This is a genomic window from Paracoccus sp. 08, from assembly GCF_024105395.1.
Classification (GTDB): domain Bacteria; phylum Pseudomonadota; class Alphaproteobacteria; order Rhodobacterales; family Rhodobacteraceae; genus Paracoccus; species Paracoccus marcusii.
In genome coordinates this window covers 1-41,742 of the sequence record NZ_WEKR01000018.1, presented here as the reverse complement: position 1 = coordinate 41,742, position 41,742 = coordinate 1, and the positions used below count along the sequence as shown (strand labels likewise).

The 41,742-nt window shown below is 68.2% G+C and carries 44 protein-coding genes and 1 other RNA gene; 27 read left to right on the top strand and 18 right to left on the bottom strand.

Annotated features, from left to right (window positions below):
- From GBO37_RS08270 to GBO37_RS08235, 8 genes are all read right to left on the bottom strand, one after another.
- Positions 1-1,510 (bottom strand): IucA/IucC family siderophore biosynthesis protein (locus GBO37_RS08270; RefSeq protein ID WP_305884480.1); only part of this gene is annotated, 1,510 nt, incomplete at its 3' end.
- 128 nt (positions 1,511-1,638) lie between these two features.
- Positions 1,639-1,977 carry a hypothetical protein gene (locus GBO37_RS08265; protein ID WP_252928346.1) on the bottom strand — a complete coding sequence of 113 codons (339 nt, stop codon included), beginning with the start codon at positions 1,975-1,977 and terminating at the stop codon, positions 1,639-1,641.
- The gene (locus GBO37_RS08260) at positions 1,974-2,363 is read right to left on the bottom strand and encodes a response regulator (RefSeq protein WP_045998843.1); all 390 of its coding nucleotides are present in this window, start codon (positions 2,361-2,363) and stop codon (positions 1,974-1,976) included. The genes GBO37_RS08265 and GBO37_RS08260 overlap by 4 nt, the downstream gene beginning before the upstream one ends.
- Positions 2,364-2,373: 10 nt before the next feature.
- Entirely contained in the window at positions 2,374-3,246 is an 873-nt protein-coding gene (locus tag GBO37_RS08255) for a protein-glutamate O-methyltransferase (RefSeq protein ID WP_252928344.1), read from the bottom strand.
- On the bottom strand, positions 3,243-3,713 hold the full coding sequence (locus tag GBO37_RS08250) for a chemotaxis protein CheW (RefSeq protein ID WP_042250654.1): 471 nt from the start codon (positions 3,711-3,713) through the stop codon (positions 3,243-3,245). The genes GBO37_RS08255 and GBO37_RS08250 overlap by 4 nt, the downstream gene beginning before the upstream one ends.
- 3 nt (positions 3,714-3,716) lie before the next feature.
- Positions 3,717-5,798 carry a chemotaxis protein CheA gene (locus tag GBO37_RS08245; RefSeq protein WP_252928343.1) on the bottom strand — a complete coding sequence of 694 codons (2,082 nt, stop codon included), beginning with the start codon at positions 5,796-5,798 and terminating at the stop codon, positions 3,717-3,719.
- A 2-nt stretch (positions 5,799-5,800) separates the two neighbouring features.
- Positions 5,801-6,169 carry a response regulator gene (locus GBO37_RS08240; RefSeq protein WP_127898852.1) on the bottom strand — a complete coding sequence of 123 codons (369 nt, stop codon included), beginning with the start codon at positions 6,167-6,169 and terminating at the stop codon, positions 5,801-5,803.
- Entirely contained in the window at positions 6,166-6,441 is a 276-nt protein-coding gene (locus GBO37_RS08235; protein WP_042250649.1) for an STAS domain-containing protein, read from the bottom strand. The genes GBO37_RS08240 and GBO37_RS08235 overlap by 4 nt, the downstream gene beginning before the upstream one ends.
- 162 nt (positions 6,442-6,603) lie before the next feature.
- Here GBO37_RS08235 and GBO37_RS08230 point away from each other — a divergent pair, with 162 nt between their 5' ends.
- From GBO37_RS08230 to GBO37_RS08215, 4 genes are all read left to right on the top strand, one after another.
- Complete coding sequence (locus GBO37_RS08230) at positions 6,604-7,575, top strand: CheB methylesterase domain-containing protein (protein WP_252928341.1); 972 nt, start codon at positions 6,604-6,606, stop codon at positions 7,573-7,575.
- Positions 7,572-8,093, top strand: a complete 522-nt coding sequence (locus GBO37_RS08225; RefSeq protein WP_252928339.1) for a chemotaxis protein CheD — start codon at positions 7,572-7,574, stop codon at positions 8,091-8,093. The genes GBO37_RS08230 and GBO37_RS08225 overlap by 4 nt, the downstream gene beginning before the upstream one ends.
- A 90-nt stretch (positions 8,094-8,183) precedes the next feature.
- Entirely contained in the window at positions 8,184-10,382 is a 2,199-nt protein-coding gene (locus GBO37_RS08220; protein WP_252928338.1) for a methyl-accepting chemotaxis protein, read from the top strand.
- Between the two features lie 138 nt (positions 10,383-10,520).
- Positions 10,521-11,201 carry a spermidine synthase gene (locus tag GBO37_RS08215; protein WP_252928336.1) on the top strand — a complete coding sequence of 227 codons (681 nt, stop codon included), beginning with the start codon at positions 10,521-10,523 and terminating at the stop codon, positions 11,199-11,201.
- A 33-nt stretch (positions 11,202-11,234) separates the two neighbouring features.
- Here GBO37_RS08215 and GBO37_RS08210 read toward each other — a convergent pair whose 3' ends face one another.
- Both GBO37_RS08210 and ssrA read right to left on the bottom strand, forming a co-directional pair.
- Positions 11,235-12,701 carry a methyl-accepting chemotaxis protein gene (locus GBO37_RS08210; RefSeq protein WP_252928334.1) on the bottom strand — a complete coding sequence of 489 codons (1,467 nt, stop codon included), beginning with the start codon at positions 12,699-12,701 and terminating at the stop codon, positions 11,235-11,237.
- Between the two features lie 108 nt (positions 12,702-12,809).
- Positions 12,810-13,166, bottom strand: a transfer-messenger RNA (tmRNA) gene (gene ssrA, locus GBO37_RS08205).
- Positions 13,167-13,223: 57 nt separating this feature from the next.
- Between ssrA and GBO37_RS08200 the strand changes: the two genes are divergently transcribed.
- Positions 13,224-13,496, top strand: coding sequence for a PepSY domain-containing protein (locus GBO37_RS08200; RefSeq protein ID WP_084693624.1), 273 nt, complete (start codon positions 13,224-13,226; stop codon positions 13,494-13,496).
- A 58-nt stretch (positions 13,497-13,554) separates the two neighbouring features.
- Here GBO37_RS08200 and GBO37_RS08195 read toward each other — a convergent pair whose 3' ends face one another.
- From GBO37_RS08195 to ectA, 4 genes are read right to left on the bottom strand one after another with little or no spacing between them, the layout of a single operon-like run.
- On the bottom strand, positions 13,555-14,973 hold the full coding sequence (locus tag GBO37_RS08195) for an aspartate kinase (protein WP_252928332.1): 1,419 nt from the start codon (positions 14,971-14,973) through the stop codon (positions 13,555-13,557).
- Entirely contained in the window at positions 14,973-15,362 is a 390-nt protein-coding gene (locus tag GBO37_RS08190; protein WP_127898845.1) for an ectoine synthase, read from the bottom strand. Before GBO37_RS08190 ends, GBO37_RS08195 begins: the two co-directional genes overlap by 1 nt.
- A gap of 5 nt (positions 15,363-15,367) precedes the next feature.
- Positions 15,368-16,663: a diaminobutyrate--2-oxoglutarate transaminase gene (gene ectB, locus GBO37_RS08185; protein WP_252928330.1), complete on the bottom strand. Its 1,296-nt coding sequence runs from the start codon at positions 16,661-16,663 to the stop codon at positions 15,368-15,370.
- Positions 16,664-16,718: 55 nt separating this feature from the next.
- Positions 16,719-17,255, bottom strand: coding sequence for a diaminobutyrate acetyltransferase (gene ectA / locus GBO37_RS08180; protein WP_252928328.1), 537 nt, complete (start codon positions 17,253-17,255; stop codon positions 16,719-16,721).
- Positions 17,256-17,472: 217 nt separating this feature from the next.
- Between ectA and GBO37_RS08175 the strand changes: the two genes are divergently transcribed.
- Entirely contained in the window at positions 17,473-17,976 is a 504-nt protein-coding gene (locus tag GBO37_RS08175; protein ID WP_252928326.1) for a MarR family winged helix-turn-helix transcriptional regulator, read from the top strand.
- Here the strand turns inward: GBO37_RS08175 and gndA are convergent, their stop codons facing one another.
- The 3 genes from gndA to GBO37_RS08160 form a co-directional block, all read right to left on the bottom strand.
- Positions 17,977-19,377: an NADP-dependent phosphogluconate dehydrogenase gene (gene gndA, locus GBO37_RS08170; protein ID WP_252928324.1), complete on the bottom strand. Its 1,401-nt coding sequence runs from the start codon at positions 19,375-19,377 to the stop codon at positions 17,977-17,979.
- A gap of 37 nt (positions 19,378-19,414) precedes the next feature.
- On the bottom strand, positions 19,415-19,876 hold the full coding sequence (locus GBO37_RS08165) for a PaaI family thioesterase (protein WP_371927521.1): 462 nt from the start codon (positions 19,874-19,876) through the stop codon (positions 19,415-19,417).
- 140 nt (positions 19,877-20,016) lie between these two features.
- The gene (locus GBO37_RS08160) at positions 20,017-20,559 is read right to left on the bottom strand and encodes a biotin transporter BioY (RefSeq protein WP_045998856.1); all 543 of its coding nucleotides are present in this window, start codon (positions 20,557-20,559) and stop codon (positions 20,017-20,019) included.
- 392 nt (positions 20,560-20,951) lie between these two features.
- Between GBO37_RS08160 and GBO37_RS08155 the strand changes: the two genes are divergently transcribed.
- The 9 genes from GBO37_RS08155 to GBO37_RS08115 all read left to right on the top strand — a co-directional run bounded on the left by GBO37_RS08155 (position 20,952) and on the right by GBO37_RS08115 (position 28,920).
- Complete coding sequence (locus GBO37_RS08155) at positions 20,952-23,237, top strand: putative monovalent cation/H+ antiporter subunit A (RefSeq protein WP_252928323.1); 2,286 nt, start codon at positions 20,952-20,954, stop codon at positions 23,235-23,237.
- Between the two features lies 1 nt (position 23,238).
- The gene (locus GBO37_RS08150; RefSeq protein ID WP_045998858.1) at positions 23,239-23,655 is read left to right on the top strand and encodes a Na+/H+ antiporter subunit B; all 417 of its coding nucleotides are present in this window, start codon (positions 23,239-23,241) and stop codon (positions 23,653-23,655) included.
- Positions 23,656-23,662: 7 nt separating this feature from the next.
- The gene (locus tag GBO37_RS08145; RefSeq protein ID WP_252928399.1) at positions 23,663-24,031 is read left to right on the top strand and encodes a Na+/H+ antiporter subunit C; all 369 of its coding nucleotides are present in this window, start codon (positions 23,663-23,665) and stop codon (positions 24,029-24,031) included.
- Positions 24,028-25,527: a Na+/H+ antiporter subunit D gene (locus GBO37_RS08140; RefSeq protein WP_194885729.1), complete on the top strand. Its 1,500-nt coding sequence runs from the start codon at positions 24,028-24,030 to the stop codon at positions 25,525-25,527. Before GBO37_RS08145 ends, GBO37_RS08140 begins: the two co-directional genes overlap by 4 nt.
- Positions 25,524-26,000: a Na+/H+ antiporter subunit E gene (locus GBO37_RS08135; protein WP_045998861.1), complete on the top strand. Its 477-nt coding sequence runs from the start codon at positions 25,524-25,526 to the stop codon at positions 25,998-26,000. The genes GBO37_RS08140 and GBO37_RS08135 overlap by 4 nt, the downstream gene beginning before the upstream one ends.
- A 5-nt stretch (positions 26,001-26,005) precedes the next feature.
- Complete coding sequence (locus GBO37_RS08130) at positions 26,006-26,296, top strand: monovalent cation/H+ antiporter complex subunit F (RefSeq protein WP_052715060.1); 291 nt, start codon at positions 26,006-26,008, stop codon at positions 26,294-26,296.
- On the top strand, positions 26,293-26,652 hold the full coding sequence (gene mnhG, locus GBO37_RS08125; RefSeq protein ID WP_052715061.1) for a monovalent cation/H(+) antiporter subunit G: 360 nt from the start codon (positions 26,293-26,295) through the stop codon (positions 26,650-26,652). The genes GBO37_RS08130 and mnhG overlap by 4 nt, the downstream gene beginning before the upstream one ends.
- 111 nt (positions 26,653-26,763) lie before the next feature.
- Positions 26,764-27,933 carry a ribonuclease D gene (gene rnd, locus GBO37_RS08120; RefSeq protein ID WP_194885754.1) on the top strand — a complete coding sequence of 390 codons (1,170 nt, stop codon included), beginning with the start codon at positions 26,764-26,766 and terminating at the stop codon, positions 27,931-27,933.
- A gap of 3 nt (positions 27,934-27,936) precedes the next feature.
- Positions 27,937-28,920 carry a GNAT family N-acetyltransferase gene (locus GBO37_RS08115; protein ID WP_252928321.1) on the top strand — a complete coding sequence of 328 codons (984 nt, stop codon included), beginning with the start codon at positions 27,937-27,939 and terminating at the stop codon, positions 28,918-28,920.
- Here the strand turns inward: GBO37_RS08115 and GBO37_RS08110 are convergent.
- Entirely contained in the window at positions 28,917-29,690 is a 774-nt protein-coding gene (locus tag GBO37_RS08110; protein WP_240542432.1) for a PAS domain-containing protein, read from the bottom strand. The genes GBO37_RS08115 and GBO37_RS08110 overlap by 4 nt on opposite strands.
- A 194-nt stretch (positions 29,691-29,884) precedes the next feature.
- On the opposite strand from GBO37_RS08110, the gene gmk reads away from it, so the two are divergent.
- The 12 genes from gmk to GBO37_RS08050 form a co-directional block, all read left to right on the top strand.
- Positions 29,885-30,517 (top strand): guanylate kinase, encoded by a 633-nt coding sequence (gene gmk / locus GBO37_RS08105; RefSeq protein WP_176695079.1) that lies wholly within the window; start codon positions 29,885-29,887, stop codon positions 30,515-30,517.
- Positions 30,514-30,987: a gamma carbonic anhydrase family protein gene (locus GBO37_RS08100; protein WP_252928319.1), complete on the top strand. Its 474-nt coding sequence runs from the start codon at positions 30,514-30,516 to the stop codon at positions 30,985-30,987. The genes gmk and GBO37_RS08100 overlap by 4 nt, the downstream gene beginning before the upstream one ends.
- Positions 30,957-32,009 carry a cell wall metabolism sensor histidine kinase WalK gene (locus GBO37_RS08095; protein ID WP_252928317.1) on the top strand — a complete coding sequence of 351 codons (1,053 nt, stop codon included), beginning with the start codon at positions 30,957-30,959 and terminating at the stop codon, positions 32,007-32,009. The genes GBO37_RS08100 and GBO37_RS08095 overlap by 31 nt, the downstream gene beginning before the upstream one ends.
- 74 nt (positions 32,010-32,083) lie before the next feature.
- Positions 32,084-32,836 carry a ribose-5-phosphate isomerase RpiA gene (gene rpiA, locus GBO37_RS08090; RefSeq protein WP_127898834.1) on the top strand — a complete coding sequence of 251 codons (753 nt, stop codon included), beginning with the start codon at positions 32,084-32,086 and terminating at the stop codon, positions 32,834-32,836.
- A gap of 1 nt (position 32,837) precedes the next feature.
- Positions 32,838-34,217 (top strand): glutathione-disulfide reductase, encoded by a 1,380-nt coding sequence (gorA, locus tag GBO37_RS08085; protein ID WP_252928315.1) that lies wholly within the window; start codon positions 32,838-32,840, stop codon positions 34,215-34,217.
- 115 nt (positions 34,218-34,332) lie between these two features.
- Positions 34,333-35,631 (top strand): FtsH protease activity modulator HflK, encoded by a 1,299-nt coding sequence (gene hflK, locus GBO37_RS08080; RefSeq protein WP_194885723.1) that lies wholly within the window; start codon positions 34,333-34,335, stop codon positions 35,629-35,631.
- A complete protein-coding gene (gene hflC / locus GBO37_RS08075) occupies positions 35,631-36,842 on the top strand; it encodes a protease modulator HflC (protein WP_252928312.1) in 1,212 nt (403 codons plus the stop codon). The genes hflK and hflC overlap by 1 nt, the downstream gene beginning before the upstream one ends.
- A gap of 374 nt (positions 36,843-37,216) precedes the next feature.
- Entirely contained in the window at positions 37,217-38,614 is a 1,398-nt protein-coding gene (locus GBO37_RS08070) for a DegQ family serine endoprotease (RefSeq protein ID WP_232303267.1), read from the top strand.
- A 100-nt stretch (positions 38,615-38,714) separates the two neighbouring features.
- Positions 38,715-39,038 carry a 2Fe-2S iron-sulfur cluster-binding protein gene (locus tag GBO37_RS08065; RefSeq protein ID WP_045998869.1) on the top strand — a complete coding sequence of 108 codons (324 nt, stop codon included), beginning with the start codon at positions 38,715-38,717 and terminating at the stop codon, positions 39,036-39,038.
- Positions 39,039-39,176: 138 nt separating this feature from the next.
- Positions 39,177-39,608: a DUF2141 domain-containing protein gene (locus GBO37_RS08060; RefSeq protein ID WP_252928310.1), complete on the top strand. Its 432-nt coding sequence runs from the start codon at positions 39,177-39,179 to the stop codon at positions 39,606-39,608.
- 33 nt (positions 39,609-39,641) lie between these two features.
- Entirely contained in the window at positions 39,642-40,754 is a 1,113-nt protein-coding gene (locus GBO37_RS08055) for a DNA repair exonuclease (protein ID WP_252928308.1), read from the top strand.
- Positions 40,751-41,742: AAA family ATPase (locus GBO37_RS08050; protein WP_252928306.1), on the top strand; the 992-nt coding region annotated here is incomplete at its 3' end. The genes GBO37_RS08055 and GBO37_RS08050, both read left to right, overlap by 4 nt.

Sequence of the window (41,742 nt, the reverse complement as noted above, 5' to 3'; positions counted from 1 at the left end):
GGCGGGTCAGGCCGCCAAGATGGGCCGCCAGCGCGGACGGGGCCCGCCGCTCTGGCCAGATCCCGTCCAGCGCCATGCGGTGGACCACACCAAACACCTGGTTCACGATCAGCGAATAGGTCAGGGCGTCCTCGGCCTCGGCGCGCGGATAGACCAGGTTGGGAATGGCGCGCAGCGTGGCGCAGGCCATGTCGTCGGCCACATAGAAGCCCTGGTTGTCGCGGATGTCGCAGCGGCGCGGCAGACCTTGGGACAGGTCCAGCAGGGCGTTCTGCTGATGTGCCTCGACCGCGATGCCGGTGGCGTCATACAGGCGCAGCAGGGGGGCGACGGCGCAGTCCAGATAGGCGTCGAACCAGGCGGCCGGGTCATGTCCCGCCATGACCTGCGCCAGCATCGACGGCCGTCCCGGCATGGGTTCGGCGACCAGGCCCGCGACCTGCATCACCTGCCCCCCGCGTCCCCCGCGCCACGGGTTGCGGCGCAGGATCACCTCCAGCCCGGATTCGGCGCGACCGGGCAGGGCCAGGGTCAGCCAATGCGGGTCGTCGATCAGCCGCAGCCGCCCGAACCGCCCCTGCAGCGCGCCGATGCGGGCCGACATCGCCGCGCCCGCCAGCAGTTCGTGACGCTTGTTCACGCGCTGCGAGTTGGTGATGGTGACCGGCAGCGACACCTTGACCTGCCACGGGCTGTCGCCGCGCCACAACGTCCGCACCGAGGATGTAGCCCACCATGCCGGTCCCACCGGGCCAAGTTCGCGGATGGCGCCCTGCGACAGCAGCGCGGCGATGGCCGGATCGCAGCGGGCGCGGTCCCAGGTCAGCGGATGCGCGGGCAGCAGGATGCGTCCGGGACCGGGGTCCAGATCCATGCCCGGCAGATCGCGCGCACGGTCAGGGTCGGTGCCTGCGATCAGGTCTTTGCGGACCGACAGGCCGACAAGGTGCAACGCGCCGCACCAGTCGGGGGTCATCGCGCGTTCCTCGGGCAGGGACATGCCGGACAACGCCTTGGGGCAGGGATGCATCCAGTGGCCGAAGATCACCGCCTGTTCGGCGGTCAACCAGTCGGGTGCGGGGTGCGGCCGCGCCAGGCGCTGTCCGCAGATCGTGGCGATCCGATGACGGCTGGCCTGCACGCGGCGGGCCAAGGCGGCGCCTGCAGGTCCGTGATCGCCTGTCAGTCGATCCAGGATCAACGACAGCGCCAGGTCCGGGTCGATGGGGCGCGATCCGTCCGGCCCGTGCCTGATCAGCCCGCGGATACGCGGCAGGCCCGATGCCATCGGCGCATCGGTCACGACCTCCAGCCAGCCGCCGGCAACCGGGACCAGATCGCACCCCCCGCCCAGCTCGCGCCTGTCGCAGATCAGCAGCGCGCGCAGGCTGGCCAGATCGGCGATGCCCTGCGCGTCGGACGCAGGGCAAGGATAGGGCAGGGTGCTGGCCCCCGGACCTGCTTGGTCAGGATGACGAACAGCCAAAGGGCAAGGGTCGGAAAAGGGCATCTGCGCCTCGGAGTGCGGCCATGGGCCGTGGGATCACGAGGCTGGCAGATGCTGGCAAGGCGTGGGTTATTATTGTTTATTATTTATGTCAAGTATATCCTATGAACGTGCAGGTACCGCCGCCTCCGCTACCACAGGTCGACTGTCGGGGTACTGTCGGCCGCCGGCGCCATTCCGCCAAGGCGAACGGCCTGTGCCCGCAGATCCAGACCAGCCGCGGCTTGGCCTGGGTCGCATGGCTGCCCCGGCGGGGTCTGCTGCGCCAGCACGCCCAGAAACCGCGACAGCCCCTCGACCTCCTGACGCAGCAGGTCGGCGGCCTGCAGCGACTGGGCCGCCGCATCGGTCACCTGCAGCATCGCGCCCAAGGCGGCATCGATCCGCCCCAAGCCTTGGGCGATGCGATGCGCCTCGGCGGCGGCGCGATGCAGGGCCGCGTTTAGGCAAGGATCGGGCGTCGCCGTCATTGCAGCTTGCCCGTCACCGATTCGATGCAGCGCAGCAACGCCTCCTTGGTGAAGGGCTTGGCGATGAAGTTGTTCATGCCGGCGCGCTGGCCCCGCTCGATCATCTCGCGCGTGGCGGTGCCGGTGATCAGGATGAAGCCGATGCGCTGGGTGCTGGGATTCTGACGCAGCGCCTCCAGCAGGCCAAGGCCGTCCATTCCGGGCATGTTGTAATCCGAGATGACCAAATGAACCGGAGCCGCGGCCAGTCTGCGGAACGCCGTCTCTCCGTTCGCCTCGTACTGGACGTTGACCAGGCCGGCCCAGTCCAGCGCCTGTTCGATCAGCGAGCGGCTGATGGTCATGTCGTCCACCACCATCACATGAAGGTTCGATTTCAGTGCCATGTTGTCCCTTTCACGTCCTGGCAGAGGCCGGCGTCGCATTGCGCCGGTATTGGGTTGTGCCTGTTGCGGCGAATAGGCCCGCGGCCGGGCCGTCCAGCCGTTCCGAATGACCGATGAACAGCGCGCCGCCCTCGTTCAGGGCGCCACCGAAGCGCAGCCACAGGCGCTGGCGCGCGGCACTGTCGAAATAGATCGCGGTGTTGCGGCAGAAGATCACGTCGAACCTGCCGGAAAATGGCCAGTCGTCATGCAGGTTCAGTTCGCCGAACCGCATGATGCGCCGGATCTCTGGTTTGGCCTCGAAGCCCGCGGCATGGGGCTGGAAATACCGCTTGACCTGGGCAGGGGGGACCGGTGCCAGCGCATCGGCTGCAAAGCGGCCCTGCTGGGCGCGGTCCACCATCTCGGGGTCGATGTCGGTGGCCAGGATCAGAACGTCATGCTGCGCCGCATCGGGAAATGCGTCCAGCAGCGTCACGGCCATCGAATAGGGCTCCTCGCCCGAGGAGGAGGCCGCGGACCACAGCCGCAGCCGCCGTCCGGCGCGGGCCTGGGCGATCAGCGGGGGCAGGACCTCCTGCGCCAAGGCCTGGAAATGGTGACCCTCGCGGAAGAAGGCCGTGACGTTCGTCGTGATGGCCGACAGCAGGTGGCGGCGTTCCTGCGGTCCTTCAGGCCCTTCCAGACGATCGCAATAGGCACCGTAATCGGGCAGCGTCAGGACCCGCAGGCGGCGGTTCAGGCGGGCCATCAGCAGGCTGCGCTTGGATTCCGACAGGATGATGCCGCTGTCCTGATGCACGATCGCGGCGATCTTGCGGAATTGTCCATCGGTCAGGACCGGCCCCGCGGGGGTGGGGGCCGAAAGGGGTGCCGTTCTCACGCGTCGACCCCGTGGGCCGCGGGCAGCAGCTGCGCCAGGTCGATCTTGCGCAGGATGCGTCCGTCCTCCAGCGTGATCATGCCGACGATGAACTCGCGCGCGGGGTTCGACGCAATGTCGGGCACCGCTTGAATGTGATCGTCGTTGATGGGTAGGATGTCGGACACCAGGTCCGCCAGCAGGCCCACGATCCGCCCGGCATGCATCGCGATGATGACGACATGGCGGTGGGACGGCGTCGCGGCGCCGAAGCCGAGCCGCGCCGACAGGTCGACGACCGTCACGACCGATCCGCGCAGGTTGATCACGCCTTTGACGTAGTCTGGCGCGTGGGGCAGCATGGTCGTGGGGGTCCAGCCGCGGATTTCGCGGACCAGGCCGATGTCGATGCAGAAGTCCTGGTCGGCCAGCTTGAAGGCCACGACGTCGCTTTTGCCGACGGAATTATGCGAGATGGATTGCAGCATGCGTCACCCGTTCGATGCCATGGCGGCCATGCGGCGGCCCTGGTCGTTGGACATGGAAAGAAGGATTTCTTCGGGATCGATGATCAGGGCGATCTTTCCGTCGCCCAAGATCGTGGCGGCCGATACGCCCGGCACGCGGCCGTAGTTCTGCTCCAGGCTTTTGATCACCACCTGTCGCTGATCGAAGATCGCGTCGACCCGGAAGGCTGCGCGCCTGCGACTGTCGGTCTCGACCACGATCAGCACGCCGGTGTCGGGACCCTCCGCGGGCCGGGTGACGCCGAAGCTGGTGCACAGGTCGATGATCGGGATCAGCTCTCCGCGATTGGACAGCAGCTGCGATCCGTGGCCTACGCCGTGCAGCATCGTGTTCTCGGGGCGCAGGGTTTCCTGGACCGCGGTGATCGGCAGGACCATCGTCTGGTCGCCCAGCTGGATCAGCATCCCCTCGACGACCGCCAGCGTCAGCGGCAGCGCGATCGAGAAGGTCGTGCCCTGACCCTCGGTCGACTGGATCATCACGCGGCCGCCCAGGTTCATGATCTCGCGGCGCACCACGTCCAGGCCGACGCCGCGACCGGACAGGGCCGACACCTCGTCCTTGGAGGAAAAGCCTGGCAGGAACAGCAGCTGATCGATCTCGGCGGGCGACAGGTTGGCGCCGGGCGCGATCAGGCCGCGATCCTCGGCGATCTGACGCACCTTGGCGCGGTTGATGCCGCCGCCATCGTCCGACACCTCGATCTGGACGCGACCGGACCGATGGGCGGCCGACAGGGTGATCGTGCCTTCCTGGGGCTTGCCGCGACGCTGGCGCGTCACGCTGTCCTCCAGCCCGTGATCGACCGAGTTGCGGATCATGTGCGTCAGCGGTTCGACCAGGCGTTCGATCATGGTCTTGTCGACCTCGGTCTGCTCACCGATGTTGATCATGCGGACGGGCTTGCCGGTGGCGTCGGCCGCCTCGCGCAGGATGCGGTGCATGCGCTGGAACACCAGCTTCAGCGGTTGCGCCCGGATCGCCATCACGCTTTCCTGGATGTCGCTTGCCAATTGCCGGATCGCATCCAGGCCGGCGACGACGTCGGGCTGCTCGTGCAGGCCCGCCGTCTGGATCACCTGGGAAAGCATCGCCTCCTTGATGACCAGTTCGCCGATCATGTTCATCAGGCGATCGACACGGTCCAGCGCCACGCGGATGGTCGGTGCGGCCTGGGCGCTGTCCTGTTGCTGGACCGCACGCGGCGGGGCGGTGGTGGGAGCATCGCGGACGATCTGGGCGACGGGTGCGGTGTCTGCAGGCGCGGCTGGGGGTTCGGGGGTGGGCGCGGGCAGGTCGTCGTCGGTCAGCGGGCGGACCGTCAGGGCGCAGCAATCCTCGACGAACTCGAACACGGACATGACATCGGGCTGGCTTGCCGCGCCGCTCAGTCGGACCCGCCACGACAGCGCGGGCTGTTCGGGCGACCAGTCTTCCAGTTGGGCGACCGCCTCGCAGTCCAGGTGGACGTCCGCATCGCCCAGCTTGCGCAGGGCGTTCAGCAGGGCCATCGGATCGTTGCCCGAACGGTACAGCTGAAAGGTGGGCGTCATCTGGACCAGCAGGCCCGACGCCGGTGGCGGGACCGGATCGAAGGACAGGGGCATGTCGAAGTCCAGCGAGATCGGCGTGAACTCGAACGCGGTCTCCTCGGGGGTTTCCGTGTCGATCAGGGCTGCCAGTTCGGTCATCAGCCCGTCGACCTGGGCCTGATCGGTATCGCGGCCCGACCGGGCGCTGGCGACCAGGTCCGTCAGGCAGTCCGAACAGCGGTGCAGCAGCGCCATGATCTGGGGCGTCACGTCCAGCCGGTCCGACCGGACCAGGTCCAGGACAGTCTCGAAGCGGTGGGCAAAGGTGACCAGCGTGGTCAGGCCGAAGGCGGCAGCGCCCCCCTTGACCGAATGCACGGCGCGGAACACGGCATGCACCGTTTCCACGTCGAAGCCGGGCTGCTCGATCTGGCGCAGGCCGGTGGCCAGCACCTCCAGCAGCTCGTCGCATTCGACGAAGAACATGTCGCGGAATTCGTCCATGTCAGCCATCGTCAGCGCCCCAGGACCTTGTCGATGACGGCGATCAGACGCTCATCCTCGAAGGGTTTCACGATCCAGCCGGTGGCCCCCGCGCTGCGGGCGCGCGCCTTCAGGTCAGCACCGCTTTCGGTGGTCAGGACCAGGATAGGCACGTCGGCATAGGCGCCGGTCGCGCGGACGTTCTCGATCAGGCCGAAGCCGTCCATGCGCGGCATGTTGATGTCGGTGATGATCAGATGCGGATCGGCCTCGCTCAGCGCGCCGACGCCGTCCACGCCGTCCACAGCCAGGAACACGTCAAAGCCCGCATTGCGAAGGGCCTTGGACACAAGCGCGCGGATTGTCGGCGAATCGTCGACCGCCAGGATACGGGTCGTCATGCGGGTCCCCCGGTTTGAAGAAGCTGGACCGAGGCGCCGACAGCCTGGATCGTGGTCAGAAACGGGTCCGAGGCGTCACGGATCGACAGCGTCTTGCCGTCGGCCTGCCACTGCTTGCGCGCTGCGATCAGCAGCTCGACCGCAAGGGTGCCCATGCGCGCGACCCCGGACGCATCCAGGACCGCATCCGCGCCCCGATGGTCCAGCAAGGTGCGGGCAAAGGCAGAGACGGCCTTGCGGTCGAACGTCTCGGGCAGGGGCAGGGCATGCATCTCAACTACCTCGTATTGTCGTCGGCGTCCCCATCGCTAACAGCCATGAGTTAAGGAACCATTGCCGCCATGGATTAATTTCGGGTCCGGCAAGTCTCTCACGGGAAACGATATTTTAATCTTTCCCGGCGATGGTCTCCTGACCCATCCAGGAGTGTCCCTGTGTCGAATCCGGTCCTGCTGATCGTTGACCCGAACCCCGCCCGCCTGACCGCCCTGCTGCGCCGATGCGAGGAACAGGGCGGTGTGACCGTGCTGGGCGCCACCACGCCCGGCGAGGCCTATGTGCTGATCGAACTGCACCTGCCGCGCCGCGTGGCCGTGGCAGCCGAATTCGCCGAAACGATCGAGTTCGACGCATTGGCGGACATCTTGACGATGATCGACGCGGGCGTGGTCATCTATGGTCAGATGCGCGTGCCGGCGGGCGGATATCCGGTGATGTCCAGCCCGGAACAGATGCTGTCGCGCCTGTTCGGTGGGCTTCAGCCCGCCCGCGCCGCACCGATCCGTGCCGCAGACCCCGTACCACCCACGGACGCGGCGGCCGGGCTGATCCTGCTGGGCGCCTCGACCGGCGGAATCACCGCGTTGGAGGCCGTGCTGGCCGGATTTCGCGCCGACTGTCCACCGACGATGATCGTGCAGCACATTCGCCCGGGCTTTGCCGAAGGGCTGATCCGCCGGCTGGATCAACTGCTGGCGCCGCAGGTCGTCGCGGCGCAGGACAACATGCCCCTGCGTCGGGGCGTCGTCCATCTGGCCGCCGCGCCTGACAGGCATCTGGGCGTGACCCTGCGGGGCGGACCCCGCGCGTGTCTGTCCGCGACCCCGCCCGTGTCCGGGCACCGTCCGTCCGTGGACGTGCTGTTCTCCGACGGTGCGGCGATTGCCGATCGTCTGGACATCCGTGCCGCGCTGCTGACGGGGATGGGGGCCGACGGCGCGCAGGGGCTGTGCGCGCTGCGTCGGGCAGGGGCGCACACGATCGCCCAGGACCGTGCCACATCTGTCGTCTGGGGCATGCCGCGTGTCGCGGTGGAGCTGGGCGGTGCGGTTGACGTGCTGCCCCTCACGCGCATCGGCCAGACGCTTTTGACGCGGGAACCCGCCCGCCTGCGGAGGCTGTCATGATCCGCGATGCCGCGACGCGCGTCATCCATGTCGTTCAGGGCGAACATGCCATCAGCGACGATCCTGACGCGATCCTGACCACCGTCCTGGGGTCCTGCGTCTCGGCCTGCATCATGGATGCGGACCGGGAAATCGGCGGGCTGAACCACTTTCTGCTGCCCGATGCGGGCCCGGGCGGCCCCGACATCCGCTATGCCGCCGCCGCAATGGAAGTTCTGGTGAACGGGCTGATGCGCCGCGGCGCCGTGCGCAGCCGCCTGCGCGCCAAGCTGTTCGGCGGCGCACGGATGATGGCCGGCCTGCCCGACATCGGCCAGCGCAATGCCGATGCCGCCCGCCGCTTCCTGCAGGACGAGGGCATTCCGCTGATCGCCAGCGACCTCTGCGGCACGCAGGCGCGGCGCATCCGGTTCTGGCCCGTCATCGGTCGGGTGCAGCTGCACCTGCTGGGCGAGGCCCGCGCACCCGTTCGCGAACAGCCGATGCCGCAGCGTGGCGGAGACGTCGAACTTTTCTGACCAACATACGCCGACAGCCGCGGCCCAACTGACACACCGACCCGCAATGCGCCCTCGTGGCGCTTCGCCATCCCCGTTCCGGAGAAAGACATGATGATGAAGAATACCCGCATCGCGACGCGCATCGCGGCAGGCTTTGGCCTGATCCTGCTGATGCTGGCGGTGCTTGCCGGCTTTACCTGGAACCGGATGGACCGGTTGCAGGCCATCGACGCCCAGGCCCATGATGCCGAGGTGCTTGCGCTGGCGGCGGCGGACATCAATTTCGGCGTGGCCCAGGCCGGTCTGGCGCTGGACGATTTCATGGTTTCGGCCTCGGATGCGGATCGTCAGCGGGTGCAGGACGGCATGACCTCGGTCATGGTGCTGGCGGAAAAGGCGCAGGCCCTGGGCAGCCCGCATGCCGGGGCCTTGGTCGCCCTGAAGGAGCGGCATGTGACCGAGGCCGACCAGTTGTTCGACAGCTTCCAGCCGCTGTCTGCGCTGACGGCACAGATGCGCGAGCTGGGCATCACCCACCGTCGCAACATGGAACAGCTGCAGACCCTGTACCAGCAGCGTGGTGATCGCGATGCGGCTTATGCCGCCCTGCAGGCCGCCAACGAATTCCTGGTCGCGCGCGTCCGCATCGACCGCTTTCTGGAAGGCAGCGCCGTGAAGGATTTCGACGACGCGGCCGCGCCCTTCCAAAGGTCACGGCAGGCCTTGTCCGATCTGCAGCCCCGCGTGATGGGCGATGACGCGCGCACGCTGCTGGCGACCACGCTGTCTGGTATCGACGAATACTGGTCGATGGCGCAGCAGAGCCGGACGCTGGAGCTGGTCGTGCGCGACCATCTGGCGACGCTGTCGCTGACCGAGATCGAGGTCCTGGCCGCCGTCGAACGGATCCGCGACGACGCCATGTCCAGCCTTGCCCGGCTGGAGAAGGAGGCAGCGGCGGTGATGGATGCCACGGTGATGTCACTGCTGGCAGGGGTCGCGGCCACGATCGTGATCGGCGCAGTCATTGCCGCATGGATCTCGCGTGATCTGGGGCGTCGCCTGGAGGTGACGGTCGACCAGACCAACCGGTTGGCGCGGGGCGATCTGGACGTCGAGATCCGCGGAACCGAGGGTCGCAACGAGCTGGCGCAGCTGGCCCAGGCCCTGGCGATCTTTCGCCAGAATGCGGTCGAGGCGCGCACCCTGGCCGACGAGGCCCGCCGCCTTGAGAACGAGGCTGCCGCCGCCCGCGACATCGAGGCCCGCCAGCAGGCCCGGGTCGTGCGCGACATCGGTGCCGGGCTGGACAGGCTGGCGCAGGGGGACCTGACACAGCAGATCCCGAACCCGCCGTCGGACCCGTTCCCGGCCGGCTACGACGGGCTGAGAGAGGCGTTCAACAGCGTCGTGTCGAACCTGACCGGCACCATCAACCGCATCACCGACGTCGCCGATCAGGTCCGGGGTGGCGCAAGCGAGATCACCTCTGCCGCGCAGGACCTGGCTTCCCGAGCCGAGACGCAGGCCGCCACGCTGGAGCAGTCCGCCGCGGCCCTGAACCAGATGAACGCCAGCGTCACCTCGACCGCCGAACGCGCGCGCAATGCCGAGCAGGCCAGCCGTCAGAACCGCGACATCGCCGAAACCAGCGCCGAGGTCGTGCGCGACGCCGTGACCGCCATGCGCGGAATCGAGGCATCGTCCGACCAGATCACCCGCATCATCGGTGTCATCGATGACATCGCGTTCCAGACCAATCTGTTGGCCCTGAACGCGGGCGTCGAAGCCGCCCGTGCCGGAGAGGCCGGCCGCGGCTTTGCGGTCGTGGCCTCCGAGGTGCGGGGCCTTGCACAGCGCGCCTCGGATTCCGCGCGGGAGATCAAGTCGCTGATTTCGCAGTCCGCATCGCAGGTCAAGGCGGGGTCCGCCCTTGTGGGGCGGACGGGCGACAGCCTTGGCCAGATCCTGTCCAAGGCGCATGAGGTGTCGGAACAGATCACCGCGATCTCGCTTGCCGCCAACGAACAGGCGATCGGCCTGGCCGAGGTGAACACGGGTGTGAACCAGCTGGATCAGGTGACCCAGCAGAACGCCGCCGTGGCCGAACAGGCCAACGCCGCCGCCGCATCGCTGCAGCAGCGGTCCGAGGATCTGATCCGCGAGATCGCCGGGTTCCGGATCGGCAGCCGCACCAGCCGGCCCGAGGTGGTCCGCACACGTTCATCGGCGCCGCTGCCCGTTGTCGAACCGGTCCCCCTGCGTGTCGTGGGTGGCCGCGGCGAAGGCCAGATGTTCGAGTTCTGACCGTAGCGACCTGCACCATGTCCGACCCGCGCCGATCCTGTCGGCGCGGGTTTCGCATCGCGGCCATGCCCAAGCGCCTTTCCGGCACGGCCCCGATCGGCTAGATCAGGACCGGGTTACGCAGAATGGGACATCGGCATGCTGCCTTGGGTGCAACTGGCCAGCGCGATCGCGCCGGATGGCGACACGCTGCGGCTGATGCGGCGGGGCGACGAATTCTCGATCAGGCTGCAGGGCGGAAACGAGCTGATGAACAGCCGCTTGGGTGGGTCCGAGGAGGCTTTGGCGACGCTTGCGCTGGACCGGCTGGCCGACCGACCCGCGCCGCGCGTGCTGATCGGCGGGCTGGGCATGGGGTTCACCCTGCGCGCGGCCCAGGCCGTGGCCAGCCCCCAGGCCGGGCTGATCGTGGCCGAGATCGTGCCCGAACTGGTCGGATGGGCGACGCAGCACATGGCGGCGGTCTTTGGCGGCTGCCTGTCCGACCCGCGGGTTCAGGTGCGGATCGGCGATGTCGGCGCACAGATCCGTCAGGCCACGACCGCGTTCGACGCGATCCTGCTGGATGTCGACAACGGTCCCGACGGGCTGACGCGGACCGGGAACGATACGCTGTACGGGACGGCCGGTCTGCAGGCGGCGCGGCGCGCGCTGTCGCCCGGCGGCGTGCTGGGCGTCTGGTCGGCAGAGCCGGACGCCGCGTTCGAACGACGCATGGCCGGGTGCGGCTTTGCCGTCAGCACGCACGGGGTGCGCGCCGGCGGGTCGGGGCGCGGATCGCGGCACGTGATCTGGATCGGCGTGCGGCGGGACGACTGAACCGCACGCCCGGTGAGGACGCGCGGCGCAAGGTTAGACGGCCTGGCGGTAGGTCTGCTGATGCAGCTGCGGGCGGGGGGCCGCCATCGTGAAGCTGCTGACGATGCGTGTCAGGTCCTTGACCTCTGCGTTCAACAGGGTGCTGGTGGCGTTGGCTTCCTCGACCATCGCGGCGTTCTGCTGGGTCACGTCGTCAAGGTACCGGACCGCGCTGTTGATTTCGGAGATGCTCAGCGACTGGCGTTGGGCGGTGGAGGACATCTCGGTCACGATCCCCTCGATCTCGTTGAAGACAAGGATGATGTCGGACAGCGCCTGGTGTGTCGCGCCGACCAGCGACACGCCATGTGTCGTCTGCTGGACGCTGCGGTCGATCAGGGTCTGGATGGTGCGCACCGCCTCGGCCGATCGTTGGGCCAGGGCGCGGACCTCGGCGGCGACGACGGCAAAGCCGCGGCCGGCCTCACCGGCGCGGGCGGCCTCGACGCCGGCGTTCAGGGCCAGCAGGTTGGTCTGGAAGGCGATCTCGCTGATCACGCCGATGATCTGGCCCATCTCTCCGGCGCTGGAGGAGACGTCGTCCATCGCGGTGCGTGTCTGATCCATGATCTGGCTGCCATGTGCGGCGACCTGGCGGGCGCGGGCCGCCATCTCCTCCGCCTGGCGGCTGCGCGTAGCGGAATCGCGCACGGCCTCGGTCATCTCGTTCAGCGCGGCGGCGGTTTCCTCCAGGCTGGCCGCCTGCTGTTCGGTGCGGCGCGCAAGATCGTCGGAGGCCGCCGCGATCTCTCCGGTGCCGTTGCCGATCTGGCCGGCGGAATGGCGCACCGATCCGATGATGCTAGCCAGCTGTTCGACCGTTTCGTTGAAGCGGGTGCGGGCCGACAGTTCCGGGTCCAGCCGGGTGGTCAGATCGCCTTCGGCCAGACGGCCAAGGGCACCCGACAGGGCCTCGAAGGCACGTTGCTGGGCATCCTCGACCTCTTTGCGGCGACCGTCGATCTGGTCCAGATAGGTCGAGATCGACAGGTCGATGTCCAGCAGGGACGCCCGCATCAGGACCGAGATGTCATCGGCCAGGCGCTTGCGGCTGGCGGCGGTCCAGGTGCGGCGCTCGCCCAGCATGTCGCGGATCACATAGTCCAGAACAAGGCCATAGCCGCCGATGTACCAGCGCGGCTCCAGCCCGATCCGTGCGTGCACCGCGCCGATGCGGCGGACCGACAGCGCATAGTCGGCGCCGAACTCTCCGGATGCGATACGGGCCCAGTGCTGGGCTTGGCTGCTTTTGGCGCGCTCGGTATGGGCATTGTCGGTGAAATATCTGCGCAGGACGGGTGTCGACGCGATCTTGGTGTAAAATTCGGACAGGGCAGGGCCGACGCTGGCCGCGATCCGGGGGGCCAGGGCCTTGAGCCGGGCCTGCGCCGGGGCGTCCAGGCCCAAAAAGTCCAGCCTGTCCTGCAGGTGGATCGTGTCGTGGGAATCGGGGTGTGTCACCGCTTGATCCTTTCGCATGGCAAAGGCGGACAAGCGCAGCAATAGACCCCGGGCGTTAAGGAACGCTGAATACCGGACAGGGCGGTTCAAAAATATCAGGGGGGATAAGGTGCAGGATTCTGTTGCCAGGCTCCTGCGGGCCCCGCCTTACGCTGCTAGGCGCAAGGGCTTAGGTTTCGATCTTGCGGACTGCTTACGCAGCCAGCGCGACCGGAGCACGGTTGTCATTGGCAACTGTACGTTTTGCACCGATAACGGTAGTAGCTCACCGAGACAAAGCATAACCCCTTTAGACGTTCGTCGATCCTGTTTCGGCCCCATTCGCCCCCAATGAAGGGTTGTTTGGTGGAGCCGCCGGGTACCGCCCCCGGGTCCGATCCGCTTATTACGAGCGCGTTTATGTCCATAGTCGGAATTGCTTCCGACAGCACCGATATAGGTCATCGGCAGGGATGCGGCAAGGGGTCGGAACCACGGGCCTTGGGTGCGGGTTTGACCGCAGACCCACAACCGGAGAGAACGATGACCTTCCGCACCCTGACCGCCGCCGCCCTGATCCTGTCGCCCACCGCGCTGATGGCGCAGGAGGCCATGCGCGGTGCCCCGCCGGCCGATGCGATGGCCCTGTCCGAGATCGTCGCCAAGATGGAGACGGACCTGTCCGCAGAGCTGGGCTATATCGAGGATATCCAGTGGGACGACGACGGCTATTACGAGGTCGAATACCGTACCCAAGACAACCGCGAGGTCGAGATGCGCGTCGATCCGACGACCGGCGAAGCGATGGCGCGCTGATTGCGCCATCCAGAATGCGAACGGGCGGCCCTTGCGGCCGCCCGTTTCGTTTTGTGCCTCAGGCCACCTTGGCCAAGGGCTGCGCCGTCTGTTCGATCAGCGCGCCGTGCAGGGCCTTGATGCCGGGCGCCAGCGCCGTGCGTTCCAGGATGAACTGCACGTCCACCGGCCGCGGTCCCTGCGTTGCCCCGATCGCCTCCAGCCCCGCGGCCGCCAGCGCGTTCAGACCGCGGCTGAGCACCGCCAGGCCTTCCAGGTCGCGGCCCACGACCGAGGCCATGGCCACCGCCCGCGACGACACCTGCGCCGAGGGATAGCGTTCGGCCAGGTCCTTTTCCACGCGGCGCAGCACCTTGAGGCTGCTGTCGACGTAATGCGTGATCGTGTTGGCGTTGGACACCTTGCTGACAATGCGCACGCGGTGGCGGGTCAGCACCTCCAGGATGAACGCGTCATAGCCCTTGGCGCCGACCATATCCTGTTCGAACAGTTCCAGCGCAAAGACGTTCAGGCCTGTCACGATCTCCACCGCCGGGGTGGGGGCGGGCTGGTCGTCGATCAGCGTGCCGGGATCGTGCGGCTCGAACGCGTTGGTCACGCGCAGCGGGACGCCGGACTGGCGCAGGGTCTTGGCGGCCTTGGGGTGGATCGCCTCCATTCCCAGGTTCGACAGCTGGTCGGCCACGTCATAGTTCGTGCGACCCAGCTTGCGCACCGCATCCGCCCCGACCAGGTTCGGGTCGGCGGAGGACAGGTGGAACTCCTTGTGGATGATCGCCTCTCGCGCGCCGGTCAGTGCCGCCAGCCTTGAAAACGTCACCTCGGAATAGCCGCGGTCGAATTCGCGCATCAGCCCCTCGGTGCACTGGGCATAGCCGGTGACGATGGGCATTTCGGTCGCGGGATCGACGCCGGCCATCGCGCCGGTGATGCGTTCCTCCAGCGTGACCTGTTCCGTGTCGCGCCATCCCGACAGGTCGACGAACCGTGCCTGGATGCCCACGCGCTGCAGCATCAGGGTGGTGACGAAGGCGGAATGCGCCTCTCCCAGTCCCGACAGCAGTTCACGCGTGTGCAGCATGTGTTCCTCCAGCCGGAAATGGCCATAGGAGCACAGGCGCTGCAGGTCGATCAGGCAGTTGCGCGCCCCGACCAGCCGGTCGCGGACAAAGGCATCGGCGCGTTCCAGATCACCGGGATGATCCAGAACCACCCGATGCGCCTCGATCATCGCGTCGCTGGCGCGGTCCAGCGCGGCCAGCCAGCCGTGATCGCCGTCGCCCGACGCGAAGGCTGCGTAGACGCCCGGCTCTCCGGACTTCTTGTGTTCCAAGAGCAGGTTCGTGATGCCGCCAAAGGCCGACACCACGAAGATCCGGCCATAGGGCGCGTCGCGGTCGGCGATCAGCACCGTGTCGCGCAGCTCGTGCACGCGCGACATCGAGGTGCCGCCGATCTTCTCGACCGTATGACCCATCACGCGGTCTCGGCAGGGGCGTAGCTGCCGTCCTCCTGATGCACCTCGGTCCCGGTGACGGGCGGGTTGAAGCAGCAGGCCATGACCAGCGTCTCCTCGGCCCGCAGGATGTGCTTGTCATGCAGGTTCAGCGCATACATCACGCCCGGCGTGATCTCATGCGTCTCTCCGGTGCCCAGATCGGTGATCGAGCCCTTGCCCTGCATGCAGAACACGCTTTCGAAATGGTGCTTGTAGTGGAACTGGTGCTCCGACCCGGCCTGCAGCGTGGTGATGTGGAATGAAAAGCCCATCCCGTCATCGGCCAGCAGCATCCGGACCGAATTCCATTGGGCATCCGACACCGAACGGTCAGTGTCCTTCAGTTTGTTGAAATCACGTACGATCATGTGAATTACTCCGCAGCAATCTTGGTGGTGGCAAGGACGTCGCGGGCGGCATCCAGCAGGATGTCGAAGCCACGCGACAGCAGCGTGTCGGGGGTGGTCAGCGGGGCCAGGACCTTGACGACCTGATCCTCGTTGCCCGATGTCTCGATGATCAGCCCGCCGTCAAAGGCGCGCTTGCAGATGGCGGCCGCCAGATCGCCCGATCCGACGTCGACGCCGCGCATCAGGCCGCGACCCTTCAGATAGGCGCCGGGCACCAGTTCGGCCAGCTCGGTCAGCCGGGTCTGGATCAGGTCGGCGCGCCGCGCCAGATCGGCCTCGAACGCGTCATCGGACCAGAATTTCTCTATCGCCACGCGGGCGGTCACGAAGGCATGGGTGTTGCCGCGGAACGTGCCGTTGTGTTCGGCCGGGCCGAAGACGTCATGTTCCGGGCGCACCAGAACCATCGCCAACGGCAGGCCAAAGCCCGAGATCGATTTTGCCAGCGGCACCAGGTCGGGCATCACGCCCATCTCCTCGAACGAGAAGAACTTGCCGGTGCGGCCGCAACCCGCCTGGATGTCGTCCATGATCAGCAGGGCGCCGTGGCGCTTGGCGATGTCCGCGATGGCGCGGACGAATTCGGCGGACGCCGCGTTCAGGCCGCCTTCGCCCTGCACGGCCTCCAGCATGATGGCGGCGGGGGCATCGATGCCGCCCGAATTGTCCGACAGCATCTGGTCCAGCAAAGCCGCGCTGTCCAGCCCGTCGGCATAGCCGTCGAACGGCACGCGGGTCACGCCCTGCGTCTCCATCCCGGCTCCGCCGCGGTGGTATCCATTGCCGGTCGCGGCCAGTGCGCCCATCGTCACGCCATGAAAGCCGTTGGTGAAGGCCACGACATTGGTACGGCCGGTCGACTTGCGGGCGATCTTCATCGCCGCCTCGACCGCGTTGGCACCGGTGGGGCCGGTGAACATCACGCGATGATCCATGCCGCGCGGCGTCAGGATGTGACGTTCGAAGGCGTCAAGGAAGGCCGCCTTGGTCGTGGTATGCAGGTCCAGGCCATGGGCGATCCCGTCACCCGCGATGTGGTCGATCAGCGCGGACTTCATGTCCGGATCGTTGTGACCATAGTTCAACGACGAGCAACCGGCCAGAAAGTCGATGTAGTCGCGTCCGTCCGCCCCGGTCATCACCGAGCCGCTGGCCTTGGTGAAGACCGTGGGAATTCCCCGGCAATAGGATCGGGCCGCGCTTTCGCGGCGTTCGAAAATGGCGGTTCCGGGCATGGTGGCGGTCATGTCTTTGGGCATGGGAAGTCCTTTCGCATCATGTGCGTCAGTCTGAATGCTTCGACGGGCAAAGGGATCAGGCGGCGCGGGCCTGATCCGCCTGACGGGGCAGGGTGATCGTGACCATATGCTCGGTCGCGTGCCGTCCGTCGAAATGATCGTGGCGGGTATAGTGAGGATCGTCGGTCAGCCGCCCGCCCTGCTGGCGGGCAAAGCTGCGGAACAGCGCCCATGACGCGTCGTTGTCGCGGGTGATCGTCGTGTTCAGCCGCTGCGCATCGGCGCATTCGTCGCGTTCCACCAGATGCGTCAGCATCTTGCGGGCCAATCCCAGACCGCGCGCATCCGGTCCGACAGCTACCTGCCACACAAAAAGCGCGTCCTCGTTCGGGATCATGTGCCCCGAGATCCAGCCCACGATCTGGTCGTCCAGCAGGGCCACGACACAGGTGTCGCGGAAATGCTCGGCCTGCACCAGATTGCAATACATCGAATTCTCGTCCAGCGGCTTGCAGGTCCGGACCAGCTCCCAGATGGCGGCGCCATCGGTCGGGTCGGGCTTGCGCAGCGTCAGCTGGCGGGGGCGTTCGAGTTCTTGCACGTCTTTGGGCATGGGCGGCGGATCCTCAATTGCTTCGCTCCTCTAACTAGTCAAAACGCGTCTTGGTTGCAACCTTGGCGTGGAAAATACGCTGGATTTCGTCTAAGACCTTACGCTGGCGTGATATTTGGACACGGCCGCGTGACCGCGAGGTTCGGCTGCCGAAACATCAGGTTCCGAAAGCATGCCATATTGCCCTGTTCCGCGCGCTGATGGCATACAGGAGGGCATGAGCCAGCCGCCCGCCATTCCTCGTACCGACGCCGCGCTGATCGCGCTGCGGCGGATCCTGCGCGCCACCGAACACTATGAACGCGACCTTGCCCACGCCGCCAAGCTGACCCCTGCCAAGCTGCGCGTCCTGCAGATCCTTGCCGGAACCGGGACGCGGTCCGCCATGCCGACCCAGCTGTCGACCCAGATGGGCGTCAGCCAGGCGACCGTGACGGCGCTGGTCGATCAGCTGGACAAGCTGGGCCTCACGCAGCGTCAGCGGTCCAGCACCGACCGCAGGCAGCTGCACGTGATTCTGACGGATGCCGGGCTGGACGCGCTGCGCAATGCGCCCGACGCGCTGCAGCAGCATTTCGTGACCGGTTTCCAGGCCCTGCAGGATTGGGAACAGGCGATGCTGGTCGCATCGCTGGAACGCGTCGCGGCGATGCTGAACGCGCAAGGTATCGATGCATCGCCGCTGCTGACCCTGGGCGACATCAGCCGCCCGCGCGGCTGATCAGGTCGCGCTGCCCCAGGGGCCGTGCGGATCGTCGATCCCGTCCAACCGCTGGAAGCCGTGGGCACCGAAGAAGTCGCGCTGCGCCTGGATCATGTTCGCGGTGCCGCGCGCGGTGCGCATCATGTCAAACCACATCAGCCCGGATGCCAGGGCGGGCAGGGCGTGGCCCGCGGCGATCCCCTGCGACACCACCCGGCGCAGACCCGGCAGGGCGCCTTCGATCAGGTCGGCGAAGAACGGCGCCATGATCAGGTTGCGGGCCGGATCGTCCGCCAGCGCGTCGGCCATGTCGTTCAACATGGTCGACCGGATGATGCACCCCGCCCGCCAGACACGTGCGATCTCCGGCAGGTCCAGCGTCCAGCCGAACCGTTCCGAGGCGCCCGCGATCATCGTGAAGCCTTGGGCATAGCACAGGATCTTGCCCGCGATCAGCGCCTGTTCCAGATCGTCGGGCGTCAGGTCGACCGCACCGGGGGCGGCCCCGAAGCGGGCCTGGCCCGCCTGCCGTTCATCCAGGCGCGCGCTGACGTTGCGGGCCATCACCGCAGCCTCGATCACCGGGATGGGCGCGGACAGGTGCTGCGCCTCGATGGCGGTCCAGCGGCCGGTGCCCTTCTGGCCGGCGCGGTCCAGGATCACGTCGAGCATCGCGGCCCCGGTATGCGGGTCCCGCGCCGCGGTGACCTTGGCCGAGATCTCGATCAGGTAGCTGGACAGCGTGCCGCGGTTCCAGTCGGCGAAGATGTCGGAGATTGCCGGGGCCTCTAGCGTCAGCCCGTCGCGCATCAGGCCATAGGCCTCGGCGATCATCTGCATGTCGGCATATTCGATGCCGTTGTGGACCATCTTGACGAAATGCCCCGCGCCCGCGTCGCCCATCCGTGCGGCACAGGGGGTGCCGTCATCGGCCTTGGCGGAAATGGCGGTCATCACATGCGCCACGCGGTCCCAGTCCGCGGCGTCGCCGCCGCCCATGATCGCGGGGCCGTGGCGTGCGCCCTCCTCTCCGCCGGACACGCCCATGCCCAGGAACCGGAAGGGCAGGCCGGCCGCGGCGCGGCGGTTGGTGTCGTGGAAATCGGCATTGCCCGCGTCGATCACCAGATCGTCGGCGTCCAGCAGCGGCGCCAGCGCCTGCAGCTGATCGTCGACCGCCTGTCCCGCCGGGACCATCAGGATGATCGCGCGCGGCGGCGTGATGGCCTGGACCAGCGCCTGCAGGGAATCGGTGGGGATCACGCGGGGGGCCAGATCGCCGGCCTGGGCAGCAAAGCGGTGCGTGACCTCGGTCGTACGGTTCCACACGGCGATGGGAAAGCCCTTTTCGGCGATGTTCATGGCCAGGGCGGCCCCCATCGTCCCAAGCCCGATCAGCCCGATTTCTGCCTGCGCCATCGCCGTCCTCCTGCGGATAGTTTGGTCGCGGTTTACGCTAACGGCCGGGCGGTGTCACGGGGGCGCGGCCCCGGACGCAGATCAGCGTCTGCAGCCCGGTCGCGACATGGGTCCGAGCGGATCCGTGGACCGCATGGACGTCCAGCTGGCACACGGTCAGCGTCCGGCCCGCCTTGACGACCCGGCCGATGGCCTCCAGCCAGTCGCCTTGCGCGGGGTTCAGCAGGTTCAACTTGAATTCGGTCGTCAGCACGTCGTCGCCCTGGGGGAACAGCGTCAGCGCGGCATAGCCCCCGGCGCTGTCGGCCAAGGCCGTGGTTGCGCCGGCATGAAAATATCCCATCTGCTGGGTCAGTTCCGGCCGGAAGGGCAGGCGCAGCGTGACCTCGGCAGGGCGAATGGCGGCGATCTCGGCGCCAAGATGGCGCATCAGGCCCTGGTCGCGAAAGCTGTCCTCGATGCGGGCGATGGTGTCGGGTGTCAGGGTGGTGGGGGTCAAGCGCTGCTCCTCCTGCTGGCTTGGGCGCAGTCTGGGCGCGGGCGGGGCAGGGGAAAAGCCCCGATGGCGGGGCGGACGCGGGGTCAGCATGCAAAACGGGGCCCGCATGGGGCCCCGTCGCGGTCATTCGGCGGTCTGGTTCAACCGCGGCGGGTGACCGCCTGCAGGGCCAGCGCGCCCAAGGCGATCTTGACCATGTCGCCCAGGATGAAGGGTGCGACGCCCACGGCCAGCAGCCGGTCGGCCGGCACGAAGGCCGACAGCCAGATCAGGCCGGGCACATAGATCGCGACGGTCCCGGCCAGCATCGCCACTGCCCGCATGCCCAGCCCGCGGCCCTGCGCCAGCGCGCCGGTCACGATCATGGACAGGGCCATGCCGATCAGGAAGCCGGTGGTCGGGCCGGCCAGATAGGCCAGGCCCAGCCCGCGTTCCGGCGAACCGGCAAAGACCGGCAGCCCCGCCAGTCCCGCCGCCATGTAGGCCCCCATCGCGGCCAGGCCGAGGCGCGGCCCCAGACCGGCGGCGATGACCAGCACAGCCAGCGTCTGCAGCGTCATCGGCACCGGCCAGAACGGCACCTGCACCTTGGCGCCAAGCGCGATCAGCGCGGCGGCGGCCAGGGTCAGTCCGATCTTGGCGCCAAGGCTTTGTTCGGCGATGCGGTCGCGTGCGAGCAGCATGGGATGTCCCTTTCATCGAGATGTCGCGAATCGAGGGCAGCCTGCTGCGCCCCGGTTGCCGCGCATCAGACCCCAAACGGGGGGGCACGCACAAGCCTTCAGATGACAGGCGCCGGACATGCGGCCGCAAGGCCCTGTCGGCGCGGCATTTTCGACGCTTGAAACGCTGCGCCAAAATGTCGCAATCCGGCGACCGCAGGGGTCACCGGACGGATGCGGCCGGAAATCCGATACCTATTTACAGGGCGCGCGCGCACGTAAGGGCGGCCACCGTGCCCCGATGCGCAATTTTCGGTCGTCAGCGCCGATTTAGCCGCCCCAAGCGACTGTTTTCCGCCGACCAAGGGTGCTAAGCCATCCGCCAATTGCATGCCGCGACAAGGGTTCGAGACATGGCTGACGACTATCCATCGGTGGACCGCGTCATGGGAGGGCCTGCGGGCTGGATCTCGATCGCGTTCCCGACGATCCTGTTCCTGTACTTCCTGCGACTGCTGCCGGAAATCGCGCAAGGCCCGCAGGTCTATGGCTTTGACTGGGTGCCCTCGCTGGGGGTGCAGCTGTCGGTCCTTCTGGACGGGCTGTCGATGACATTCGCCCTGCTGATCACCGGGATCGGCGCGGCGGTCACGCTGTATTCGGCGCGCTATCTGGGCGATCACCCGGATTATCCGCGTTTCGTCAGCTATCTGCTGATGTTCATGGTCGGCATGCTGGGCCTGGTCCTGGCCGACAACCTGATTATGCTGTTCGTATTCTGGGAGATCACGACCATCGCGTCCTATCTGCTGATCGGCTTCAACGCCGACAGCGCAGCGTCGCGCCGGTCCGCGCTGCAGGCGCTGCTGGTGACGGGGACGGGGGGCCTGATCCTGCTGGCCGGCCTGATCGTCCTGGGCACGGTCGCGGGCACGTCGCAGCTGTCGCAGATCGTGACGATGGGCGACATGATCCGCGCGCATCCCTGGTACCTGGGCATCCTGTTGCTGTTCCTGGCGGGCGCGTTCACGAAATCGGCGCAGGTGCCGTTCCACTTCTGGCTGCCCAACGCGATGGCGGCCCCTACGCCCGTATCGGCCTATCTGCATTCGGCCACGATGGTGAAGGCGGGCGTGTTCCTGATGGCGCGCATGAACCCCGCGCTTGGCGGGACGGATGCGTGGTTCTGGATCCTGACGCTGTTCGGCGGGGTCACGGCGGTCTTCGCCTCGGTCATGGCGCTGCGCCAGACCGACATCAAGCAGGTGCTGGCCTATACCACGCTGATGGCGCTGGGCACGCTGACCATGTTCATCGGCGCGGGCACGCATTACGCCATCGTCGCGGCGATGCTGTTCCTGGTGGTGCACTCGCTCTACAAGGCGGCGCTGTTCCTGATGATCGGCATCGTCGATCACGCCACCGGCACGCGCGATGCGGGCGTCCTGGGCGGCCTGTCCAAGGCGATGCCGCTGACCGGGCTTGCCGCCGCGCTGGCCGCGATCAGCATGGCGGGCATTCCGCCGATGATCGGCTTTATCGGCAAGGAATTCATGTACAAGGCCGGCCTGGGGCTGGACGGATTCGGCGCGTTCTGGGTGACCGCGATGGCCTTCGCGGCATCGGTCCTGATGTTTGCCGTCGGCGGCATCGTCGCGCTCAAGCCGTTCCGCGGCGATTTGCGCCCGACTCCCACCACTCCACATGAGGGGCCGTGGGCGATGCTGGCGGGGCCGCTGGTCCTTGGCGCACTGTCGCTGATCTTCGGCCTGCTGCCGGGCGTGCTGGGCCACTACTTGGTCGGCCCCGCCACCCATGCCGTCTTCGGAGAGGTCCGTGAGGTGCACCTGTACCTGTGGGGCGGCATCAACATGGCGCTGATCCTGTCGCTGCTTACCTTTCTGGCGGGCTGGCTGGTCTATCGCCGCCATCAGGCGATCCGCGACCGCCTTGCCGCGTTCGAGGCGCGCAGCCCGATCGATTTCGACGCGGGCTGGGACCGTCTTCTGGACGGGTTCAAGGCCTTCGCCGCCTGGCAGACCAACCTGATCCAGACCGGCAGCCTGCAGCGCTACATGGCCGTGATGTTCGCGACCTTCGTCGTGATGGTCGGCGGCTCGTATCTGATCAAGGGCGCGTTCCAGGGCGTGCCGGGCCTGTCGGCCGAGGGCGTGCACCCGATCCAATGGACGGTGCTGGGCCTGATCGTGGCGGGCGCGATCCTGACCGTCTGGACGCACAGCCGCATGACGGCCATCGCCGGGATGGGCGCGTCGGGCATCGGCGTGTCGCTGATCTTCATCATGTTCAGCGCCCCCGACGTGGCCATCACCCAGCTGCTGGTCGAGGTGCTGGTCGTCGTGCTGGTCAGCGTCGTCATGCTGCGCCTGCCCTATCTGCCGCGCCGGTCCAAGACCCGGTTCCGCACTGGGCACGCGGTCATCGCGGGGGGCGCGGGCCTTGTCACGACCTTCCTGCTGATGTCCGTGATGGCGACCGATTTCGACCGCCGCCTGACGTCCTTCTTCGAGGCCGCGTCCTATCCCGAGGCGCATGGCCGCAACATCGTCAACGTCATCCTGGTCGACTTCCGCGCCTTGGATACGTTCGGAGAGATCACCGTCGTGGCCATCGCCGCCATCGCCGCGTTCGCCCTGCTGCGCGGTGCCACCCGCCGCAAGCCCGAGGAGGAGAGCTGAGATGCAGTCGCTGATCCTGACCACCACCACGCGCCTGCTGGCGGCCCTGCTGCTGATGTTCTCGGTCTATGCGCTGCTGCGCGGGCACAACCTGCCCGGCGGCGGCTTCATCGGCGGGCTGATCGGGGCCACGGCGTTCATCCTCTATACCATCGCCACCTCGGTCGAGGAGGCGCAGGCCGCGCTGCGCATCGATCCGTCGAACCTGGCGATGGCGGGCCTGGGCGTCGCGGCCCTGGGGGGCATCGGCGCGGCCTTCGCGGGCCAGCCCTTCTTCACCGGACAGTGGCTGTTCCTGTTTCGCGACGGCGACAGCTATGTGCCGCTGTCCACCGTCCTCGTCTTCGACATCGGAGTCTACATGGCCGTCTTCGGCGGAATCCTGACCCTGGTCTTTGCCCTGGAACAGGAGATCTGATTTGGAAATGCTGCTTGCCCTGTCCGTCGGCGTCCTTGTCGCCGCGTCGGTCTATCTGATGCTGGACCGCAACATCCTGCGCTTCCTGTTCGGGCTGGCGCTGCTGTCGAACGCGGTCAACCTGCTGATCTTTGCCAGCGGCCGTCTGACCCCAGGCGCGCCCCCGCTGATCGATGTGGGCGAATATGCGCCCACCGGCGTGGTCGCGAATGCCCTGCCGCAGGCGCTGGTACTGACCGCGATCGTGATCGGGTTCGGCCTGCTGGCCTTTACCCTGGCGCTGGTCTATCGCGCGTTCATGACCCTGGGCACCGTCAACAGCGACGAGATGCGCGTGGCCGAGCCCGTCGACGCGGGCAAGGAGGCCGGGAAATGAGCTGGCTTCTGGTCTATCCGATCCTGATCCCGCTGCTGACGGCGGTCCTGTCCTATCTGTTCCGCAAATCGCCCGCCGGGCGCTGGATCTCTGTCGCGGGGACGGTCGCGCTCTTGCTGGCCAGCGTCGTCCTGATGGCCGAGGTGCTGGAGGAGGGCGTCGTCGCCGCCCAGATGTCGAACTGGCAGGCGCCCTTCGGCATCACGCTGGTGGCCGACCTTCTGGGCGCGGTCATGGTCGTCATCACCGCCATCACCGGCCTCGCGACCGTAATCTATACCCTGTCCGAAATCCCCGAACGGCTGGAACGGCTGGGTTTTCACGCCCTGCTGCAGACGCTGCTGATGGGCGTCTGCGGGGCCTTCGTCACGGGCGACCTGTTCAACCTGTATGTCTGGTTCGAGGTCATGCTGATCTCCAGCTTCGGCCTGCTGGTGCTGGGGGCCAGCCGCGAACAACTGGACGGCGGCATCAAGTACGTGCTGCTGAACCTGGTCTCGACGATCATGTTCCTGGCGGGAACCGGTCTACTGTACGGCCTGACCGGCACGCTGAACATGGCCGACCTGCACCTGGCCGTCCGCGAGGTCGAGAATACCGGCCTGCTGACTACCGTCGCGGTGATGTTCATGGTGGCCTTCGGCGTCAAGGCCGCGCTGTTCCCGCTGTTCTTCTGGCTGCCCGCCTCCTATCACACGCCCCCGGTGGCGGTGTCGGCGATCTTTGCGGGCCTGCTGACCAAGGTGGGCGTCTATGCCCTGATCCGGATGTTCACGCTGGTCTTCGACCAGGATGTCGGCTTCACGCACACGATCCTGCTGTGGGCGTCGGTGGTGACGATGGTCACGGGCGTTCTGGGCGCGGCGGCGATGAACGACTTCCGTCGCATCCTGTCGTTCCACATCATCAGCCAGATCGGCTACATGGTCCTGGGACTGGCGCTATACACGCCGCTCGGCCTGATGGGGGCGGTGTTCTACCTGGTCCACCATATCATCGTGAAGGCGAACCTGTTCTTCGTCGCGGGCGTGGCCAAGCGCATTGCCGGATCGACCGATCTGGCGCGCATCGGCGGCCTTTACGCCCATGCCCCGGTGCTGGCCTTCCTGTTCCTGATCCCGGCATTCTCGCTGGCGGGCTTTCCGCCGCTTTCGGGCTTCTGGGCGAAATACGTTGTCGTCAAGGCCGCGCTGGACCTGGAAATGTGGTTCGTGGCCGGGGTGTCGCTGGCGGTCGGTCTGCTGACCATCTTCTCGATGACCAAGATTTGGGGCTCGGCCTTCTGGCCCGCGCATCCCGACGGGGTCAAGCCGCGCCTGTCGGACCTGCCGATGGGCGACCGGATGGCGCTGATGCTGCCGATCGTCGCGCTGGCCGCGCTGACCTGCATCATCGGCCTGTTCCCGGAATCCTTCGTGCTGTTCGCCGAACGGGCGGCCGCGCAGCTGCTTGATCCGACCGACTATGTCACGACCGTCCTGGGGGTGCAGCCATGAACCTGTTCGCCATCAACATGGTGCTGGCCTTTGCCTGGGTCGCGTTGACCGGCGGGCTGACCCTGGGGGGACTGACGACCGGCTATCTGGTCGGCATGGCCGCGATGTGGCTGGTCCGTCCGCTGTTTCCCGATACCGGGGTCTATTTCCGGCGCCTCTACTACTGGACGCGGCTGATCGTGATGTTCGTCTATGAACTGGTGGTCAGCTCGATCCCGGTCGTGCGCGACGTGCTGACGCCAGGACAGTCGTCGCAGCCCGCGCTGATCGCGGTGCCCATCACGGTGACGACCGACCTGCAGATCACGCTGCTGGCCAACTTCATCTCGCTGACCCCGGGCACGCTCAGCCTCGACGTGTCCGAGGACCGCAGCACGCTGTATATCCACGCAATGTTCGGCGACGACCCGGACGCGATCCGCGCGCAGATCCGCGACCGGTTCGAGGTCTGGGTCCGCGAGGCGACGGAGTGAACGACATGACCCTGCTGGAATTTGTAATCCTGTTCGGCTTTGCCCTGGTGATCCTGGGCGTCGTGCTGGCCGCGATCCGGCTGGTACGGGGGCCAAGCCTGGCGGACCGGATCGTGGCGCTGGACCTGATGACGGTGCAGCTGGTCTCGTTCGGCGGCCTGACGGCACTGCTGTCGGGCAGCGCGGGCTTTCTGGACGTGGCCGTCGTGCTGGCACTGGTCGGCTTTCTGGCGACCGTGTGCCTGGCGCGCTATCTGGAGCGTCGCATCCTGCTCAAGGCGGAGGAACTGACATGATGCATGACATCATCGTGGCGATCTTGGTGCTGTCCGGCGGCATCTTCTGTTTCGCGGCGGGGATGGGGGTGCTGCGGCTGCCCGACCTGCTGACGCGGATGCATGCCTCGACCAAGGCGGGAACGCTGGGTTCGGGCCTGATCCTGGTGGCCGTGGCCGTGCAGTTCGCCGAAGGAACGGTCATCGCGCGGGCGGTGGCGGCGATCCTGTTTTTGCTGATGACCGCGCCGGTCGCGGCTCATCTGATCGGCCGAGCGGCCTTTCGCACGGGCGTGCCGATGGTCGACCGGACCGTCTGCGAGGACGGCGTGGCCGACGCGCTGCGCGCCCGTCCGGGCGAGCAGGCACCGGACTAGGACCTGTGCCCCGGCGGCGGGCGACGGGGCTTTTCAACGCGCTGCCGTGGGCGTAAAGCTGTCCAATTGGCGGACGAACCGCCCGATCTGAAAGAGCGCATGAGCCAGGACATCCCCACCATCACCCGCACCGAAGACCTCGCCCGTTTCTGCGAGGCCGCAAAGCTTGCCCCCTATGTGACCGTCGACACGGAGTTCCTGCGCGAGCGGACTTATTGGTCCAAGCTGTGCCTGATCCAGCTGGCGATCCCGCCGGCATCGACGGCCAAGACCGGCGGGGGCGACGCCGTCCTGGTCGATCCCCTGTCCGAGGAGCTGTCGCTGGAGCCGCTTTATGACCTGTTCCGCCACGAGGCGACGGTCAAGGTGTTCCACGCCGCCCGCCAGGATCTGGAGATCTTCTATCACGACGCGCAGCTGTTCCCTGTGCCGCTGTTCGACACCCAGGTCGCGGCCATGGTCTGCGGTTTTGGCGAACAGGTCGGCTACGAGACGCTGGTCCGCAAGATCGCCCGGGCCGACCTGGACAAGTCGTCGCGTTTTACCGACTGGTCGCGCCGTCCGCTGTCGGATGCGCAGGCCGCCTATGCGCTGGCCGACGTGACCCATCTGCGGGTGATTTATGAATACCTGTCGGCCGAGCTGAAGAAGACCGGCCGCGAGGCGTGGCTGGCCGAGGAAATCGCGGTCCTGGAGGATCCCGAGACGTATATCACCCGCCCCGAAGAGGCTTGGCTCAAGGTGCGGACCCGCACCAACTCGCCCCGTTTCCTGGCGATCCTGCGCGAACTGGCGCGGTTCCGCGAAAGCTATGCCCAGGCCCGCGACATCCCCCGCAGCCGCGTCTACAAGGATGACGCGATGATCGAGCTGGCCTCGACCAAGCCGCTGACCGAGGCCGATCTGGGCAAGTCCCGCTTGCTGCTGCGCGAGGCGCGCAAGGGCGACATCGCCAACGGCATCCTGGCCGCGGTCAAGGCGGGCATGGAATCGAAGGACCTGCCCCAGCCCAAGGGCGACGAACCCGGCAAGCCCGGCAATGCCGCCCTGTCGGACCTGCTGCGCGTGCTGCTCAAGGCCAAGGCCGATGCGGCGGGCGTGGCGCCCAAGTTGATCGCGTCGTCGTCCGAACTGGACGCGCTGGCCACTGGCAGCCGTGACCTGCCGGCATTGCAGGGCTGGCGGGCCGAGGTCTTTGGCCGCGACGCTTTGCGCCTGGCCGCCGGGGAGATCGCGCTGTCCGCTAAGGGCGGCGCGGTCCGGGTCGTGCCGGTCGGATAGGCGATGCACCCGCCGGTCGCCCTGACGCGCCCCTGGCCCGAGGATGCCGACGACATCGCGGCAGCCCTGGCCGATTGGGACGTCGTGCGCTGGCTGACCAGGCTGCCCTGGCCCTATGGCACGGCTGACGCGCGCGATTTCATCGCGGCCGCGGGGTTGGACGAACATGCGATCCGTCAGGACGGACGACTGGTCGGCATGGTCCAGGCGGGCCGCGTCTTTGGCATCTGGATCGCACCGGACCGGCAGGGGCAGGGGATCGGCCGCCGCGCGGGCGTGCTGGCCCTGTCGCGCCTGTTCCTCTCCGGCGCGACCGAGGTGCATGCCCATTGTCTGATCGGCAACGACCGTTCAGCGCGCCTTCTGGCTTGGCTGGGGTTTCGGCCCTGTGGCCGGACGGTGCTTCGGTCGCGCCCGCTGCGGGCCGAGGTCCCGGCCGAGATGCTGCATCTGGACCGCGACACGTTCCAGCAGCGCCACGCGATCGCGTTGACGACGCCACGCCTGCGCATCGACGCGGTGACCCCGGACGACCTGCCCGCCCTGCACCGCATCGTGACCAAGCCCGACGTGGCGCGGATGCTGCTGCGCTATGACCCCGCGATGACGCTGGACGATGTCCAGCCGCTGCTGCTGCAGGGCGCGCTGCTTCCGCCGTTGCGGCTGGCGGTCCGATACAGGGGGCAGGTCGTCGGCATCGTCGGCCTGTCCGAAGGCCCACCGCCGCGCCTGAACTATTTCCTGGACCCCGCCCATGCCGGACAGGGCCTGGGGCAGGAGATGGTCGCCGCGGTCTTTGCCGAACTGGTGGCGCGGTTCGACCCCCCCGAGGTTCTGGCAGGTGCCTTCGTCGACAATGATGCGTCGCGCAAGATCCTGAAGAACCTTGGTTTCCGGCGGGGCGAGGATCTGGAGCTGCAGAGCCTGGGGCGTGCGTCGCCGGCGCCGGCCGCGTTGTATCGCTGGCGGCCGGGGCTGCTGGGCTAGGCGTCGGGCTGTCGGGGCTGGATGACCCGGAACAGGGCGCGCCGTTCCTCGGGGGTTTCGGCCTGGGGGAAACCGCGCAAGGGCTTTTCCGCTGCGGGTTTGTCCGGCACGGCCCCGCGCGGCTTGAAATCGGCGCGTCCTTCGGCAAAGCCGATGGCCGAGGGCGAGGGCTTGACCGTCGTGCCGCCTTCGATGATCGGCATGACCTCATCCGCTAGGATGTCGAACCGGCGCGGCGCGATGCCGGTGTCGCCCTCCGCCACCAGGCAGCCCAGGGCGCGGGTGACGTCACCCAGATCAGACCGAAGCGGCAGCAGCAGCATCTGGGCGTTCAGCTGCGGGCGGCCATAGTCGGGCTTGCCCTGCAGCGTCAGCCGCGCCATCTGGGGCGCCTTGAACACGCTTTCCAGCACGTCCGAGAACCGCCCCCGCGACGAGGTGTTCAGGAAGGCGCAGACGGGCATGCCGCGCACCTCCATGCCCATCAGGTCGATCAGGTGCCGCCCCGCCAGACGCAGTCGGCCCGCGCCCGGCGCGATGCGTTCCAGGATGAACGCGTAATCCAGCGTGCGCGCGATGCCCCGCGGATCGACATCCGACCGCGCCGGGATCGCCCGGCCCTTGCGGATGCCGTCCCAGTATTCGCGCATCTCGCGCAGAACGCGGTCCGGCGTGCAGGTCTCATAGTCCTGCAGGCGCACGATCCGTCCCATGGCGTCCTGGGGCGGCATTCCCGGCTTGGTGTCTGGTCCGTCTTCCCGGTCCGGCACGGTCAACCCTTTACTCTCTCCGGCCACGGCCGGTCACTGCTCACCCCTGACAATAGCGCGTTCCCCGCCCCCTCGCCGAGTCATTTAATGAACGAATGGTTAAGATGCCTTCCGGTTGCGGGTCTTGACCCCTGCGGCGCGACGGGGCATCCCCGGACGCATCGCGACCAACCGCCAGGGAACATGCCGCCATGATCGAACGCACCGGCCTGATGGTCATCCTGTCATCGCCCTCCGGGGCGGGGAAATCCACGCTGGCGCGGCGGTTGATGGACTGGGACGCGGGGCTGCGCTTCTCGGTCTCGGCCACCACGCGGGCGCCGCGGCCCGGAGAGATCGACGGAGAGCACTACCATTTCACCACCCGCGACGGCTTTCTGCGGATGGTCGCCGAGGGGCAGATGCTGGAACATGCCGAGGTCTTCGGAAACCTTTACGGCAGCCCGCGCGGGCCGGTCGAACAGGCGATGCTGGCCGGGCGCGACACGCTGTTCGACGTGGACTGGCAGGGCGGCCAGCAGATCCGGGCATCGGCCCTTGGGGCGCATGTGGTGTCGATCTTCGTGCTGCCGCCGTCGCTGCCCGAACTGGAACGCCGCCTGCGCGGCCGCGGCCAGGACAGTGACGCGGTCATTGCCGGGCGCATGCAGAAAAGCCGATCCGAGATCAGCCACTGGGCCGAATACGATTACGTTCTGGTCAACGACGACCTGGACCAGACCGAGGCGCGGATGCGTGCCATCCTGACGGCGGAACGCCTGCGCCGCGACCGGCAGGCCGGCCTTGGCGCCTTTGTCCGCGACCTGATGTCCGAAGGTGTCGCATGATCTGGTCGTTGGACGGGATCACGCCGCAGATCGACCCGCAGGCCTGGGTCGCGCCGGACGCGCAGGTGATGGGGCGGATCGTGCTGGCGCCGGGGGCGTCGGTCTGGTTCGGTGCGGTTCTGCGCGGTGATACCGAGGTGATCGAGGTGGGGCAGGGCAGCAATGTCCAGGACATGTGCGTGCTGCACACCGATCCGGGCCACCCGCTGGTGATCGGGGCCGACTGCACGATCGGGCACCGTGCGATCCTGCACGGGTGCCGGATCGGCGACGGTGCGCTGATCGGCATGGGGGCGACGGTGCTGAACGGGGCGGTCATCGGCGCGGGTGCACTGATCGGGGCGGGGGCGCTGGTCCCCGAGGGCAAGGTGATCCCCGACGGCGCGCTGGTCATGGGCGCCCCGGGCNTGAAGGGTTCCTGGACGGCATTCCGCTGCCCATGCTGGCCGTCGACCGCGAGGCGCGGGTGATCGCCGCCAATCCGCTGGCGCTGGCGCTGTTCGGTCCGGCCCTGGTCGGGCGACCGTTCGTGACCGTGCTGCGCCATCCTGCCGTCGTGCAGGCCGTGGACTGGGTCCTGGACCCGGAGGGGGTGCCTGCGCCCACGCCCGATCAGACGCTGCCCACGGCACCGGACGGAGTCGCCACCCTGCGCGCGACCTGCGTCGCCGACGGCCGCGAGATCCTGGCCGAGGTGACGGTGGCGCCCCTGCCAAGCCCCCTGGGGCGTGGCGCGACGGTCGCCGTCCTGGACCGCAGCGTGGCCGAGGAGGCCGAGCAGATGCGCCGCGATTTCGTGGCCAATGTCAGCCACGAGCTGAAGACCCCCCTGACCGCCATGACCGGCTTCATCGAGACGCTGCGCGGTCCGGCGCGTGACGACGCCCGCGCCCGCGACCGGTTCCTGGACATCATGGAGCGTGAGGCCGCGCGCATGAACCGCCTGATCAGCGAGCTGCTGTCGCTGAGCCGGGTGCAGGCCGAGGAGCGGTCGCGTCCCTCGGGCCGGGTCGATCTGCCGGGGCTGCTGCGTGGAACGCTGGCCATGCTGGCGCCGCGCATCCAGACCGCCGGGGTGAGCGTCGCGACCGAGGGGCTGGACATCGACCTGCGCCTGCCCGGCGACGGCGACCAGCTGACCCAGGTGTTCCAGAACCTGATCGAGAACGCGGTGAAGTATGGCGGATCGGGCGGCGTGCTGCGCGTCACGCTGTCGCGCATCGCGCACGAACCGCTGCTGCGCGGGCCGGCCTGGGCCGTGGCCATCGAGGATCGCGGCGACGGCATCGAGGAGCAGCACCTGCCGCGCCTGACCGAGCGGTTCTATCGCGTGGACACCCACCGGTCGCGCGAACAGGGCGGTACCGGGCTGGGCCTGGCCATCGTCAAGCACATCGTGAACCGCCACCGCGGCCGGCTGCGGATCGAGAGCCGGGTGGGGCAGGGCAGCCGCTTTACCGTGATCCTGCCCGAGGGGCTGGCGCGCGGCTGACGGGTCGCGGCCTCTCGCCCTTGGCGGTGGCTTGGCCTATAAGCGGGCGAACGGATTTTTCAGGGGATGTCGTCATGTCGCAATCACCGCAGGTCGATCCCGCCAAGCTGGCCGCCGCCAAGGCGGCGGTCGCGCTGGTCGAGGACGGAATGAGGCTGGGCCTTGGCACCGGCTCGACCGCCAGCGTCATGGTGCGCGAACTGGCCGCCCGCGTGCAGGCCGAGGGTCTGTCCCTGCGCTGCGCCGCGACGTCGCGCGCCACGGCCGAGCTGGCCGAGAGCCTGGGCCTGCGCATCGAGAGCCTGGACGACATCGGCTGGCTGGACATGACCATCGACGGCGCGGACGAGGTCGATCCCGACCTGCACCTGATCAAGGGCGGCGGTGCGGCGCATCTGCGCGAGAAGATCGTGGCCGCCGCCAGCGACCGCATGGTGGTCATCGCCGATCCCGGCAAGGTGGTCGAGACCCTGGGCGCCTTTCCCCTGCCGGTCGAGGTGCTGGAATTCGGGTTCGAGACCACGCGCAAGCTGATCCGCCGCGCGCTGGAGGGGCTGGAGCTGGGCGATCACGACATCCTTCAACGCCTGAAGGGCAGCGACCCGGTCGTCACGGACGAGGGCAACCTGATCCTGGACCTGCACCTGGAGGTGATCCCCGATCCGTCCGCCCTGGCGCGGGCGCTGTCCTGCATTCCCGGCGTTGTCGAACACGGGCTGTTCCTGGGGATGTGCGATCTGGCCATCATCGGCCGCGAGGACGGCAGCGTGATCGAACTGGCGCGCAACGACATCGACGCCGACATGCTGGCGCAGGAAGGGGAATGACGTGACCTTCGACTATGACCTGTTTGTCATCGGCGGCGGCTCGGGCGGGGTGCGCGCGGCGCGGGTCGCGGCGGGCGAGCACGGCGCCAAGGTCGGCCTGGCCGAGGAGAGCCGCATGGGCGGCACCTGCGTCATCCGCGGCTGCGTCCCGAAAAAGCTGATGATCTTTGCCTCTCAGGCCGGGCTGATGGCCGAGGAGATGCGCGGCTATGGCTGGTGCGACGCGCAGGCCGGGGCATTCGACTGGGAGGTGTTCCGCGAGAAGCTGGACGCCGAACTGTCGCGCCTGGAGGTGATCTATCGCGCCGGCCTGACCCGCGCGGGGGTCGAGATCCACGACCAGCGCGCCACGCTGGACGGCCATCACCGGGTCCGGCTGGCCGACGGTACGACGAAGACGGCCCGCCACATCCTGATTGCGGCCGGCGGCCGTCCCGCGCCCATCGGCATTCCCGGAGAGGAGCTGGCGATGATCTCGGACGACCTGTTCCTGATGGACAGGCTGCCGGGGCGCATCCTGCTGGTCGGCGGCGGCTTCATCGCCTGCGAATTCGCGACGATCCTGGCGGGGCTGGGGGTGGACACGGTGCAGGCCTATCGCGGCGACGCGGTGCTGCGGGGTTTCGACCGCGAGGCGCGCGACCTGGCGACGCTGCAGCTGAGCGCGGTGGGCGTGGACCTGCGCCTGGGCCTGACGCCCGCGGCGCTGGAACGTGACGGCGACGGCATCCGCGTGCGGTTCGACGACGGATCGGACGATCGTTTCGACGCGGTGCTGATGGCGACTGGGCGCGACCCCTATACCCGGGGCCTGGGCCTCGAGACGACCGAGGTCCGCACGAAACCCAACGGCGCGATCGAGGTCGACGAATGGTCGCAGACCTGCGTGCCGTCGATCTTTGCGGTGGGTGACGTGACCGACCGCGTCAACCTGACCCCGGTCGCGATCCGCGAAGGGCATGCGTTTGCCGACACGGTGTTCGGCGCACGGCCCCGGACGGTCGATCACGGGTTGGTCGCCAGCGCCGTCTATCTGCGCCCGCACGAGTTGGCCAGCATCGGCCTGACCGAGGAGGAGGCCAAGGCCCGCGGTCCGGTCGACGTCTTCGCCACGACCTTCCGGCCGATGCGGTCTATGTTCGCGGGCAGCGACGCCAAGGTGATGATGAAGCTGCTGGTCGATCCGGCGGACGACCGCGTGCTGGGCTGTCACATCTTCGGCCCCGAGGCCGGGGAGATGATCCAGCTGGCCGCCATCGCCATCACCATGGGCGCGACCAAGGCGCAGTTCGACGCGACCGTGGCCGTCCACCCGACCGCGGCCGAGGAGTTGGTGACGATGCGCCAGCCCACGCGCCGGCATCAGGGCGTGGCGGGCTGACAATCCCGTGGGCGCGGCCTTGGGTCGCGGCCAGGGGCGGGTGTCAGGGTTGACATTTCGGCCGCGCGCCCCAGTTTTCAACTAACGGAAATTTCTACGAAAGAAGGTCTATCGGATGGCAAATCAGGGCCCCTGGGGCGGAGGCGGCGGCGGCAACGGCGGCCGGGATGACGGGGATCGTGACAAGAAGCCTGCCGGCCGTCCCTGGGGTGAACAGCCGCCCCCCGGCGGACCGCGCCGTCCGAACAACGACCCGCAGCGCCCCGAGATCGAGGACCTGATGAAGAAGGGCCAGGAACGCCTGCGCGTGCTGATGGGCGGTCGCGGCACCGGCGGCGGCACGGGCGGGGGTGGCGGCGGCGGTCGCAGCCCGATGGGTCCGAACTTTGGCCTGAACCGCTCGACCCTGGTCGTGGCGGGCCTAGCTGCGGTCGGCCTGTGGGCCTTTGCCAGCTTTTATCGTGTCCAGACCAACGAACAGTCGGTCGAGTTCCTGTTCGGCCGCGCCATCGCCGTGGGGACCGAGGGTCTGAACTTTGCCCCCTGGCCCGTCGTCACCGCCGAGGTCGTGCCCGTCACGAACGAACGCGTGACCGAGATCGGCACCGGCCAGGCCGGCCCGATGGACAGTGGCCTGATGCTGACCAGCGACCAGAACATCGTGAACATGGAATACCAGGTGGTCTGGAACATCCGCGATCCGCAGATGTACCTGTTCAACCTGGCCGACCCCGCAGACACGATCCGCGCCGTGTCCGAGGCGGCGATGCGCGACATCATCGCGCGCAGCGAACTGGCCCCGATCCTGAACCGCGACCGCGGCGTGATCGCCAGCGACCTGCGCGCCGCCGTGCAAAGCACGCTGGACAGCTATCAGTCGGGGATCAACGTGATCCGCGTCAACCTGGACCGCGCCGACCCGCCCGAGGAGGTCATCGACGCCTTCCGCGAGGTGCAGGCCGCCCAGCAGGAGCGTGACCGTCTGCAGAACGAGGCCGACGCCTATGCCAACCGCGAACTGGCCGCGGCCCGGGGTCAGGCAGCCCAGATCCTGGAACAGGCCGAAGCCTATCGCGCCGAGGCGGTCAACACCGCCGCGGGTGAGGCCGCGCGCTTCAACTCGATCTACGAGGAATACGTGAACGCGCCCGACGTGACCCGTCGCAGGATGTATTTGGAGACGATGGAGCAGGTTCTGGGCGGCGTGAACAAGATCATCATCGGCGAGGGCATCGGCGGTGGCGAGGGTGGCTCGGGCATCGTGCCCTATCTGCCACTGGACCAGCTGCGCGGCACGGGGCAGGGCGGCGCCACGCCCCCGGCGCCGACCGCCGGCCAAGGCGCGGGCCAGACCACCGGCACGCAGGCGGGCACCCAGCCCGGCACCACTACGACCAGCGGAGGGACGAACTGATGGCTGCGCGCAAGAACCTGCTGACCGCCTTGGCCCTGCCGGCCGTGGTCGTCGTCGCCGTCCTGGCCGGATCGGCCCTGTTCATCGTGGACGAGCGGGAAAAGGCGCTGGTGCTGCGCCTTGGCCGGGTCGTCGACGTGCAGGAGACGCCGGGCCTGAACTTCAAGCTGCCCTTCATCGACAACGTGGTGAAGTACGACGGGCGCATCCTGGGTCTGCCGACCAGCCCGCTGGAGGTCACCCCGCTGGACGACCGCCGCCTGGTGGTCGACGCATTCGCCCGCTGGCGCATCACCGATCCGGTCCGGTTCCGCCAGGCGGTCGGCGTGCAGGGCATCCAGGCCGCCGAAATGCGCCTGGAGCCGATCGTGATCGACGCCATTCGCGGCGTTCTGGGTACGGTGCCCTCGACCTCGGTCCTGTCGGATGACCGGACCAGCCTGATGAACCAGATCCGCGACGAGGCGCGGTCGAATTCGGGCGGTCTGGGGATCGAGATCATCGACGTGCGCCTGACCCGCACCGACCTGCCCGAGCAGAACCTGAACGCGACCTATGCCCGGATGCGGGCCGAGCGTGCCCGCGAGGCCGCCGACGAGGTCGCGCGCGGCAACGAGGCTGCGCAACGCGTCCGCGCCGCCGCCGACCGGACAGTGGTCGAACTGACCTCCGAGGCCGGCCGCCGGTCCGAGATCGTCCGAGGCGAGGCCGACGCGCAGCGCAACGCGATCTATGCGGACGCCTATGGCCGCGACCCCGAGTTCTTTGCCTTCACCCGCTCGCTGACCTCGTATCAGCGCGCGCTTCAGGGCAGCAACAGCTCGCTGGTGATGCAGCCGGACAGCGAGTTCTTCAGCTATCTGTCCAGCGACGGGGCTGCGAACGCCAACCCCGCATCGACGCCGGTACCGCCGGGCAATTCGGCCGAGCGGCTGGGTCTGAACGGCCCTGCCGAAACGCCCGAAGGCGAGGAGCTGGTCGTTCCCGAGGTGGTCGACCGCGACGGCAACCGTCTGGGCGAATCTGCCGGGATCGAGCTGACCCCGGTGCCCGAGAACCTGGCCACGCCCCCGCAGGAGCCGTCCGAGATCCTGTCGCCGGACGCCCCGGTGCAGGGCGCTGCCCAGAGCGAGGATGCGCCAGCCGAGGAAGCCCCGGCCCCCGAGGCCCCGGCCGAGGATGCGGCGGCCGAACCCGCGCCCGCCAACTGACGAACCCGAGGCGGGCGGAGGGAAACCTTCGCCCGTTTCTGCAATGAAAATCACGATCTGTTCACAAGTCGAGAGCGTGGTTTATTTGCCACGGCACCCTACATTGGCGTCATATCCAACAGGCAGTCCGGGCACCCGCCCCTGATCGCTGCCGTCGAGAGATGAGGACATCCCGCATGAAACCGCTTTTCCCTCGCCATATCCTGACCGCGTCGGCACTGGCGCTGGCGGTGGGGCTTGGCCMAGCCGGCGCGCAGGCCGTCGACCCGGCCAATGACGACGTGCCCCCCGAGGTCAGCCAGCAGGCCCAGGAGGCCGCCGAGGCCAACCAGCCGCTGGGGGCGGACGCCGCGACCGCCGACACGTCCCAGGTCATGCCCGGCAGCTTTGCCGACCTGGCGCAGCAGGTCTCGCCCGCGGTGGTGAACATCACCACGACCTCGGTCGTGTCGCAGCCGACCGGCGGGCCGGCCTTCCCCGAGGGCAGCCCCTTTGCCGACCTGTTCCGCGAATTCGGCCTGCCCGGCGGCCCCGGTGCACCGGAAGGGATGCCGACGCCCCGCAGCCCGCAGCGGTCCAACGCGCTGGGGTCGGGCTTCGTGATCTCGGCCGACGGGTTCATCGTCACGAACAACCACGTCATCGAGGGCGCCGACCAGATCGAGATCGAGTTCTATTCCGGCGAGACGTTGCCCGCCGAGGTGGTGGGTACCGACCCGAACACCGACGTGGCCCTGCTGAAGGTCACCAGCGAGACGCCGATCCCCTTCGTCACTTTCGGCGACAGCGACAGCGCCCGCGTGGGCGACTGGGTCCTGGCGCTTGGCAACCCGCTGGGTCAGGGCTTTTCGGCCAGTTCCGGTATCGTGTCGGCGCGCAACCGCGAGCTGTCGGGGACCTATGACGACTACCTGCAGACCGACGCGGCGATCAACCGCGGCAACTCCGGCGGGCCGCTGTTCAACCTGAAGGGCGAGGTGATCGGCGTGAACACCGCGATCCTGTCGCCCAACGGCGGATCGATCGGCATCGGTTTCTCGATGGCGTCGAATGTCGTGTCGCAAGTCGTTGAACAACTGCAGGAATTTGGCGAGACCCGCCGCGGCTGGCTGGGTGTCATGATCCAGGATGTGACCCCGGAAATGTCCGAGGCGATGGGTCTGAACGTGGCTGGCGGCGCGATGATCACCGACGTTCCCGAAGGCCCGGCGCGCGATGCAGGCCTGCAGACGGGCGACGTCATCACCAGCTTTGCCGGCACCGAGGTCGAGGACACCCGCGGCCTGGTCCGCCGCGTGGCCGAGGCCCCGGCGGGAGAGACCGCGCAGGTCGTGGTGATGCGCGACGGCGACGAACTGACGCTGGACGTGACCCTGGGTCGCCGCGAGACGGCACAGAACGGCGCGTCGGAATCGCCCGCGGCGGCAGAGCCGTCGGAGAGCGATGTCCTGGGCATGACCGTGACGGTGCTGACGCCCGAAATGGCGGCCGAGCTGGGTGCGCCGCGCGACGCGACCGGCCTGGCCATCACCGGCATCGACCCCGAGGGTGCGGCCGCAGAAAAGGGCCTGGCCCCCGGTGACATCATCACCGACGTCAACCAGCAATCCGTTGCCAGCGTGGCCGACCTAAACGCCCGCATCGACGAGGCCCGCGAGGCCGGTCGCCGGTCGGTCCTGATGCTGATCCGCCGTGGCGGAGAGCCTCTGTTCGTGGCGCTGCCCCTGTCAGAGACCGCCCCCGCAGACGAGGACACGGCTCCGGTCGAATAAGCCGCGGCCCATGGCAAAAGAGGGGCGGCCTTTCGGGGCTGCCCCTTTTCAATGGCCGTCCGATCCCGTAATTCCGGGTGACACAAGGGAACAAGCACTCATGGCGAAGATTACCTACATCGAACACAACGGCACCCGCCACCAGGTCGAGGTCCGCCCCGGCATGACTGTGATGGAGGGTGCGCGCGACAACGGCATCCCCGGCATCGACGCCGATTGCGGCGGCGCCTGCGCCTGTTCGACCTGCCATGTCTATGTGGCGCCGGAATGGACGGACAAGCTGCCGCCGGTAGACCCGATGGAGCAGGACATGCTGGACTTTGCCTACAAGCCTGACCCCGAGCGGTCGCGCCTGACCTGCCAGCTGAAGGTGACCGAGGCGCTGGACGGCCTGGTCGTGCAGATGCCCGAACGCCAGATCTGATCGTCCCTCACGGTGACGTGTCGATGGCCGCGCCCGCAAAGGCGCGGCCATCTGCGTATCAGGCCTTGGCGGCGGTTGTCCGGCACCGCGTTTCGTGGTGACCTGCCACGTCATGTCACGGCCGCCACGGGGGAACGGATGCAGCATCGTCGCAGGATCGGGATCGCGGCCCTGGTCGCCGCAACCACGCTGGCCGCGCCCGCGATCGCGGGCACCATCCAGGTGACGGTGACCGGCATCCCCGATGACCGCGGCGTGCTGGCCTGCAGCCTGCATGCCGATCCCGCGGGGTTTCCCGACGGGGCGGGCGCGGTCCATGACGCGTCCCCGCCGCGCGGTGGCCAGGCTGTCTGCACGTTCGAGGGCGTGACGCCGGGGCGCTATGCGGTGGCGGTGCTGCATGACGCGAATGCCAACGGGCGGCTGGACACCAACGTGCTGGGAATGCCGCAGGAACGCTGGGGCATTTCTGTCGGGCCTGCACCGCGCCTGCGCGCGCCGCGTTTTGACGAGGCCGCGTTCGACATCGGCACCGACCCGCTGCAATTGCGGATCGACCTTGATCCGTGACTGTGACCCGTTGACCGACAAGGATTTTCACGCATGACATTCCGCTTTCTGCACGCATCGGATCTGCATTTGGGCAAGCCCTTCGGCGGCTATCCCGAGGGTATCCGCAACCGCCTGCGCGAGGCGCGTCATGCCGCCATCGGGCGCCTGGCCCAGGCTGCCCGGCAGGGCGGTGCACAGGTCGTGCTGCTGGCGGGCGACAGTTTCGACGCGGAAACCCCGGCCCCCGACACCCTGCGTCAGGCCCTGCGCGCGATGGCGGAGGAGTCCGACATCCGCTGGATCATGCTGCCCGGCAATCACGACAGCCTTGCGGCGACAGAGCTGTGGCGGCGCATCGCGACCGATGGCCCGGCGAACCTGAAACCCCTTCTGGATGACAGCCCGGTGACCTTGGCCGACGACGTCTGGCTGCTGCCCGCGCCGTGCACGCAGCGTCGCGCCGGGCGCGACCTGACGCAGGCGATGGACGCGGCCACGCCGCAAGGCGCGCGGCGGATCGGCCTTGGCCACGGCCCGGTGACGGATTTCGACGAGGGCGACGGGCGAACGGGCATCATTCCGCCCGACCGTGCGGCGCGGTCGGGGCTGGATTATCTGGCACTTGGCGATTGGCACGGACAGCGTCAGATCGGGCCCGCGACCTGGTATTCGGGCGCGCCCGAGGCCGACAGCTTCAAGCATGACGGCCCGGCGGGTGCGCTGCTGGTCGAACTGGGCGTCCAGGTGACGGCGCGGTCGGTGCCCGTGGGGCAATTCCGCTGGAGCCGCCCGCACCTGGACCTGCTGCCGGGCGCGGATGTGCGGGCGGCGCTGACGCGCGCCCTGCCGACGGAACGCGCGCGCGATCATCTGGTCAGCGTGACGGCAGGCGGCAGGCTGGCCCTGTCGGACCGTGCGGCGCTGGACGCAGCCCTGCAGGCGGCTGCGCCCGATTACGGCTGGTTCGCCGCCGACCTGTCCGCCCTGCAGGTCGAGGCCCGGCCCGACGATCTGGACCTGATCGACCGCGCGGGCGCGCTGCGCCACGCCGCCGACGCGCTGCTGGCGGACACGACCGACCCGCAGCGGTCGCAGGCCGACCGCGACATCTCGGCCGCGGCGCTGTCGCGCCTGTACAGCTTTGCGCAGGAGGTGCAGGCATGAAGCTGCGCGCGATCGAGTTGACCAACCTTCGCCGCTTTGCGGGGCGCCGGGCGGTGCTGTCCGACCTGGGCGACGGCATCACGGTTCTGTCCGAACCGAACGAGTTCGGCAAATCCACCTTTTTCGATGCGCTGCACGCGCTGTTCTTTGAACGCCACCGCAGCAGCCGCGCACCGGTCAAGGCGCTGCAACCCCATGCCGGCGGCGCGCCGGAGGTGGCGGTCGAGATCGAATCGGCCCAAGGGCGGTTCCGCATCCACAAGCGGTTCCTCTCGCGGGCGCAGGCGCGGATCACGGACGCGCAAGGCCGGCTGATCGCCCAGGAGGACGAGGCCGAGGCCTGGATCGACCGCCTGCTGGATGGGGGGCTGGCCGGACCGTCGGGTCTGTTGTGGGTCCGCCAGGGCCTGCTGGGGCTGGAGCCGGAGGGCAACAGCGCCGCAGACCGGCAGGACCGCGATCGCAACCTTGGGACGCGGCGCGACCTGCTGTCTTCCGTCGCCGGAGAGATCGACATGATGACCGGGGGGCGGCGCATGGACGCGGTCCTGGACCGCGTCGGACAGGAGATGGCACGGCTGGCCACCGCCACCGGCCGCCCCAGGGCCGGGGGAGAATGGCAGCGTGCGATCGAGCGGGCCGAGCGACTGTCCCGTGCCGAAACCGAGGCTCGCGACAAGGCCGCGCGTCTGTCCGGCGACTTGGCCCGCCGCTCCGAGGTGACGCGCATGCTGGCCCGCGTGACAGACCCGGAGGCCGCCCGCGCCCGCCAGGCTGCCCTGACGCAGGCCGAGGAGGCGCATCAGGCCGCCCGCAAGCATGCAGACCGGCTGGCGCAGGCGGAACGCGACCTGACGCTGGCCCGGATGGCCGAGACGACCGCGCGCCAGCAGATCGACCAGACTCGGCAGCTGTCCGACCGCGTGACCCAGGCCCGCGAGACGCTGCGCCTGGCCGAGGCGCGCGCGGTGGCCGCCCGCGACCGCGC

What these genes read in the sequence shown, in the direction of transcription:
- GBO37_RS08065 (WP_045998869.1), top strand. Translation starts at nt 38,715, where the DNA reads ATGGCGAAGATTACCTACATCGAACACAACGGCACCCGCCACCAGGTC.
- GBO37_RS08145 (WP_252928399.1), top strand. Translation starts at nt 23,663, where the DNA reads ATGCTGCTTGCCCTGTCCGTCGGCGTCCTTGTCGCCGCGTCGGTCTAT.
- GBO37_RS08055 (WP_252928308.1), top strand. Translation starts at nt 39,642, where the DNA reads ATGACATTCCGCTTTCTGCACGCATCGGATCTGCATTTGGGCAAGCCC.
- ectA (WP_252928328.1), bottom strand. Translation starts at nt 17,255, where the DNA reads ATGCCCAAAGACGTGCAAGAACTCGAACGCCCCCGCCAGCTGACGCTG.
- GBO37_RS08140 (WP_194885729.1), top strand. Translation starts at nt 24,028, where the DNA reads ATGAGCTGGCTTCTGGTCTATCCGATCCTGATCCCGCTGCTGACGGCG.
- GBO37_RS08195 (WP_252928332.1), bottom strand. Translation starts at nt 14,973, where the DNA reads ATGGGTCATACGGTCGAGAAGATCGGCGGCACCTCGATGTCGCGCGTG.
- GBO37_RS08250 (WP_042250654.1), bottom strand. Translation starts at nt 3,713, where the DNA reads ATGCTGCAATCCATCTCGCATAATTCCGTCGGCAAAAGCGACGTCGTG.
- gndA (WP_252928324.1), bottom strand. Translation starts at nt 19,377, where the DNA reads ATGGCGCAGGCAGAAATCGGGCTGATCGGGCTTGGGACGATGGGGGCC.
- GBO37_RS08240 (WP_127898852.1), bottom strand. Translation starts at nt 6,169, where the DNA reads ATGACGACCCGTATCCTGGCGGTCGACGATTCGCCGACAATCCGCGCG.
- GBO37_RS08245 (WP_252928343.1), bottom strand. Translation starts at nt 5,798, where the DNA reads ATGGCTGACATGGACGAATTCCGCGACATGTTCTTCGTCGAATGCGAC.
- GBO37_RS08235 (WP_042250649.1), bottom strand. Translation starts at nt 6,441, where the DNA reads ATGCATGCCCTGCCCCTGCCCGAGACGTTCGACCGCAAGGCCGTCTCT.
- GBO37_RS08200 (WP_084693624.1), top strand. Translation starts at nt 13,224, where the DNA reads ATGACCTTCCGCACCCTGACCGCCGCCGCCCTGATCCTGTCGCCCACC.
- GBO37_RS08060 (WP_252928310.1), top strand. Translation starts at nt 39,177, where the DNA reads ATGCAGCATCGTCGCAGGATCGGGATCGCGGCCCTGGTCGCCGCAACC.
- hflC (WP_252928312.1), top strand. Translation starts at nt 35,631, where the DNA reads ATGGCTGCGCGCAAGAACCTGCTGACCGCCTTGGCCCTGCCGGCCGTG.
- GBO37_RS08265 (WP_252928346.1), bottom strand. Translation starts at nt 1,977, where the DNA reads ATGACGGCGACGCCCGATCCTTGCCTAAACGCGGCCCTGCATCGCGCC.
- GBO37_RS08135 (WP_045998861.1), top strand. Translation starts at nt 25,524, where the DNA reads ATGAACCTGTTCGCCATCAACATGGTGCTGGCCTTTGCCTGGGTCGCG.
- GBO37_RS08095 (WP_252928317.1), top strand. Translation starts at nt 30,957, where the DNA reads ATGCTGGCCGTCGACCGCGAGGCGCGGGTGATCGCCGCCAATCCGCTG.
- GBO37_RS08115 (WP_252928321.1), top strand. Translation starts at nt 27,937, where the DNA reads ATGCACCCGCCGGTCGCCCTGACGCGCCCCTGGCCCGAGGATGCCGAC.
- mnhG (WP_052715061.1), top strand. Translation starts at nt 26,293, where the DNA reads ATGATGCATGACATCATCGTGGCGATCTTGGTGCTGTCCGGCGGCATC.
- GBO37_RS08175 (WP_252928326.1), top strand. Translation starts at nt 17,473, where the DNA reads ATGAGCCAGCCGCCCGCCATTCCTCGTACCGACGCCGCGCTGATCGCG.
- ectB (WP_252928330.1), bottom strand. Translation starts at nt 16,663, where the DNA reads ATGCCCAAAGACATGACCGCCACCATGCCCGGAACCGCCATTTTCGAA.
- hflK (WP_194885723.1), top strand. Translation starts at nt 34,333, where the DNA reads ATGGCAAATCAGGGCCCCTGGGGCGGAGGCGGCGGCGGCAACGGCGGC.
- GBO37_RS08190 (WP_127898845.1), bottom strand. Translation starts at nt 15,362, where the DNA reads ATGATCGTACGTGATTTCAACAAACTGAAGGACACTGACCGTTCGGTG.
- GBO37_RS08225 (WP_252928339.1), top strand. Translation starts at nt 7,572, where the DNA reads ATGATCCGCGATGCCGCGACGCGCGTCATCCATGTCGTTCAGGGCGAA.
- GBO37_RS08150 (WP_045998858.1), top strand. Translation starts at nt 23,239, where the DNA reads ATGCAGTCGCTGATCCTGACCACCACCACGCGCCTGCTGGCGGCCCTG.
- GBO37_RS08070 (WP_232303267.1), top strand. Translation starts at nt 37,217, where the DNA reads ATGCCCGGCAGCTTTGCCGACCTGGCGCAGCAGGTCTCGCCCGCGGTG.
- GBO37_RS08260 (WP_045998843.1), bottom strand. Translation starts at nt 2,363, where the DNA reads ATGGCACTGAAATCGAACCTTCATGTGATGGTGGTGGACGACATGACC.
- GBO37_RS08215 (WP_252928336.1), top strand. Translation starts at nt 10,521, where the DNA reads ATGCTGCCTTGGGTGCAACTGGCCAGCGCGATCGCGCCGGATGGCGAC.
- GBO37_RS08155 (WP_252928323.1), top strand. Translation starts at nt 20,952, where the DNA reads ATGGCTGACGACTATCCATCGGTGGACCGCGTCATGGGAGGGCCTGCG.
- rpiA (WP_127898834.1), top strand. Translation starts at nt 32,084, where the DNA reads ATGTCGCAATCACCGCAGGTCGATCCCGCCAAGCTGGCCGCCGCCAAG.
- GBO37_RS08220 (WP_252928338.1), top strand. Translation starts at nt 8,184, where the DNA reads ATGATGATGAAGAATACCCGCATCGCGACGCGCATCGCGGCAGGCTTT.
- GBO37_RS08130 (WP_052715060.1), top strand. Translation starts at nt 26,006, where the DNA reads ATGACCCTGCTGGAATTTGTAATCCTGTTCGGCTTTGCCCTGGTGATC.
- GBO37_RS08160 (WP_045998856.1), bottom strand. Translation starts at nt 20,559, where the DNA reads ATGCTGCTCGCACGCGACCGCATCGCCGAACAAAGCCTTGGCGCCAAG.